The organism is Streptomyces sp. NPDC055239, assembly GCF_053606205.1.
In genome coordinates this window covers 496,508-553,002 of record NZ_JBSGRD010000001.1, presented here as the reverse complement: position 1 = coordinate 553,002, position 56,495 = coordinate 496,508, and the positions used below count along the sequence as shown (strand labels likewise).

50 protein-coding genes (2 of these 50 running past the window's edge) are annotated in these 56,495 nt (G+C 70.2%); 17 read left to right on the top strand and 33 right to left on the bottom strand.

What is annotated here, in order from left to right; all coding sequences use genetic code 11:
• The 4 genes from ACWFRJ_RS02350 to ACWFRJ_RS02335 all read right to left on the bottom strand — a co-directional run.
• Positions 1–517: the 5' portion of a hypothetical protein gene (locus ACWFRJ_RS02350; protein ID WP_453524288.1), read on the bottom strand. The gene continues 356 nt to the left of window position 1, outside the view; only the first 517 of its 873 coding nucleotides appear in the window; it begins with the start codon at positions 515–517; its stop codon lies off the left edge, out of view.
• A gap of 614 nt (positions 518–1,131) precedes the next feature.
• Positions 1,132–2,433 (bottom strand): sensor histidine kinase, encoded by a 1,302-nt coding sequence (locus ACWFRJ_RS02345; RefSeq protein WP_453524286.1) that lies wholly within the window; start codon positions 2,431–2,433, stop codon positions 1,132–1,134.
• A 1-nt stretch (position 2,434) separates the two neighbouring features.
• Entirely contained in the window at positions 2,435–3,088 is a 654-nt protein-coding gene (locus tag ACWFRJ_RS02340; RefSeq protein WP_453524284.1) for a response regulator transcription factor, read from the bottom strand.
• Between the two features lie 357 nt (positions 3,089–3,445).
• Entirely contained in the window at positions 3,446–6,379 is a 2,934-nt protein-coding gene (locus ACWFRJ_RS02335) for a helix-turn-helix transcriptional regulator (protein ID WP_453524283.1), read from the bottom strand.
• Between the two features lie 547 nt (positions 6,380–6,926).
• Between ACWFRJ_RS02335 and ACWFRJ_RS02330 the strand changes: the two genes are divergently transcribed.
• The gene (locus tag ACWFRJ_RS02330) at positions 6,927–7,712 is read left to right on the top strand and encodes an SAM-dependent methyltransferase (RefSeq protein WP_453524281.1); all 786 of its coding nucleotides are present in this window, start codon (positions 6,927–6,929) and stop codon (positions 7,710–7,712) included.
• A gap of 24 nt (positions 7,713–7,736) precedes the next feature.
• Here the strand turns inward: ACWFRJ_RS02330 and ACWFRJ_RS02325 are convergent, their stop codons facing one another.
• Positions 7,737–8,144: a winged helix-turn-helix transcriptional regulator gene (locus tag ACWFRJ_RS02325; protein WP_453524279.1), complete on the bottom strand. Its 408-nt coding sequence runs from the start codon at positions 8,142–8,144 to the stop codon at positions 7,737–7,739.
• Between the two features lie 103 nt (positions 8,145–8,247).
• Between ACWFRJ_RS02325 and ACWFRJ_RS02320 the strand changes: the two genes are divergently transcribed.
• Complete coding sequence (locus ACWFRJ_RS02320) at positions 8,248–9,126, top strand: alpha/beta fold hydrolase (protein ID WP_453524277.1); 879 nt, start codon at positions 8,248–8,250, stop codon at positions 9,124–9,126.
• Between the two features lie 2 nt (positions 9,127–9,128).
• Here ACWFRJ_RS02320 and ACWFRJ_RS02315 read toward each other — a convergent pair whose 3' ends face one another.
• Together ACWFRJ_RS02315 and ACWFRJ_RS02310 are read right to left on the bottom strand one after the other, a co-directional pair.
• Positions 9,129–10,274: an FAD-dependent oxidoreductase gene (locus tag ACWFRJ_RS02315; protein ID WP_453524275.1), complete on the bottom strand. Its 1,146-nt coding sequence runs from the start codon at positions 10,272–10,274 to the stop codon at positions 9,129–9,131.
• A gap of 48 nt (positions 10,275–10,322) precedes the next feature.
• The gene (locus ACWFRJ_RS02310) at positions 10,323–11,024 is read right to left on the bottom strand and encodes a TetR/AcrR family transcriptional regulator (protein ID WP_453524273.1); all 702 of its coding nucleotides are present in this window, start codon (positions 11,022–11,024) and stop codon (positions 10,323–10,325) included.
• A gap of 241 nt (positions 11,025–11,265) precedes the next feature.
• Here ACWFRJ_RS02310 and ACWFRJ_RS02305 point away from each other — a divergent pair, with 241 nt between their 5' ends.
• The 5 genes from ACWFRJ_RS02305 (at position 11,266) to ACWFRJ_RS02285 (ending at position 15,097) form a co-directional block, all read left to right on the top strand.
• A complete protein-coding gene (locus ACWFRJ_RS02305; protein ID WP_453524271.1) occupies positions 11,266–11,739 on the top strand; it encodes an ATP-binding protein in 474 nt (157 codons plus the stop codon).
• A 54-nt stretch (positions 11,740–11,793) separates the two neighbouring features.
• Entirely contained in the window at positions 11,794–12,150 is a 357-nt protein-coding gene (locus ACWFRJ_RS02300; protein WP_453524269.1) for a DUF779 domain-containing protein, read from the top strand.
• Positions 12,151–12,349: 199 nt separating this feature from the next.
• Entirely contained in the window at positions 12,350–13,534 is a 1,185-nt protein-coding gene (locus tag ACWFRJ_RS02295; RefSeq protein WP_453524267.1) for a phosphodiester glycosidase family protein, read from the top strand.
• 85 nt (positions 13,535–13,619) lie between these two features.
• Positions 13,620–14,171 (top strand): RNA polymerase sigma factor, encoded by a 552-nt coding sequence (locus ACWFRJ_RS02290; protein WP_453524265.1) that lies wholly within the window; start codon positions 13,620–13,622, stop codon positions 14,169–14,171.
• Positions 14,168–15,097 carry a hypothetical protein gene (locus ACWFRJ_RS02285; RefSeq protein WP_453524263.1) on the top strand — a complete coding sequence of 310 codons (930 nt, stop codon included), beginning with the start codon at positions 14,168–14,170 and terminating at the stop codon, positions 15,095–15,097. Before ACWFRJ_RS02290 ends, ACWFRJ_RS02285 begins: the two co-directional genes overlap by 4 nt.
• Positions 15,098–15,136: 39 nt before the next feature.
• Here ACWFRJ_RS02285 and ACWFRJ_RS02280 read toward each other — a convergent pair whose 3' ends face one another.
• From ACWFRJ_RS02280 to ACWFRJ_RS02225, 12 genes are all read right to left on the bottom strand, one after another.
• Positions 15,137–16,729, bottom strand: coding sequence for a hypothetical protein (locus ACWFRJ_RS02280; protein ID WP_453524261.1), 1,593 nt, complete (start codon positions 16,727–16,729; stop codon positions 15,137–15,139).
• Positions 16,730–16,813: 84 nt separating this feature from the next.
• Entirely contained in the window at positions 16,814–17,008 is a 195-nt protein-coding gene (locus ACWFRJ_RS02275) for a hypothetical protein (protein ID WP_160503040.1), read from the bottom strand.
• 135 nt (positions 17,009–17,143) lie between these two features.
• Positions 17,144–18,001, bottom strand: coding sequence for a phosphatidylinositol-specific phospholipase C/glycerophosphodiester phosphodiesterase family protein (locus tag ACWFRJ_RS02270; RefSeq protein WP_453524259.1), 858 nt, complete (start codon positions 17,999–18,001; stop codon positions 17,144–17,146).
• A gap of 137 nt (positions 18,002–18,138) precedes the next feature.
• Entirely contained in the window at positions 18,139–18,831 is a 693-nt protein-coding gene (locus ACWFRJ_RS02265) for an ABC transporter ATP-binding protein (RefSeq protein ID WP_453524257.1), read from the bottom strand.
• The gene (locus tag ACWFRJ_RS02260) at positions 18,824–19,738 is read right to left on the bottom strand and encodes an ABC transporter ATP-binding protein (RefSeq protein ID WP_453525047.1); all 915 of its coding nucleotides are present in this window, start codon (positions 19,736–19,738) and stop codon (positions 18,824–18,826) included. The genes ACWFRJ_RS02265 and ACWFRJ_RS02260 overlap by 8 nt, the downstream gene beginning before the upstream one ends.
• A gap of 71 nt (positions 19,739–19,809) precedes the next feature.
• Positions 19,810–20,688 (bottom strand): ABC transporter permease, encoded by an 879-nt coding sequence (locus ACWFRJ_RS02255; RefSeq protein WP_453524255.1) that lies wholly within the window; start codon positions 20,686–20,688, stop codon positions 19,810–19,812.
• Positions 20,681–21,646 carry an ABC transporter permease gene (locus ACWFRJ_RS02250; protein WP_453524253.1) on the bottom strand — a complete coding sequence of 322 codons (966 nt, stop codon included), beginning with the start codon at positions 21,644–21,646 and terminating at the stop codon, positions 20,681–20,683. The genes ACWFRJ_RS02255 and ACWFRJ_RS02250 overlap by 8 nt, the downstream gene beginning before the upstream one ends.
• A 32-nt stretch (positions 21,647–21,678) precedes the next feature.
• Positions 21,679–23,274, bottom strand: a complete 1,596-nt coding sequence (locus tag ACWFRJ_RS02245; protein ID WP_453524251.1) for an ABC transporter substrate-binding protein — start codon at positions 23,272–23,274, stop codon at positions 21,679–21,681.
• Between the two features lie 147 nt (positions 23,275–23,421).
• On the bottom strand, positions 23,422–24,576 hold the full coding sequence (locus ACWFRJ_RS02240) for an acyl-CoA dehydrogenase family protein (RefSeq protein ID WP_453524249.1): 1,155 nt from the start codon (positions 24,574–24,576) through the stop codon (positions 23,422–23,424).
• Positions 24,573–25,754 (bottom strand): acyl-CoA dehydrogenase family protein, encoded by a 1,182-nt coding sequence (locus ACWFRJ_RS02235; protein ID WP_453525046.1) that lies wholly within the window; start codon positions 25,752–25,754, stop codon positions 24,573–24,575. Before ACWFRJ_RS02235 ends, ACWFRJ_RS02240 begins: the two co-directional genes overlap by 4 nt.
• 8 nt (positions 25,755–25,762) lie before the next feature.
• Entirely contained in the window at positions 25,763–26,731 is a 969-nt protein-coding gene (locus ACWFRJ_RS02230; protein WP_453524247.1) for an NADPH:quinone oxidoreductase family protein, read from the bottom strand.
• A 121-nt stretch (positions 26,732–26,852) separates the two neighbouring features.
• Complete coding sequence (locus tag ACWFRJ_RS02225) at positions 26,853–27,428, bottom strand: helix-turn-helix domain-containing protein (protein WP_453525045.1); 576 nt, start codon at positions 27,426–27,428, stop codon at positions 26,853–26,855.
• Between the two features lie 519 nt (positions 27,429–27,947).
• On the opposite strand from ACWFRJ_RS02225, the gene ACWFRJ_RS02220 reads away from it, so the two are divergent.
• Positions 27,948–28,883: an SDR family oxidoreductase gene (locus tag ACWFRJ_RS02220; RefSeq protein WP_453524245.1), complete on the top strand. Its 936-nt coding sequence runs from the start codon at positions 27,948–27,950 to the stop codon at positions 28,881–28,883.
• Between the two features lie 21 nt (positions 28,884–28,904).
• Here the strand turns inward: ACWFRJ_RS02220 and ACWFRJ_RS02215 are convergent, their stop codons facing one another.
• The 8 genes from ACWFRJ_RS02215 to ACWFRJ_RS02180 form a co-directional block, all read right to left on the bottom strand.
• Entirely contained in the window at positions 28,905–29,741 is an 837-nt protein-coding gene (locus ACWFRJ_RS02215; RefSeq protein WP_453524243.1) for an enoyl-CoA hydratase/isomerase family protein, read from the bottom strand.
• Between the two features lie 74 nt (positions 29,742–29,815).
• Positions 29,816–30,568 (bottom strand): PIG-L deacetylase family protein, encoded by a 753-nt coding sequence (locus ACWFRJ_RS02210; protein WP_453524241.1) that lies wholly within the window; start codon positions 30,566–30,568, stop codon positions 29,816–29,818.
• Positions 30,569–30,625: 57 nt separating this feature from the next.
• Positions 30,626–31,960: an alpha/beta fold hydrolase gene (locus ACWFRJ_RS02205; RefSeq protein WP_453524239.1), complete on the bottom strand. Its 1,335-nt coding sequence runs from the start codon at positions 31,958–31,960 to the stop codon at positions 30,626–30,628.
• A 49-nt stretch (positions 31,961–32,009) separates the two neighbouring features.
• A complete protein-coding gene (locus tag ACWFRJ_RS02200) occupies positions 32,010–33,026 on the bottom strand; it encodes a LacI family DNA-binding transcriptional regulator (RefSeq protein ID WP_453524237.1) in 1,017 nt (338 codons plus the stop codon).
• Between the two features lie 57 nt (positions 33,027–33,083).
• Positions 33,084–34,187 (bottom strand): rhamnose ABC transporter substrate-binding protein, encoded by a 1,104-nt coding sequence (rhaS, locus tag ACWFRJ_RS02195; protein WP_453524235.1) that lies wholly within the window; start codon positions 34,185–34,187, stop codon positions 33,084–33,086.
• Between the two features lie 67 nt (positions 34,188–34,254).
• On the bottom strand, positions 34,255–35,265 hold the full coding sequence (locus ACWFRJ_RS02190; RefSeq protein WP_453524233.1) for an ABC transporter permease: 1,011 nt from the start codon (positions 35,263–35,265) through the stop codon (positions 34,255–34,257).
• Entirely contained in the window at positions 35,258–36,298 is a 1,041-nt protein-coding gene (locus tag ACWFRJ_RS02185) for an ABC transporter permease (RefSeq protein ID WP_453524231.1), read from the bottom strand. Before ACWFRJ_RS02185 ends, ACWFRJ_RS02190 begins: the two co-directional genes overlap by 8 nt.
• Positions 36,295–37,791, bottom strand: coding sequence for a sugar ABC transporter ATP-binding protein (locus ACWFRJ_RS02180; protein WP_453524229.1), 1,497 nt, complete (start codon positions 37,789–37,791; stop codon positions 36,295–36,297). The genes ACWFRJ_RS02185 and ACWFRJ_RS02180 overlap by 4 nt, the downstream gene beginning before the upstream one ends.
• A 336-nt stretch (positions 37,792–38,127) precedes the next feature.
• On the opposite strand from ACWFRJ_RS02180, the gene ACWFRJ_RS02175 reads away from it, so the two are divergent.
• From ACWFRJ_RS02175 to ACWFRJ_RS02140, 8 genes are all read left to right on the top strand, one after another.
• Positions 38,128–41,334, top strand: coding sequence for an alpha-L-rhamnosidase (locus ACWFRJ_RS02175; RefSeq protein WP_453524227.1), 3,207 nt, complete (start codon positions 38,128–38,130; stop codon positions 41,332–41,334).
• 33 nt (positions 41,335–41,367) lie between these two features.
• A complete protein-coding gene (gene rhaI, locus ACWFRJ_RS02170) occupies positions 41,368–42,537 on the top strand; it encodes an L-rhamnose isomerase (RefSeq protein WP_453524225.1) in 1,170 nt (389 codons plus the stop codon).
• A 5-nt stretch (positions 42,538–42,542) separates the two neighbouring features.
• Entirely contained in the window at positions 42,543–44,582 is a 2,040-nt protein-coding gene (locus ACWFRJ_RS02165) for a bifunctional aldolase/short-chain dehydrogenase (protein WP_453525044.1), read from the top strand.
• 299 nt (positions 44,583–44,881) lie between these two features.
• Entirely contained in the window at positions 44,882–46,411 is a 1,530-nt protein-coding gene (locus ACWFRJ_RS02160) for a rhamnulokinase (protein ID WP_453524223.1), read from the top strand.
• A gap of 65 nt (positions 46,412–46,476) precedes the next feature.
• Complete coding sequence (locus tag ACWFRJ_RS02155; protein WP_453524221.1) at positions 46,477–47,238, top strand: (Fe-S)-binding protein; 762 nt, start codon at positions 46,477–46,479, stop codon at positions 47,236–47,238.
• A complete protein-coding gene (locus ACWFRJ_RS02150) occupies positions 47,235–48,746 on the top strand; it encodes a lactate utilization protein B (protein ID WP_453524219.1) in 1,512 nt (503 codons plus the stop codon). Before ACWFRJ_RS02155 ends, ACWFRJ_RS02150 begins: the two co-directional genes overlap by 4 nt.
• Positions 48,743–49,396 carry a LutC/YkgG family protein gene (locus ACWFRJ_RS02145; RefSeq protein ID WP_453524217.1) on the top strand — a complete coding sequence of 218 codons (654 nt, stop codon included), beginning with the start codon at positions 48,743–48,745 and terminating at the stop codon, positions 49,394–49,396. Before ACWFRJ_RS02150 ends, ACWFRJ_RS02145 begins: the two co-directional genes overlap by 4 nt.
• A 22-nt stretch (positions 49,397–49,418) precedes the next feature.
• Positions 49,419–50,582, top strand: coding sequence for an ABC transporter ATP-binding protein (locus tag ACWFRJ_RS02140; protein WP_453524215.1), 1,164 nt, complete (start codon positions 49,419–49,421; stop codon positions 50,580–50,582).
• 61 nt (positions 50,583–50,643) lie between these two features.
• On the opposite strand, the gene ACWFRJ_RS02135 is transcribed toward ACWFRJ_RS02140, so the two are convergent.
• From ACWFRJ_RS02135 to ACWFRJ_RS02125, 3 genes are read right to left on the bottom strand one after another with little or no spacing between them, the layout of a single operon-like run.
• Positions 50,644–51,621, bottom strand: coding sequence for an ABC transporter substrate-binding protein (locus ACWFRJ_RS02135; protein ID WP_453524212.1), 978 nt, complete (start codon positions 51,619–51,621; stop codon positions 50,644–50,646).
• Positions 51,618–52,298: an ABC transporter permease gene (locus tag ACWFRJ_RS02130; protein ID WP_453524209.1), complete on the bottom strand. Its 681-nt coding sequence runs from the start codon at positions 52,296–52,298 to the stop codon at positions 51,618–51,620. Before ACWFRJ_RS02130 ends, ACWFRJ_RS02135 begins: the two co-directional genes overlap by 4 nt.
• Positions 52,295–52,975 (bottom strand): ABC transporter permease, encoded by a 681-nt coding sequence (locus ACWFRJ_RS02125; RefSeq protein ID WP_249591883.1) that lies wholly within the window; start codon positions 52,973–52,975, stop codon positions 52,295–52,297. The genes ACWFRJ_RS02130 and ACWFRJ_RS02125 overlap by 4 nt, the downstream gene beginning before the upstream one ends.
• Positions 52,976–53,186: 211 nt before the next feature.
• On the opposite strand from ACWFRJ_RS02125, the gene ACWFRJ_RS02120 reads away from it, so the two are divergent.
• Positions 53,187–53,639: an SPW repeat protein gene (locus tag ACWFRJ_RS02120; RefSeq protein WP_453524206.1), complete on the top strand. Its 453-nt coding sequence runs from the start codon at positions 53,187–53,189 to the stop codon at positions 53,637–53,639.
• Between the two features lie 92 nt (positions 53,640–53,731).
• Here ACWFRJ_RS02120 and ACWFRJ_RS02115 read toward each other — a convergent pair whose 3' ends face one another.
• The 3 genes in view from ACWFRJ_RS02115 to ACWFRJ_RS02105 are tightly spaced (at most 56 nt apart) and all read right to left on the bottom strand, a layout consistent with a single transcriptional unit that may run on beyond the window.
• Entirely contained in the window at positions 53,732–55,096 is a 1,365-nt protein-coding gene (locus tag ACWFRJ_RS02115; RefSeq protein WP_453524203.1) for a GH1 family beta-glucosidase, read from the bottom strand.
• 56 nt (positions 55,097–55,152) lie between these two features.
• A complete protein-coding gene (locus ACWFRJ_RS02110) occupies positions 55,153–56,049 on the bottom strand; it encodes a carbohydrate ABC transporter permease (RefSeq protein WP_453524201.1) in 897 nt (298 codons plus the stop codon).
• On the bottom strand, positions 56,042–56,495 hold the end of the coding sequence (locus tag ACWFRJ_RS02105; protein WP_453525043.1) for a carbohydrate ABC transporter permease. 530 nt of this gene lie beyond the right edge of the window; the window shows 454 of its 984 coding nt (coding positions 531–984); its start codon lies beyond the right edge, outside the window; it ends in the stop codon at positions 56,042–56,044. Before ACWFRJ_RS02105 ends, ACWFRJ_RS02110 begins: the two co-directional genes overlap by 8 nt.

The following is a 56,495-nucleotide window of genomic DNA, read 5'->3' as shown; positions in this document are numbered from 1 at the left end:
TCATCCGGTTGCGTACGTCGCGGACCGTCTCCGGGGAGATGGACGCGACCCGCGCGATCTGACGCAGGGACAACTGGGGGTTCTCCGCGATGAGTTCGCTCGCCACCCTGCGTCCCTCGGCGCCGTTGACCGGGCGCACCCGGCCGTCGTGGCCGATCCTGCCCGCTTCGCCGGCCTGCTCGGCCGGGGCCCGTCTGCGGATCTCCGCGACGGTACCCGGGGCGATGCCGCTCACCGAGGCGATCATGCGGTCCGACCACTGCGGGTGAGAGGCGATGATGCGTCCAGCGGCGCGCTTGCGGTCCGCCGTGGTCAGCGGCAGACCGTGCGTGACGTTGGACTCGACGGCGAGGACGAAGGCGTCGGCCGTGCCCCCTTCGAAGAACTTCACCGCGATCTTGCGTTGTCCTCGCAGTTCGGCGGCCCGCAAGCGGTGCAGTCCGTCGATGACACGCATGGTCGAGCGGTGCACGGTGATGGGCGGCAGCGGGCTCTGCACCACTGCCAGCGCTTCCACGTGTTCTTGATCTAATCCGGAGATGCGCGGTGAGTCGGCCGTCGACAGCGAACTGATCTCGATTTCGACGACCATAAGATGGTCGATCTGTGCATGCCCAGGTATTGCCAACTGAAATCCCCCTAGTGGTCTGTTTTCACCCGTGCGCGCATGACCGCCCGCCGGTCAGGATCGGCGCGGCATACGGGAGAGATCGACCATGAAGTAAGAAGTGATGCGCACTCAGAGGACCGGTTCAACCGGTGTCCGGGCGACGAACGAGGTGCATGGAAATACATCACCGCCACCGCGGTGATGAGCCCGAGCCACACACCCGTCGTCGATTCGCAGAACTACACCCGCACTCGGCGCCACTTCCCCTCCGTGGGGATTCTGCTCCGGTCCTGAACAAGAGCGGAATCCCACTGGCCGAACAACGCTCACCTTAACAACGCGCTTACAGGCCTGGTACCCCTCACTAGCAGAATTGATCTAGAGCTGGAAACCCCTATTCACCCCTATCGGGTGCCACGCCCGGCCCCGGCTCGCGCCGTCGGCGGTCGGGGTGTACGTCGATGATGCGGCCGCCCGAGCGCGAGGGGCCGTGACAACGCCAGGAGTTCGCGGCCGGACGCTCAGCGGATTGCCGGGTCATCGTCCGACTGCGCGATCTCCCGGTCGCGTTGGAGCGGGCCTGTACGCGGCGGGAAGGAGACCTCGATGGCGAGCCCGCCGCCGGGGCGGGCGTGAGCGCTGATCACGGCATCGTGAGCGGTGGCGATGGCGCGGACGATGGAGAGGCCGAGCCCGTGATGGCCGTCGCCCGCGGTGCGGCCCAGCCGCTGGAACGGTTCGAAGAGCTGCTCCACCTGGTCGGGCGGCACCTCGGGCCCGGTGTTGGCCACGGCGACGACCGCGCGCCCGGCGTCGGTGTGAGTGGTGATCTCCACGTGCCCGCCGGGGTTGTTGTAGCCCATCGCGTTGTCGACCAGGTTGGCCACGAGGCGTTGGACGAGCGCCGTGTCGCCCGACGCTTCGGCGGGCCCGATCGTGGTCTCGATGCGCAGTTCCCGCCGCCCCGCCTCCGGGCGCGAGGCCTCCACGACCTCCTCGGCGACGTCCGCGAGGTCGAGCGGTTCGCGGTGGTCGAGGCCGCGCTCGCTGCTGGACAGGGTGAGCAGCGACTCCAGGAGGCGGGCCTGCTGCTTGCTGATCTCGAGGAGCCGTTCGAAGTTCGACCGGAACGACTCGCGGGTGGCGTCGCGGTCGATGAGGGACTCCTCGAGGAGCGCGTGCTCCAGGGTGAGCGGCGTACGCAGCTCGTGCGCGGCGTTGGCGACGAAGCGTTTGTGGGAGTCGAGAGCCGTCTCCAGGCGGCCGAGGAGTCCGTCGACGGTGTCGGCGAGGTCCTTCAGCTCGTCGGCAGGACCGACGACGGCAAGCCGCTCGTGCACGTTGCGGGCCGAGATGCGCTGGATGCTGCCCGTCATCGTGCGCAGGGGACGCAGGACGCGCCCGGCGACCAGCCAGCCGAGGACGATCGCGATCACGGCCATGATCGCCAGCGCGATGCCCGACTGGACAAGGAGGTGGTCCATCTCGATCTCGTGCTGGCGGAGCGCCTGGTCGCGCAGTTGCTGCGTGATGTCGTTCAGCTGGACGGACGAGTTGGCCTCGGGATAGCCGAGGTAGAGCCGCCCGTCCGCGCCCGGCGAGAGCACGGGTTCGCCGCCCCGGTTCTTGACGAGGACGAGGTTCGCCGGAGTGCGGGCGACGAGCAGATTGGTGATGGCGAGCAGCACCACGCCCGAGGCGACGAACAGCACCCCGTACAGGAGGGTCAGGCGGACGCGGACGCGCCGTGGCAGCAGTCGGCGGACCAGTCCCTGTGACACGGTGACGAGCGAGCGCAGGCGCATGGACATGGGCATGGGCATCTCAAATCCGGTAGCCGCCCCGGGGAACGGTCTCGATCACGGGCGGGTCGCCGAGCTTGGGGCGCAGCCGGTTGATGGTCGCCTTGACCGTCGTGGTGAACGGATCGGCCGCCTCGTCCCACACCCGCTCCAGGAGTTCCTCCGCCGGCACCACCCGGCCCTGGGCTGCGAGCAGATACTCCAGGACCGCGAATTCCTTGGGGGTCAGCGCGAGGCGCACTCCGCCGCGCGACGCGATCCGCTGGGCCGGGTCGAGCCGCAGGTCGCCCTGTTCGAGGATCGGCGGCAGCGCGGGCTGCGAGCGCCGGGCGAGTGCGCGGATGCGGGCGACGAGTTCGGCGTACGCGAAGGGCTTGGGGAGGTAGTCGTCCGCGCCGAGGCTGAATCCCTCCACCCGGTGGGCGATCGTGCCGGACGCGGTGAGCATCAGGACCCTGGCGTGCATCGGCTGGGTGGCGAGCGCGCTGCACACCTGGTCGCCGTGGACCCCGGGGAGGTCCCGGTCGAGCACGACCACGTCGTAGTCGACAACCGTTGTGCGCTCCAGTGCGTCCGAACCGTCATAGACGACATCGACCGCCATCCCTTCACGACGGAGCACGCGCGCCACCGAATGCGCGAGCTCGGCGTGATCCTCGACCACCAGTACCCTCATCGCCCACCCCTCGTCGGGCACGTCACGAACGGAGGGGAGGAGTGGCGGACAACGCCGCCGCGGCAGAGGCTGATCATGCGGCACCACGTTGCCCGATCCCACGTCACACACCGGTCACAGCTCCGGCGACGGCCCCCCGCCAACGTGCTCTCGTGTTCTGCCTTCCGCTGGCGAAGCCTACCGCCGCGGTGGCGGATCCTCCGGTCACAGATTCGCGGACCGCAGTGTGACCGGCCACCACGTAGAAACGGAAGCGCGTTCGCAACGCCCGTACATGGAAAGCCCGTTCGTGGTCGGAGAGAGGAGATGCAGGCCGTGGTCACCAACCCGCACGGCGACCCGCATCTCCCGCATCCTCTACACGACGCGAAGACGGTCACAGGCCCCGCCCCCGCCGTCCTTCCGCCCCTCGCGGCGCCCTTCCCGGCGTCCCTCCCGCCTGCCGGGCACCGCGACGGGTACGAGAACGGGGCTGAGTTTCGCCGCCAGGTCAGCCCTGCGTTGGACGGCGAGCTTGCGGTAGGCGCGCGTGAGGTGCTGCTCGACGGTACTGATCGTGATGAACAGCTTGTCGGCGATCTGCCGGTTGGTGTGGCCGCGGGCCGCGAGCGTAGCCACGCGCAGCTCCGCGTCGCTGAGCTCGTCGGCCTTGCGGCGGGCGCCGGACGGCCATGGCTCGGCGGCGGTGAGGGCGTTCCCGGTGTCGGCCACCGACGACACTCTGGGGACGGGAACCCCGCACTCCCGCCCCAACTGCTGTGCCTTGCGGGCCAGCGCCCGTGCCTGACCGCTGTTGCCGAGCTCGCGATGGGCGCGGGCCAGCTCGTCCGTCGCGCGGGCCAGCTCCACGCGGTGGCCGCGCTCCCGCAGGATGTCGATGGCTTCGCCGAGGAGCGGCAGCCGTCGCCCCGGGCGGAGCGCACTCGCCAGGACCCGCAGCGAGACGCCCCGCGTCCACGCCTCCGGGCCGGTTCTGCCGCCGAACAGGGCCAGTTGCTCCTGCGCGAGCGTCCGGGCCCGGTCCTCGTCACCGAGCAGCAGGTGGGCCTCGGCCGCGTCGGTCCGCCACGGGACGAGGGCGGGCAGGTCGAACTCCCAGCGGGCCATGAGGTCGCCGCAGGCGTGGAAGTCGTCGAGCGCGGCATAGGGGCGTCCGGCGGCGAGGTAGTAGTGACCGCGCGCCCGGAGGTAGAGCAGTCCGTCGGGAGTGTGGAACGCCGTCTCCGGTATGGGGACGCTCAGTTGGGCTCCGGCCTCGTCGAGGCGGCCCATGGCGGTCTTGGCGTAGACCGAGGTGGCGATCGGCGACGCGATGGCCACGCCCCAGCCCTCGGGCGGTACGAGCGTGACCGCCAGGTCCGCGGACTCCGCCGCGGCGGCGAGCCCGCCCAGCCTGAGTTCGATGCGCGCCTTGGCCGCGGCGAGCAGGGCCTGCCACATGGGTGCGCGGCGCTCGGCGGCCTCCTTGCACAGGGTCTCGCACCAGAAGGCCGCCGTGTCCAGACGGTCGGCGAGGACAAGGGAGTTGAGGGCGACCATGAGCGCCGTCAGCGTGCCGTCGTCGAGGCGGGTGCTCTGCAGTATCTGCTCCGCCCGGACCACCACGTCGTCGCCCGCGCCGTCGAGAACCGACTTCATCAGGGTCGCCGCACGCTGATGGGGACTGCGTGCCGGCGTCCGGGCGCGCCGCTCGGTCTCGCCGTGGTGGGCACGGGCGCGGGCGGATCCGGGGAGCCCCGGATATTCGTACGCCATCCAGGACCGGACGGAGTCGAGCCCGCGCGAGGCTTCCGCCTCCGGCTGTCGGGAGACCTCGGTCCCGGCCCCGGTGTTGGTTCCGGTGCCGTTCCGCTCGGCGGCGCCGAGTATCTCCAGGGCCTGCTCCACCTGGCCGAACCAGAGCAGGTGGCAGACGAGTTCGAGGGTCTGCCGGCCGCCGAGGCCGCCCTCGAGCGCGTCGGCGGTGAGCTCGGGCAGGTGCCGGGCGGCGGTGGCCGGGTTCTGCCGCCATCCGGCCCGGGTGAGCGCCTCCCTGATCGCCACGGACTGCCGGGCGTCGGTGCAGGTGTCGCGGGCCGCGCGCAGGCAGGTGAGGGCCAGCTCTACCTCGTCGTCGGCCAGCGCGCGCTCGGCGGCTTCGAGGAGCGTGCTGAGCGCCCATGGGGCGTCGATGGGTTCGGCCGCGATCAGATGCTGCACCACCACGGTCGCCGCCTCGCCGTGCTCGTGCAGCACTTGGGCGACGCGGGCCTCGAGGCGGGCGCGGTGTGCGGGCTCCATGCTCCGCAGGACCGCCGCCTTGCCCGCTTCGTGGCGGAACCAGCCGGAGTCGAGCAGCCCCGCGTCGTTCAGTGCGCGCAGGCTGCGGTGGACCGACTCCCGGCTGGTTCCCAGGACTTCGACCAGTTCGGCGAGCGGCACGTCAGGGCCGACCACCGCAAGGGCCCACGCGGTGTGCCGCGTCGACACGTCGTTGCGGAACAGGCCGGTGGCGACGGCCCGTGCGAAGGCCTCGCCCGGCACGAGGTTCGCGGGCCCGCACCCGCCGCCGTCCGACGCACGGCGGTCCTCGATCAACGCCCGCGTGAGGAGCGGGTTCCCGCCGCCCGTCCGATGGAGCTCCGAGACAAGCTGGCGCGTCCCCCACCCCTCGCCACCGAATCCGGAGATCATTTCGGCCACTCCATGCCGCCCGAGTGGCCCGAGTCTGATACTGCGGCAGCCCGGCAGGCGCAGCAAGTCAACGTGTAATCGCGTATTTCCGGCCAGAAATCCGTTGTTCTCTCCCAGGACCACCAGAATGCGGCTGGCGTCAAGTCTGCGGGCCAGGTACAGGACGCATTCCAGGGAGTGTCTGTCGGCGTGATGCACGTCGTCGATGCTGAGGACCACCGGCCTTTCTCTGGCCTGCTCCAGGACAATCCCGCAGAGCTTGGGAATCTCATTCATCATGGCGGCGGGCAACACCCCCTCGGCCCGCCGAATCTGTGCGGCCACCGCCATCAGCTCCACGAGGTGGGCCGCCCGCTTGGCGTCGGCCCCCGACAGATCCGCGCCGAGCAGCAACTGCCCCATCACGCCAAGAGGCAGATCGCTCTCCGCCTCCGACGCCGTGGCCTGCAGGAACAATGCACCCGCAGCATTCGCGCGTTCACTGAACGCGCGCAACAGCGCGGTTTTCCCGCTGGCCACCGCGCCGCTTACCAAGAGAACTCCACCATGCCCCGCCATGCAGGCGTCGAGCATGCCATCCATGATCGAGAATTCTTCCCCACGCTCCACCAAGTTCATGAGCCGACTTCTCCCCCGCGCCTGACGGCTGATCCTAGAGCGGCCGGACGGTCAGCCGGTTCTCACCTTTCGACTTGTCCGGCCACTTGCTTGAATACTCTGCCATATCTGAAAATCAACCACCAGCGTTATTTGACTCAATGGTGTCGAATAACCGTCGTGAACGCGCCACTTGGCCGATGACCGGACCTCCTTGTTCCATATCGACGACAAACTCGTGCGATATTGCCGGGGGCGCGGAAAACAATGGATTTTCGGCAGGTTCTCCCGGAGTAACGCAAAGAGACGCCAGAGACTCCAGACAACCCCTGTGACGGTTGAACCGACAGAACGATTGGCGCGATCGGCACGGCACGGCCGCACGGGGCGTGACTGATTCATCGCCCTCACGCGCCCGCGACGGCGTCCGCACCGCCCATCGCTCCCCCACTGTGTGCGACGCCTCCGTGACCTGCGGCGATGGATGCCCAACACCCCATGCTCAAGGTGATGTTGCTGTGGCAGACTGCGGCAATCCAAGCGTCTCTCAGCAGCAACGGAGTACGTCATGAACGCAGATGCGCCCAGGCCGACGATCGACACCAGCCACCCGCATCCCGCGCGTGTCTACGACTGGCTGCTCGGCGGCAAGGACAACTACCCCGTCGACGAGTCGGTGGGTGAGAGGCTGCCGCCCGAGGCGAAGGACGCCGCGCGGCAGAACCGCGCGTTCATGAACCGCGCGGCCGCCTGGCTCGCCTCCCAGGGCGTGGACCAGTTCCTCGACATCGGCACCGGGATCCCCACCGCGCCGAACCTGCACCAGATAGTCCAGGAGGTCGTGCCGTCGGCGCGGGTCGTCTACACCGACAACGACCCCATCGTGCTGCGCCATGCGGAGGCCCTGCTGGTCAGCAGTCCCGAGGGGATGACCGACTACATCCAGGCGGATGTCCGCGAGCCGCAGGAGATCCTCGACCACGCCCGCACCCTGCTCGACTTCGAGCGCCCGATCGCCCTCTCCCTGATCGCGCTCATGCACTTCCTGCCCGACGACCAGGACCCGTACGGCATCGTGGGCACACTGGTCGGCGCCCTGCCCTCCGGCAGCCACCTGGTCCTCTCGCACGCCTCGTCCGACATCTTCCCGGAGCTGTCCGCGCAGGTCACGGCGGAGTACGCGAAGGGCGGCATCGAGCTCGGCTTCCGCACCCGCGCCGAGTTCGGCCGCTTCTTCGACGGCCTCGACCTCGTCGAGCCGGGCCTGGTGACGGCCACGGAGTGGTTCAAGGACACCGCACGGCCGGACGCGTCGGACGGGGGGATCTACGCGGCGGTGGCGCGCATTCCCTGACCCGCACCTCGTACGCCTCAGCCATCAGCCGTCACCCGCGCCGTCGCCCGCCGCTTCGCCCCGCTCATTGGCGCGGTCGATCTCCGCCATGTGCTCCTCGGCCCATGCCCTGACCGCCGCGAGCGGGACCTCAAGGGAAAGCCCCAGGCCGGTCAGCCGGTAGTGCACGCGTGGCGGCACCGTCGGCTCCACCCGGCGGGCGACCAGGCCGTCGCGCGCCATGCCCTGCAGGGTCGTGGACAGCATCTTCTGCGATACGCCCGGCATCCGGCGCCGCAGCTCGGCGAAGCGCACCTCGTCCGGCTCCGCCTCCGCGAGGACCTTGACCGCCATCGACGTCCACTTCGTACCGATGCGGTCGAGGAGCCGACGCGTCGGGCAGTCGGGATCGAAGAGATCGCCGCGCGCCCCCGCCTTGGGAGAGGTGGTCACCTCGGGCTCACCACCTGTCGGGAAAGTGCCTTCTTGGCAGGCCAGGCACGGTTACCTAGCCTCATGTGGTCACCAATGGTAACTACCTCGGAGCCGACCCACCATGCACCTCCCCTCAGCGGAATCCGCCGCGCCCGACATCTCCCTGCGGCAGATCACCACCAACGGAATCACGGCCAACGTGGCTATCGCGGGCACCGGCCCCGCCGTCCTGCTGCTCCACGGCTTCCCCCACACCTGGCAGCTCTGGAGCGAGGTCATTGCGCAGCTCGCCCTGCGGCACCGCGTCATCGCCCCGGATCTGCGCGGACTCGGCGCCAGCACGCGCGCGGCCGACGGCTACGACGCGGGCACCCTGGCCACCGACGCCGAAGGTCTCCTCGACGCGCTCGGGGAGCGCAGCGCGGCGGTCGTCGGCATCGACGCGGGCACACCGCCCGCCTTCCTTCTCGCGCACCGACGACCCGACCTCGTACGCAGGCTCGTCGTCATGGAGTCACTCCTGGGGCCGCTGCCCGGCGCGGAGGACTTCCTCGCCGGTGGCCCGCCCTGGTGGTTCGGCTTCCACTCGGTGCCGGGGCTCGCCGAAAGTGTTCTGGCCGGGCACGAGGCGGAGTACGTCGACTGGTTCCTGAGCAGCGGCACGCAGGGCCGCGGTGTCCCCGACCACGCCCGGGAGGCCTTCCTCGGCGCCTACACCGGCCACGACGCCCTGCGCTGCGCCTTCTCCCACTACCGGGCCATGCCCACGAGCGGACGGCAGATCCAGGATGCCGCCGCACACGCCCGGCTCACCGTGCCGACGATGGCGATCGGCTCCCACCCCGTCGGAGCGGCACTCGAACGGCAGCTGCGCCCCATCACCGACGACCTGACCGGCCATCTCATCGAGGACTGCGGCCACATCATCCCGCTTGACCGCCCCCAGGCTCTGCTCGACCTGCTCGGCCCCTTCCTCGCCGCCGATCACCCCGGCCGATAGGACTAATTACCGGCGAACATGTCGAGGAGGCCCTGCGGCGCGTCGGCCCGGAAGCAGCGGACGAGGCTGTCGGCGGACTCGACGGCGGCGTTCTCGCTGCGCGGGAACAGCGCCTCTTCGTAGGCGGCGAGCGCGGCTTCGGTGTCACCGGGGCGCGCGGCGACGGCACCGGCGAGTTCGGCCCCGTCGAACATGGCGAGGTTGGCGCCCTCCCCCGCGAAGGGGGACATGAGGTGGGCCGCGTCGCCGAGCAGCGTGACGCCCGGGACGCGGTCCCAGCGGTGGCCGATCGGCAGGGTGTGGATGCGGCGCGGGATCAGCGCTCCGTCGGCGTCGGCGACGAGCGCCTGGAGGCTCTTGTCCCAGCCGGCGAAGTGCTCAAGTACGGCGGCCTTGGCGAGGTCGGTGCGGTCGGCGGTGAAGTCGACGGAGGAGATCCAGTCCTCCGCGACCTTGAGCGCGGTGTAGATGTGCAGGCTGCCGTCGATCTCGCGGTGGCCGAGAAATCCCTTGCCCTCGCTGAGCGCGAAGAGCATGCCGCCGCCCACGACGGCGGCGCTGCCGGGGTGCCGGACATCGGCGTCGACGAGGTCCACCTCGACGAAGGAGATGCCGGAGTAGGCGGGGGAAGCATCCGAGACCAAGGGGCGGATCCGGGACCAGGCTCCGTCGGCGCCGATGAGCAGATCGGTGGTGAAGGTGGAGCCGTCGGCGAGGGTCACCTCGTGGCGACCGCCACCGAGCGGACGCGCCCCCGTGACCTTCGCACCCCAGTGAAGGGCGCCGTCGGGCAGCGAACCGAGCAGGAGGTCGCGCAGTTGACCACGTTCGACCTCGGGGCGCCCGCCGTCCCCGTCGTCCGCCTCCTCCATGCGGACGACGGCGTCCTTGTCGAGGACGCGCATGGCCTGGCCACCGGAGTGGATGAGCGCGCGGAACTCGTCGTACAGGTCGGCGGCGCGCAGGGCCGCCTGCCCGGACTCCTCGTGGATGTCGAGCATGCCGCCCTGGCCGCGGGCGGCCTGTGACGCCTCCAGGTCGTACAGGGCGGCGTCGATGCCGTTGACGTGCAGGACGCGGGCGAGGGTGAGGCCTCCGAGGCCCGCGCCGACGATGGCGATGGGGTGGTGGGGGTGGTGCGTGGTCATGGCATTGCTCCTTGGTGCGGTGGGGGGTGCGGTGGGGGGTGTCGGCGCTCAGTTCCGGATGTCGTCGGCCGGGACAGGCGTGCTCAGGATTCCGTTGATCAGCGTGCGGAAGCCCCAGGAGATGCGGGCCTCCGGTCGGCCGGACAAGAGCTCGGCAGCCAGCCTGGCGACATGCGGGTGGGACTCTTGGGACGCGCCCCTCAGCGCTCCGGCGACCGCGTCCCACTCCCCCTGGGCGGCGCCGGGGGCCCGGTCGTCCGGGGCGTGCTCGGCGGCGGTCGCCGTGGCGTACTGCAGCAGCAGATCGACACCCCAGGCCGCCTGTCCGGGCGGGACCCCGCCCTCGTCGAGCAGGGCGAGCAGCGTCTCGATCAGACGCAGGTAGTGCTCACCGCTCGGCCGCGCCACCAGCGCGGCCCTGGCGAGGCCGCGATATCGGAAGAGCACGTCGGTGTAGGAGGTGAGCACCTTCTCCAGGCGCTCGCGCCAGTCGCCTCCGTCCGGCGCCGCATCGACCGTGCCGAGGAGCTCGTCGAGGATCGCCGCGTGCAGCTCGGCGGTGTTGCGGACGTAGACGTAGAGGGAGGCGGGCCCGGTGTCGAGCTCCTGGGCGAGCCGGCGCATGGTCACCTTGCCCAGGCCGTCGGCGCGCATGATCTCCACCGCGGCGGCCACGATCCCGGCCCGTGTCAGGGCCGGTTTCGCCGGGCGCTCACGGCGGCTGCGCGGGGCATCGGAATCAGCTGTCATACGACCAGCATAACGAACATGTTCGTTACGAGCACGTTCGGACCGAACATGTTCGTCACAGGAGGTCGCCCACAGGCTCTCCCGGCGCGGTGACATTCACGCTTGCAGGGGCTTGGTTGGCGATCATCAGGGGCGGGCATCACCGTGGGGCAGGATCGACCACGCAAGACATGCCGGGGGCCCGGTGAGTGGATCCCGTCACGAGCACACCGGTTGTCCCAGGGGAGGGAAGTGAGTCGCCATGCGTGCGCACCAGCGCGCCCATCGGCACGTCGCCCGCGTCGAGTACGCACTGCCGCAGGAAGCCGCATCGGCCGGCCGGGCGCGGAGGTTGACCTCCGCGTTCCTGACCCGGCCCCGTCGGCACCTGACGGAAGTGGACGCCGAACGGGTGGACGATGCCACGCTGATCGTGTCCGAACTCGTCGCCAACGCCACCCAGCACGGCCGCAGCTCCTGCCGCCTGCGCCTCGAGGTGTCCGACGACCACGTGACCGTCGAAGTCCACGACGCGAGCCCCGTCGGCCCACGCGTCCTCAAGCCGAGCACCGAGCGGGACAGCGGACGGGGCCTCGCGATGGTGCGGCACCTCGCCGCGCGCCTCGAGGTCGTCGGCAGCGGCCGCCGCGGCAAGGCGGTCCGCGCGGTGCTCGCCCTACGACACCTGGAGCCCCGGCCTCGGCTGCAACCTCCGCGCAACCTCGTCCGGAGTTGACTTGGCCACCGCCTCGACGGCGGCCCGGCGACCCTGACCAAGGAGCGGCAGCCCATGACCGACGACCCGCGCGTGGAGCTGACCCCCGCCGCAGCCGATCTGCTGCGGCGGCTGCGGGAGGCCCACGGACCGCTGATGTTCCATCAGTCCGGCGGCTGCTGCGACGGCAGCGCGCCCATGTGCTTCCCGGAGGGTGAGTTCCGGACCGGCGACTCCGATGTGCGCCTGGCGTCGCTCGACGTCGAAGGGGTCGCGGAACCGGTCGCGTTCTGGATGTCGAGGAGTCAGTACGACGTGTGGAGCCATACGCGGCTGATCGTCGACGTGGTGCCGGGCCGCGGCAGCGGCTTCTCCCTCGAAGCCCCGGAAGGCGTACGTTTCCTCATTCGTTCCCGGTTGATCAGCGCCTAGCCACCGGCCCTGCACCCGTCCGGCGGTGCCCTCTGGTGCGCTCTTGGACCGGCCCTCACACTGGGGCAGTTGGTCGGCCAGGGCGACTTCAGGGGGCACGGTGGCGACACGGCGCAAGCAGACCTCAAGACGGTTCAGAACGGCGAGAGTCGCACTCTCGGCACTCACGGCATTCGGCACGCTGGCCGGTGCCGCTCTGATGGGAGCGGCACCGGCCAGCGGCGTGGAGGCGGACGGAAAGACGGCGACGTCACGGATCGCGCCGGGCGTGCAGTACTGGCACTTCGACATCTCGGCGTCCCACGGCACGACCCGCGCGCACGTACTCGACATCGACCTGAACGATCCCAGGACCGGCGTCGGACTGCTCTATCCGGGTGAAGTAGGCGCCCGTTCCGCCGTCTCCACCCTCGCGGACGGGGCGGGAGCGGTAGGCGGAATCAACGGCGACTTCTTCAACATCTCCGAGGGCCAGCATCCGGGCGTCGAAGCCACCGGTGCGCCCGTCGGCCCGGCGGTCGCCCAAGGCCGCGTCCTCAAGGGTGCGGTGCCGGACGGTCAGCGCTTCGGCCCCGCGATGCCTCCCGGCGTGACCACCCAAGCGGTGCTCGGCGTGGGCTTCGACCGCCGGGCCCGTCTGGACAGCCTCCGGCTCGAAGGCGAAGTACGCACCAGCCAGACCCGCCTGCCGCTCGGCGGGCTCAATCAGTACGCCCTTCCCGTGGGTTCCGTCGGCGCGTTCACCAGCGACTGGGGCAGCACCTCCCGGGTGCGCTCCACCTGCGGCACCGACACGAATCGCGGCGCCCCCTGCAGCACGGACACTCATGAGGTGACGGTGCGCGGCGGCCGTGTCGTGGAGTCGGCGGACACGCCCGGCAGCGGACCCGTCGCCGCGGGCAGCACGGTCCTCGTCGGGCGTGAGGCGGGCGCGCAGGAGTTGCGCAAGCTCTCGATCGGCGACCGGGTGCACGAGTGGCACCGTCTGGTGGCGGCCCAGTCGCACATCCCGTTCCGTTTCGCGCTCGGCGGCTTTCCGGTACTGCGCGGCGGCGCCCCGCTGCCCGGCCTCGACTCCGTCACCTCGGCCGTGCGGACGGCCGCCGGAATCTCCGCCGACGGCAGACGCCTTCTGCTCCTCTCCCTCGACGGCTCCCCCGAGTTCCGTACGGGGCTGACCATCGCCGAAGTGGCGCAGACGCTGCGGGGGTTGGGCGCGCAGGAGGGCTTCAGCCTGGACGGCGGCGGTTCCTCCACGCTGGTCTCGTCCGCCACCCTGGTCGCGAGGGCCCCGGGCGCGGAGGCCGTCACCGTACGCAATCACCCGAGCGGAGGCGCCGAACGCCCGGTGGCGAACGGCATCGGCGTGTTCTCGCGCGGCTAGCCGGTGACGGGGCGCGAACGCAGGTCGGGGATCTCGACAAGTAGGGGGTGAGACCGCCGACCGGCGGTACGGATACGGAGGTCCCGTGACCACGGACCTGGACGACGAGGAGCTGCTGGCCCGCACCGCGCGGGACCCGGCAGCCTTCGAACCGCTGGTGGTGCGCCACTCGGCGGCTCTCCACGGCTACTTCGCACGCCGGGCACCCGCTGCCGCCGACGACCTGCTCGCCGAGCTCTGGCTCCAGGCGTACGCGGCCCGCAGCGGCTTCGACGCGGCCCGCGGACCGGCGAGGGCCTGGCTGTTCGGCGTGGCCCGCAACGTGTTGTCGGCGCATTGGCGGCGGGTCGAGCGGCAGCGCCCTGGACTGCCGGGGGACGGCCGTGACGACCCGTGGGAGGCGGTGGACGCGCGGCTCGACGCGGCGGCGGTGGCTCCGCACCTTCGCGAGCTCCTTGCCGGACTCCCGCCGGAGGAAAGGGAGTTGCTGCTTCTGGTCGCCTGGGAGCAGCTCACTCCTGGCGAGGCCGCCGCGGCGGTCGGCATTCCCGCGGGGACGGCTCGCTCACGGCTGCACCGCGCCCGTACCCGGCTGCGCGCGAGCGCGCCCCTCAAGCTGACTGGAGACCTGACATGACCGAACGCGGTGACCTTCTCGACTTTCCCGGTGCCGAAGAGCTGATCGCGGCGGGTGACGTGGCGCCTCCCGCTCCCGAAGCGGTGGCGGCCGCACAGACCGCTCTGGCGCAGGCGGTACGCCGCGAGACGACCGCTGCCGTGATCCCGCTGCGTGGCCGCGTGGTTCCGCGCCGGCGCAGGTTCCTGGTCGCGGCGGCCGCGGTGGCCGCGATCACCGCGGGCGCCGTGGCGTACCCGGCCCTCGATCTGGGCGGGAGCCCCGCGGCCACCGCGTCGGCGGCCCAGTTCCTGGACGACATGGCGGCCGTCGCGGCGGACTCACCGGCCGCCGCCTCGTCCCCGTACTGGAAGGTCCGTATGGCGACGGTGAACCAGGACGACGGGAAGAGGACGACGACCACCTTCTTCGACCGGGCGGGCCGCATCTGGACGGTGGACGCGAACGGCACGGTCCACAAGCCCGGCAAGGGGAGCAAGACCAAGACGTGGCCCGTGGGCGAGAAGCGGCTGACCTGGCCCGCGCTCGACAAGTTGCCCACGGGTCAGAAGGCGCTGACCGCGCTCTTCCCGAAGGACTCAGCGAGCCGTCTCCACCAGGTGGCGATCATGCTGGAGGACTCGCCCGCGAGCCCCGAGCTGCGTGCCACCCTCTTCCGGATCCTCGCGGACACCCCCGGCGTGAAGCTGATCGGTGACGTCGAGGACAGCAAGGGACGCCCTGGCGTCGCCTTCGAGATCAGGCGGTCGACGATCGGGTACGCGACCGGGCCGGGCAAGGACGTGAAGTACCGGACGACGGACCGCTACATCGTCGACCCGGACACCGGCATCCTCCTGGAGACGACCCACAAGGGCGAAGGCAAGGACGTCTCCACGGACCGCTACACATGGCTGGACCTGGGCCCGGCCGACCGCGTCGGCTGAACCCGGGCAGCCCGTCGTGCGAGTGCGGGCGGGGCACCTTCACTCCGTGTCCCGCACCGCCACCAGGCCGTAGAACACGCCGACGTACGCCGTGCCGTCCGGCCCCAGGGTCACCGGCGCCCAGTTGTTGTCGTAGGCGATGCCCGTGCCGGCGAGGCGCTTCCACTTGGTCTCGCCGGTGCGGAAGTCGACGGCCGTCAGGTACCAGGCATCGATGCCGAGGCTGTTGGGCTCCTTCGTGTAGAAGTACAGCAGTCCGGAGGCGGTCGACAGTTTGGGCACGTTCGAGGGGGCACGGACGTCGCTCTCCCACACGGTGTCGCAGCCGCTGCCGTCCTCGCGTACGTCGATCCTGCTGACGCCGCCGACGACACTGCGGCCGAAGGTGAGCGAGGTGATGTTCTCGTAGCCGTAGTTGTTCTCGACGACGAGGCTGTTGCCCCAGGTGATCAGCGAGTTGTCGGTGGTCGACGCGCCGGAGCCGAAGACGGGGACCTTGCAGACGAGGCGTTTGTCGTCCGCGATGCCGTCGCCTCTGCGGTAGACGAGGACATTCATGCGGTCGTCGGCGTTGTCGGTGATCGCCACGTAGTCGGCATCGCCCTTGCCGAAGAGGTCGGGCGTGGTGCCCGAACCCTGGTTCACCGAGCCGGGCTTGGTGCCCGTTCCCCGGTCATAGGTCTGGCGCCAGACGGCTTTCGGGGTGCCGTCCGCTCCGGCCCGGAAACTGTAGAGCGCGTGGTCGGAGACGATCGACACGCCGTCATCGGCGACGGAGAACGAGTTCTGGATCTCCTCGCCGTCGAGCCGGATGGATTGGGTGTCACCGGACTTGGGGTCCACCGTGCCGACGCGCCCCTGCCGGGTCACCCACCAGATACGGCCTTCCCAGTCGGGCATCACCGAGGTGACCGGGTCACATTCGCCACTCGGATAGAGATTTGACCAGGTAACGCAGTCGTGCGGGACGTGCGCCGTCAGATCCCAGTCCTTGTCGACGACGAACCGCCAACTGCCGTCCGCCGCCTGCTCGTGCGCGAGCCGGACGATGTGCTGCCGGGAGTCGGCGAGGACGAGCCGGTCCTCGTTGTCGAGATACGAGTAGGCGCCGCCCGAGGTGTCCTTGAAGATCTTCGAGAAGTCGAGGCGCGTGATGGCCTCGACGGTGGAGGGGCGCTGCGGCAGCTTGTACTCCGCGAGCGTCGTCAGCGTGTCCGGGTCGAGCAGCTTGACCAGGAAGCCGGTGAACGTGCCGCAGACGGTGACGATGCGGCCGTCCTTGTCGAAGGTGACGGTGGCGCACTCACCGCCGAGCGCCGCCATCTTCTCGCTGCTGACCTGCGGCTTCTTCCCCAGTGGCCCGTTCCAGGGGTACGTTCCGCTGCCCGCCGCGTCCGCGTGCATCCCGCTGCGGCCGTTGGCCGCGAGGTACGGGTGCTGGGGCGGCTGCTCGCCGGGTAGGGGGCGAGCGTCCACGGGCCCGCCGGAGTACTGGTCGACGAGTCTGTGCCCCGGCGCCTTCGGTATGTCGTCCGCCTGGGCGGGATACGCGAAGGACGCGGCGAAGACCGTGAGCGCGGTCAGGGCGAGGGCATTCCTGAAGGTTCTGCTGAGGGTTCTGCGACGCGGCATGCGCCGAAGCTAGGGCCAGGTCCTTGAAGTGTCCATGGAAAGGTGACAGTTGTTCATGAACACGCAATGATCATGGCTGAACAATCACGGCTGCAAGCCGCTGACGATGTCCGCGGCGGCCGTGACCCCGTTGTGGATGGTCGGCGCCATGCTCGAACTCGCCAGATAGAAGCCGAGCAGCGCACAGACCAGGGCGTGCGAGAACTTCAGTGCGCCGTTGCGCAGAAAGACCACCGCCAGGATCACAAGCAGCAGCACCACAGAGACCGAAATGGCCATGGGGACAACCTCCTCCGCCACGTCGGCACCGCGGCTCTGGGCCGAGTGTGGCGCAGCGGAGGGACCGTCCGGGCGACCGGCATGTCCTCCGAACGGGTGGTATGTGCCGGGGCGTTGCTTCAAGCAGGCCGGGGGTTACTGTCCGTGGGCTTCGAGGAAGGCCTCGAGACCCGCGAGGTCGTCCGTGTTCAAGTGGTCGACACCGGCGGCGAGGAGCTCGCCCCACACCGCGTCGCGTGCCGGGCCCGCCAGGTCGGGCGTCGCCCAGAAACGGACGCGCTGCCCGCGCTTGTGGGCGGCCGAGACGATGCCGCGCAGCTTGTCGCGTTCGGCGGCGGGAATCGCGCCGACACCCTGCCAGCTGAAGTTGAGCGTCCAGTTGTCGCTGATAAGTGGGATGAGCGAGGCGGGCGCCGCGCTGCCGAGGTCGGCGAGGCGGCCGTCGTAGAAGGCGCGGCGCACGCGCTGGGCCTCCATCGGCGCACGGGCCGCCCGGTCGCCGGATATCACCGCCGTCACGGGGCCACGGCGCACCTTGCCGTGGGAGTACGTGGTGAACAGGTGCCGGTAGCGGCGGAGGTGGCGGTCGAGTTCGAGGTACGTCGCGGCGCCCTCGGTCTTGATGTCGATCAGGAGCTGAAAGGGGGTGCGGTGGTAACCCCGGTACACGGAGCCGCGGTTGGCGCGCACGCGGGCGGCCAGGGGGTCCAGGTAGAGCGATTCGAGGGTGCGGGTGGGGTCGAGGTCGACCGGGTCGTGCGCGACCAGGAGCTGTCCGTCGACGAGGTAGATGTCGGCCTCGACACTGCCGAAGCGGTGGTCGAGCGCGTCGAACAGGGGCCGGGGGTGGTCGTAGTCGTTGTGCGCGTGGGCGCGGACGAGGGGACGGGGGCCGTGTCCGCGCTCGCTCGCCTGGGCGTACGCGGGGACGGCGGCGGTGCCGGCGAGTGCGGCACCGATGGTGAGGGCTCTACGACGGGTGACGAGTGCCACTGAGACTCCCGGAAAGGGCGAGGGGACGACGGGCGGGCCTCAGTGAGTATGAGGCCATGCCCGCGTCAAGAAACCCCTTGCAGAACGGAGTTGGCACTTTCGACGCTCCGCGTTAACTCCGGAAGACGCGCGCCGCCTCACGCCCGTCCAGCGGCACCTCGGACCACGTTCTCATCGGCGACAAGATCGCTCCAATGGACGGTCCGTTCGCACCAGCGCTCCAGGAGTACCCGGTCGTGCCCGACGGCGAGCAGCCCCGCGCCGCTCTCCCGCCGATACGCCTCCACGGCGTGCACGAGTGCCGCCGTCGTCGAGGCGTCCAGCATCGCCGTCATCTCGTCGCAGATCAGCCAGCGCGGCCGGAGCACCAGGGCGCGGGCCAGGCAGGCGCGCTGCAACTGGCCGTCGCTCACCTCGTGCGGCCTGCGACCCAGGAGGTCGTCGCCGAGTCCGACCGTGGCCGCCAACTCCCTTGTCCGATCGGCGGCCTCACTCCCGCGCCCGGCCGCCCGGAGCGGTTCGGCGATGAGGTTCGTGAGGGTGAGGCGCGGGTCGGCGGACAGGCGGGGTTGCTGGAAGACGACACCGAAGGCGGTGCGCTGGGCGCGGGGAGCACGGTGGCGCCAGCCGCGCGCGGGCTCTCCGTCGATGATGACGCGGCCCGCGTCGGGCTTGTGGAGCAGCGCGGCGACCCGGGCGAGGGTCGACTTGCCGCAGCCGCTGGGCCCGAGGAGGCCGACGGAGGCGCCGGGCGCGAGCGTGAGGTCCACTCCTCGCATGACGGGGGCGCGGCGGTCGTATCCGGCGGTGATGGAACGGAGTTCAAGCACGGGGCGCCTCCAGCACGGCCGCCGGGTCGGGGTGGTGGCAGGCGACGCCGCCCGCGTTCTCCGGCACGGCTTCGCAGGCCTCGTCCGCCCTGGGGCAGCGTGCCGCGAACGCGCATCCCGATGGCAGCGCGGAGAGTTCGGGCGGCATGCCGGGGATTGGCGTGAACTCCCGCTCCGGGAGGGCGTTCAGGAGGCCGCGCGCGTAGGGGTGCCGGGGTCCGGGGGTGCCGAAGAAGTCCTCGGCGGCGGCGATCTCGACGATACGCCCGGCGTACATCACGGCGACACGGTCCGCGATGCGTTCGGCGGCGGCCAGATCGTGGGTGATCAGGAGCAGCGCACGGTCGTCGCCGACGTGCCGTCGCAGTTCGTCCACCGTGCGGTCGACGAGGTCACGGTCGAGGCCCGTCGTCGGCTCGTCGGCGAGCAGCAGCGGCGCGTCGCCGATGAGCGCGAGCGCGGTGGCGGCGCGCTGGGCGAGGCCGCCGGAGAGCTCGTGCGGGTAGCGGTCCAGGTGCCCGGCGGGGAACGCGGCACGCTCGGCGGCGGCCTCGGCGGAACTCCGCAGCTGCGGGCGGCGTACGCCCGTCAGCTCCCGCAGGGTCTCCTCCAGCTGGGCACGGACCGTCCGTACCGGCGTCAGGTGCGCGGCCGGGCTCTGCGGTACGAGACCGACGCGGCGCCCCCGGACCGTGCGGGCCAGGGTGCGTTCGTCGGCGGTCGGCAGGTCCACGTCGCCGATGAGCGCGGACCCGGCCGTCTCCGCGTTCCGCGGAAGGAGCCCGAGCAGCGCGGAGGCGAGCACGGACTTGCCGCAGCCGCTCTCGCCGACGAGGGCCAGGCACTCCCCCGCCGCCAGGTCGAAGTGGGCGTCGGTGACGGCGGACACGAAGGCGCCGCCGCGCATGCGGAACCGTACGGAGAGCCCACGTACGGAAAGCACCGGGGCCGGAAGGGACGGGTTGGTGACGGGCTCGGTCACAGCATCAGCTCCGATCGGCGCCGGGGATTGATCCGTTCCCGCCAGGCGCCCGCGAGGCCCGCGATCGCCAGGGTGGGCACGATGATGAACAGGCCGGGGAAGAGCGTCGGCCACCAGTCCCCGGCGAGGAGCGAGCCGCGCGCGCTCTGCACGAGGGTGCCCAGGCTCGCCTGGTGGGTGGGGAGGCCGAGGCCCAGGAAGGACAGCGCGGACTCGTGCCAGATGGCGTGCGGCACCATCAGGACGGCGGCGAGTCCGGCCTGCGGAAGGACGCCGGGCAGCAGATGGCGCACGGTGACGCGCATGCGGGACGCGCCGCCGGAGATGGCCGCGTCGACGTACGGACGCGAGCGCAGCGACAGGACCTCGGCGCGCACGATGCGGGCCGTGGACAGCCAGTGCGTGAGCGCGACGGAGACCACCACCGGCCACACGCCGGGCCGGAACATCGCCACGATGAAGATGCCGAGAAGGAGGTGCGGTACGGACGAGAAGACGTCCACGAGCCGCATCACGACCCGGTCCACCCAGCCGCCCGACGCGGCGGCGAGCGCGCCGACGGCCGTACCGATGACGGTCGCCACGACCGCCGCCACCACACCCACGAGCAACGAGACCCGCAGCCCGTACACGCAGCGCAGGAGCAGATCGCGCCCTACGTCGTCGGTGCCGAAGGGGTGCTCCCAGGAGGGTGGTTGAAGCTTGGCCGCGAGGTTCACGGCCTGTTCGTCGAGGTTCACGAGCGGCGGTACGAGGAGCACGGCGAGCACGATGACCGCGACGATCACTGCCGATGAACGCACCCGCCACGCGCGCGTGGAGCGAGTTTGGGAGGCGCCGCCCGAGGAGGCGCGCCACGTCGTCGTCTCAGCCATCGAATCCCACCCTCGGGTCGGCGAGGCCGTACAGCAGGTCGGCGAGGAGGTTGCCGAGGAGCACCGCCACCGTGGCGAGTACGGTGAGCGCGGCGAGCAGCGGGAAGTCCACGGCGGTCGCCGCCGACACGGTGGCCGCAGCGATGCCGGGCCAGCTGAAGACGGTCTCCACCAGGAGCGCCCCGGTGATCAGTTCGGGCACGCGCGAGCCGATCAGAGTGAGTACCGGCAGCATGCCCGAGCGCAGGGCGTGTCCCAGGAGCACGGTCCGTTCGGCGAGGCCACGCGCGCGTGCGCCACGGACGGGGTCGTCACCGAGTGCGTCGCCGACTCCTTGGCGTACGTAGAGCACGAACCACGGAAGCTGCGAGATCGCGAGGACACCGGCGGGCAGCACGAGATGACTCGCGACCTGTCCGGCAGTGACGGCCGAACTCGCGGTGTCCGTGAGCCCGCCCGATGGCAGCACCCCCAGCTTCAGGGCGAAGAGCCAGACGGCGAGCAGGCCGACCCAGAAGGGCGGCGCCGCTTCGAGCGTGTACGCGAGCGAGGTCACGGCGCGGTCGAGCCAGCCGCCGGGGCGGCGCGCGGCCAGGACGCCGAGCGTGGTGCCGACGAGGATGGCGAGCGGGAACGCGGTGACGGCGAGCAGCACGGACCAGCCGATGCGTTCACCGATGACGTCGGAGACGGGCTGGCGCAGGGTGCTCGAGTCGCCGAGGTCGCCGCTCAGAGCCGATGTCAGCCAGTGCCACCAGCGCTGCACGAGCGGCTGGTCGACGCCGAGGTTGGCGCGCAGCTGATCGAGGTTCTCCTGCGACGCGGTGAGTCCGGCCGTGCCCGCGTACGCCTTGACGGGGTCGAAGGGGGACGCGGCGGCGATCGCGAAGACGCCGAAGGTCACGGCGAGCAGGACCGGGACGGCGAACAGGGCCCGCCGTCCCGTCATGCGCGCCATCGGCCCCCAGGGGAGCTTGTGGAGCGCGGATCTCACTTCGTCGGCTGCCAGTCCTCGACGTTCCACCACGGCCCGGACGCGAGGCCGTGGTCGTGCGGCTCGGTCTGGGTGGTCAGGTCGCCGAAGCGCTTGTCGACCACGTAGAGGTGGTCGATGTGGGTGAGGAAGGTGTAGCCCGGGTTCTTCACGAGCTCGCGCTGGACGGTGTCGTACGCGGCCTGCCGCTCGGCGTGGTCACCGCTCTCGCGGGCCTCGTCGAGCGCCTTGTCGACCTTGGCGTTGTCGTAGTGGGCCATGTTGTTGAAGCCGTCACCGGCGAGTGAGGACTTCAGGAGCGTGTACTGGTCGAAGTCCGGGTCCGCCGGGGAGCCGCCGCCCGCGAGGACCGCGTCCTTGGGCATGCGCGGCTGGATGACCTCCCACGTACCGGCCTGCACCTCGACCTTGATGCCGAGCTTCTTGGCGTCGGATGCGTAGGCGAGCGCGTGGTCCTGGCGGAGCTTGTCGCCGGAGAGGTACCAGAGGGGGAACGCGGCCTGGACGCCGTCCTTCTCGCGGACGCCGCCCTTGCCCGGCTTCCAGCCCGCCTTGTCCAGGATCTTCTTGGCCGCGGCGAGGTCGTGCCCCCGCTCGGTGCCCTTCGTGAACCACGGGCTGTCGGTCGGGACGGGCCCGTAGGCCTCCTTGCCCGCACCGTCCAGGATCGAGTCGACCATGGCCTTGCGGTCGACGCCGGTGTCGAGCGCGCGCCGGACGTCGGTGTCGCCCGTGACCTTGTTTCCGGTGGGCAGGGTCACCACGCGGTAGTCGAAGGTCTTGGCGGCGTACGAGGCCTTGCTGCTGTCGTTCTTGTACTTCTTCGCGAGGTTGGGCGGCAGGATCGCGCCGTCGAGCTCACCGGCGTCGAGCCGCGTGGCCCGGATGTCGTCGTCCTTGATGATCGCCATGGTGAAGTTCTTGACCTTCGGAGCCCCGCCCCAGTAGCCGGGGTTGGCCTTGAAGGTGAGCTTCTCGCCCTTGGACCACTTCACGAGCTTGTACGGGCCCGTGCCGACCGGCTTGGTGGTGAACTCACCGGTGTTCACGTCCTGCTTGCCCGCTATGTGCTCGGGCGCGATCGGCAGGACGGTGCGCTCGGCGAACGGCGCGTAGGGGTACTTGAGGTGGAAGACGACGGTGTCGTCGCCCTTCGCCTCGACGTCTCTGACGGCGTCGAGCTCGGTCTTGGCGGCGTTGTTCGTCTTCTTGTCGAGGATCGTCTCGTAGGTGAAGACGACGTCCTTGGACGTGAAGGGCTTCCCGTCGCTGAACTTGACGCCTTCGCGCAGCTTGAACGTGTAGGTCTTGCCGTCGTCGCCGACCTTGGGGAGCCCGGCGGCGAGCGCGGGCTTGAGCTTCATGTCGGCGTCGTGTGTGAGCAGACCGTCGAAGATCTTGGAGTTGCCGTCCTTGCCGTAGCCGAGGAGCGGGCTCAGGGTGTCCGGTTCGTACGCGATGCCGACGACCGCGGAGTCCTTGGCACCGCCCGCGCCCTTGCCGTCACCCGGCGCCGAACAGGCCGAAGCGGCGACCGCCAGTGAGGCGGCCGCCGCCACCGCGCCCGTACCCCGTATCAATCGGGCCCTCATGCTCCACACCCCTACTGAAGATCAAACGTTATTGCGAACGATTCGCAATTATGCCTGACGTAATGGGTGGGTAAAACGTGCGGGCCGTACCGGGTGGATCACGGTGACCAGGCCGTCGTCGGGGTCAGGACGCGAGGCGGGCCGGGATCAGGGCGCGGGCAGGTTCACCAGTGCGGCCAGCTCCTCCCGGTGTCGCCCCACCGTTCCGAGCGCGATCGAGTCGGCCTTGGCCCGCTTGAGGTAGAGGTGGACGGGGTGCTCCCAGGTCATGCCGATCCCGCCGTGCAGCTGGAGAGCCTCCTCGGCGATGTGCACCGTGGCGGGCGACGCGTACGCCTGCGCGAGAGCCGCCGCGACATCCGCGTCCTCGCTGCCCGTGGCGAGAGTGTCGGCCGCGTTGCGGGCGGCGGCCCGCATGTTGACCACCTCCAGCCAGAGCTGGGCCAGCCGGTGCTTGAGCGCCTGGAAGGAGCCGACGGGCCGGTTGAACTGATGCCGTTCCTTCGAGTGGCGGACGGTCTCGGTCAAGCACCAGTCGGCGAGGCCCAGTTGCTCGGAGGCCAGGAGCCCGGCTCCCGCACGCAGTCCCCGCCGTACGGCAGGTCCGGATTCCGCACCGACCACGCGCGCGCGTGCCCCTTCGAAGGTGACCGTGGCGAGTGGCCGCGTGAGGTCGAGCGAGATCTGCGGCGCGATGGTCACGCCGTCCAGGCCCGCGTCCACCGCGAAGAGCCCGGCGTTCGTCGGCACGAGGAGCACATCGGCGGCGACGGCGTCGGCGACACCGGTGACACTGCCGTGCAGGACCTCGCCCTCCGCGCGTACGTCGGGCAGGGTGCCGCCCGGAGCGGTGGCAAGCGGCACGGTGAGCACGCCGATCCTGCGTCCCGACGCGAGCGCGCCCAGGAGCTCCCTCGCCGCGTCGCTGTCGCAGGCCAGGAGCGCCTCGGTCGCGATGACGGCACTGGTCAGATAGGGCACGGGCGCGACCGCGCGGCCCAACTCCTCGAGGACGACTGCTACTTCGCGGTGCGTGGCCCCTTGCCCGCCGAGCTCTTCGGGCACGAGCAGACCGGCGAGACCCATACCGTCCGCGAGCGCCTTCCACAGCTCACGGTCGTGCGGCTCGGCGGACTCGGTGCGGGTGATGACGGCGGTGGCGTCGCAGTGGTCGGCGAGCAGACCACGCACCACCGAGCGCAGCGCTTCTTCGTCCTCGGAGTACAGCAGGTCGCGCTGCGAGCTCTGTGATGGCTGTGATGACGGCGTTGGCAGCATTGGCGGCGTTGGCGGCGTGCTCATCGGGCGAGGTCCTTCCACGCGACGTCCTTGTCGGTGCGCGGCTCGGAGGGCAGTCCGAGGACGCGCTCGGCGACGATGTTGAGCAGCACTTCGCTGGTGCCGCCCTCGATGCTGTTGCCCTTGGCCCGCAGATAGCGGTAGCCCGCGTCACGACCGACGAAGTCGACCTTTTCGGGGCGCCGCATCGTCCAGTCCTCGTACAACAGCCCTTCCTCGCCGAGGAGTTCCACCTCCAGGCCGCTGATCTCCTGGTTCAGACGCGCGAACCCGAGCTTCATGCCCGAACCTTCAGGACCCGGATGCCCCGCGACGAGCTGCTGGCGAAGTCGCTCCCCGGTGACCCGGGCGACCTCGGCCTCGACCCACAGCTTGAGGAGCCGCTGGTGCAGGTCGTGCGTGCGCAGCTCGGGGCGCTCGCGCCAGGCCTCGACCACCGGGCCGATCATGCCGCCCTCACGCGGGATGCGGGAGCCGCCGATGGAGACGCGCTCGTTCATGAGGGTGGTCTGCGCGACCTTCCAGCCGTCGCCGATCTCACCGAGACGGTGCGCGTCCGGGATGTGTACGTCGGTGAGGAAGACCTCGTTGAACTCGGCCTCGCCGGTGATCTGCCGCAGCGGGCGCACCTCGACGCCGGGGTCGGTCATGTCGCAGACGAAGTAGGTGATGCCGCGGTGCTTGGGCACATCCGGATCGGTGCGGGCGATGAGGATGGCCCAGCGGGCGGCATGCGCGCCGGACGTCCACACCTTCTGCCCGTTGACCACCCAGGCGTCGCCGTCACGGACGGCGCGGGTTCCGAGCGCCGCGAGGTCGGATCCGGCGCCCGGCTCGCTGAAGAGCTGGCACCACACCTCGTCGCCGACCCACAGCGGACGCAGGAAGCTGCGCTTCTGCTCCTCGGTGCCGAAGCGCAGGATGGTCGGCGCCGCCATGCCCAGGCCGATCCCGATGCGGCGCGGGTCGTTGTCGGGCGCGCCCGCGGCCTCCAACTCGGCGTCCACGACAGCTTGCAGGGAGCGCGGGGCGCCGAGCCCGCCGAGCCCCTGCGGGTAGTGCACCCATGCGAGTCCGGCGTCGAAGCGTGCTTTGAGGAACACCGCGCGTTCGGTCGTCGCGGGTGGATGCGCGACGAGGAACTCCTTGGTGCGACGGCGCAGTTCGGCGGCATCCGTCATGGCATCCGTCATACGTCGCCTCCCTCGGGGAGTACGGCCACCCGCCCCGTGGTGACACCGTCGGCGACACGCTGGACAGCGGCAGCGGCGTCGCTCAACGGCACGCGCTCGCTGATGAGCGGCTTGATCGCCCCCTTCGCCGCGAGCTGGGTGAGCTCCTCGTGGCAGCGGAGGATCGCCTGCGGGTCCTTGGCGTTGTACAGGCCCCAGTGCAGGCCGACGACCGAGTAGTTCTTCACCAGGGCGTGGTTGAGGCCGGGCGTGGGGATGACACCGCTCGCGAAGCCGACGACGACGATCCGCCCCTCGAAGGCGACGCACTTGGTCGACTGGAGGTACGCGTCGCCGCCGACGGGGTCATAGATGACATCGGCGCCACGGCCGCCGGTTGCTTCCTTGACGGCGCCGATGACGTTCTCCGTACGCCGGTCGATGACCACGTCGCAGCCGAGTTCGCGCGCGACCTCGGCCTTCGCTGCGCCGCCGACGACACCGATGACCTTGGCGCCCGCCGCCTTGCCGAGCTGGACGGCGGCGGTGCCGACGCCGCCGGCCGCCGCGTGCACCAGGAGGGTCTCGCCCTCCTGGAGGTGCGCGCGGCGGTGCAGGCCGAACCAGCCGGTCTGGTAGCCGATGTGCAGCGCGGCGGCTTCCGCGTCGTCCAGGGCGTCGGGCGCGGGCAGTACGGCTGCCGCGTCCGCGATCGCGTACTCGGCGAATCCGCCGTACGGCAGAGCGGGGTTGGCGATCACGCGCCGCCCGTCCTCGGTCTCGCCACAGATCTCCACTCCGGGCGTGAACGGCAGCGGCGGCGTGACCTGGTACTGCCCGCGGCAGAGCAGCGCGTCGGGAAAGTTGATGTTCGCGGCGCGGACCTTGAGGAGCAGTTGCCCCTCGCCCGGCACCGGCCGGTCCACCTCTTCGAGGCGCATCACCGCGCTCGGCTCGCCGTTCTGGTGCACTTGCCATGCCTGCATGCGGGGCCTCCACGGGGCTTTCGTAGACCGGGCTCCGTCGCATACTAAGCGGTCGCTTGCGGACAGGGGAACCGTCTCGTCAGTCCGCTTCGGGCTTCTCCTGGGCGGACTGCTGAGCGGACTACTGAGTGGGCCGCTGGGTGGGCCGCGCCCGTACGTGCATCCGTTCTCCCTGCGGCCCGAACAGGCTGAGGAACTCCGCGGGCCCCTCCCCCGTGGACCCGAACCAGTGCGGAAGGCGCGTGTCGAACTCCGCGGCCTCGCCCGCCGTGAGGATCACGTCATGGTCGGCGAGCACGAGCCGCAGCCGCCCGGACAGGACGTACAGCCACTCGTACCCCTCATGGGTCTGCGGATCGGGGTCGACGGAGCGCGTCGGCTCGACCACCTTGTACGCCTGGAGGCCGCCGGGCTGCCGGGTCAGCGGGACCATCGTGCGGCCGTTGCGGACGATCGGCTTGGCCCGCACCCGGGGGTCGCCGACGGGCGGGGCGCCGACGAGCTCGTCCAGGGCGACCTGGTGGGCGCGGGCGATGGGGAGCAGGAGTTCGAGGCTGGGCTTGCGGTGTCCTGACTCCAGGCGCGAGAGGGTGCTCACGGAGATACCGGTGGCGGCGGCGAGGCCCGCGAGCGTCGCGCCGCGCTCCTTGCGGATGCGGCGCAGGCGGGGGCCCACTTCGGCAAGGACGCCACTCATGGCCGCGTCACCCTCGTCGCCTTGCACGCCTTCCACGCCTTCCACGCCGTCGGGCTCGGTGGTGGCTTCAGTGCCTGTCGCGGTCTTGGTGCCTTCGGTCGCCTTCATGACTCCATTGCAGAATCAGCAAGCGCATTTGTCAATCCCCACTCCTTCCCGGGCGGGTGACACCGTCCATCAGGAGGTCGAGCAGCCAGGATGTCGGACGAGGGCACGTCCGCGCGGATCACCCCCTGAGTGATCCCGGCGATACGGAACTCTTCGATCGCGCCGGTCAGCTGCTCACGCGTCTGCGAGACGTATCGAATGGGGGTACTCGCCTGGAGTCCGCCGGCCGGAGGCCGGCTCTCCGGTCGCTGGGAACGCTAGGCGGCCGACCTCGCCAGCCACCGCACACGGACGATGCCCTTCCGCACCGCCGAGCATCTGCGCCCTGGCCGACCCGAGGCGCCGCCGCCGTACCCCCGAAGCCCCTTGAGGGCATGGCACTTTGAGGCGTTCCGCGATATCGATGCGGCCATGACGGACGATACGAACGAAGGGGCCCTGTCGGGGCTTCCGGCTCCCGCCCCGGCGGGCACGAGCGCCTTGCCGGAGGGGACGTACGACGGGGCGGTCGCTCTCGTGACCGGTGGCGGTACAGGCCTGGGCAAGGCGATCGCCGCGGAGTTCGCGCGGCTCGGCGCCGATCTGGTGATCGCGAGCCGCAAGGAGGAGCGGCTGAAGGCGGCGCGGGACGAACTCACAGGCCTCGGTGGGCGGGTGGCGACGGTGGCGTGCGACATCCGGGATCCCGAGCGCGTCGCCGAGGTCTTCGACGCGGCGCAGGACGCGTTCGGCCTGCCGGGCGTCCTGGTCAACAACGCGGCGGCGAACTTCCCCGTACCGGCCGAGGACATGTCTCCGAACGCGTGGCGAGCGGTCGTGGACATCACCCTGACCGGGACGTTCTTCATGACGCGCGAGTTCGCCCGCCGCCATCTCGCGGCGGGCTCACCCGGCTCCGTCATCAACATCGGTGCGTCGTACGCGTGGACGGGCGGCCCCGGCTTCGCACACAGCGCGGCGGCGAAGGCGGGCGTGCAGAGCCTTGTCGAGAGCCTGGCGGTGGAGTGGGGTCCGTACGGGATCCAGGTCAACGGCCTGGTGCCGGGACTGATGCCGCACGAGGACATGACCGACGACATCCGCGGCAATCTGGACCGGGCAGTACCCGTGCAAGCTGCGCAGGCAGGGCAGTTGGGCGCTCGCCAGCCCGCCCTCCGTGTCGGCGCCCCGCGCGAACTGGGCTGGGCCGCGACCTTTCTCGCCTCGCCCTACGCCCGTTTCATCACCGGGCACACCTTGGTGGTCGACGGCGCGAACTGGCAGCGGCGGGGTCTGGTGAGCCCGGAAGTGGTGACGGTGCGCGAGCAGATGGGGCGAGGATCTTTCAAAGGTCAGCCGTCCCCATGAGCAAGGCAGGTCAGGGCAGGGCTACTTACCCTCGAACGTCGCCGCCCGCCGCTCCCGCTTCGCCGCGTACCCCGCACGCGAGTCCTCCGACGTCAGCGTGATCGCCGCGTTCATCGCGACCCGGTCGAGGGCGGCGTCCATCCCCGCGTCCGCGTACGCGTCGATGGCCCGTTTGATGCCCTGGACGGCCAGCGGGCCGTTCGCCGCGATCTCCGCGGCGACTTCGCGCGCCGTCTTCGTCACCTCATCGACTGGGGTGACGAGTTGGACAAGACGCAGCCGCTCGGCCGTGGCCGCGTCGATGCGGCGCCCGGTGAGCGAAAGCAGCTTGGCCCAGCCCGCGCCCGCGTCGCGCGCGATGCGCAGATCGCCGCCCGCGTCCACCGCGACGCCGATCTGCGCCTCCGGCAGCGCGAACACCGCGTCGTCGGAAGCGATCCGCACGTCCGCCATCAGCGCCAGCTCGAAACCGAAGCCCAGGCAGTATCCCTGCACGGCGGCGACGATCGGCTGCGGAAGGCCCGCGAAGGCGCGGAAACGTTCGTGGACCCAGCGCAGACCCTCGTAGTAATTTCGGGTGCGCTCCGATCCCGAACGTCCGCCGATCGCAACGCTGTCGCTCGCGGTGACGTCGATCCCGGCGCAGAACGCCCGCCCCTCGGCCCGCAGCAGCACCACTCTGATCGAGTCGTCGAAGCGGATCCGGTCGGCGAAGATGCCAAGCTGGCGCGTGGATTCCCAACTCCACGCGTTGAGCTTGCGCGGACAGCAGAGGGTGAGGACGCCGATGCCGTCCTCGATGTCGAGGCGCAGCCGTTCCTCACCCACCGGGATGTCCGTGCCGATGGTGTCGATCATCCAGGACCAGCTCCTGCCTACGCTTCTGACGGCCCGTCAGTTAGATGACGGGCCGTCAGCGTAGCGGCAGCTGCTCAGCGGCTGAAGACCTCGAAGGGCACCGCGGGCTTACCGCCGAAGCGCGGCGCGACCCGCTCCGCGTTGCCAGTGAGGAACTCGCGGCAGTACTTCTCGGGGTCCTCCTGCGTCAACACCTCGATGTACGTGCGGTGTTCGAGGAGCGAGCGCACGGAACGCTCGAGCCCGGCCGTCGCGTCCGCCGCGTGCGTGGGCGACGAGGAACCGGCGACGGCCACCCAGCGCACACCGGCCCAGGGCTCGAGCCCGTCCTCCTCGATCAGCTCGGGGAAGATCCAGCGGTTGCCCGCGTCCGCCACCGCGTCCAGGGTGGCGCGGCCGACGGCCACGTGGTCCGGGGTGTTCCAGGCGACGCCGCCCCAGGTGTCGCGGTGGTTGAGCGTGATCACGAGCTCGGGGCGGTGCCTGCGGACCGCGGCGGCGATGTCGCGGCGCAGGACCGTCCCGTACTCGATCACGCCGTCCTTGTGGTCGAGGAACTCCACCGTCGACACACCGACGACCGCCGCGCTCGCGCGCTGCTCCCGCTCGCGCAGCGGCCCGCAGGTGGCGGGGTCGAGGGTGTCGATGCCCGCCTCACCGCGGCTGGCCAGGAGATAGGCGACCTCGCGACCGCCGTCCGTCCAACCGGCGATCGCGGCCGAGCAGCCGTACTCCAGGTCGTCGGGGTGGGCGACGACGGCGAGGGCGCGCTGCCAGTCCTCGGGCATGGGTGTGAGCTGGTCGTTCACATGCGACGGCTCTGTCATGCCCGCAGCCTAGCTCCGCGGGGCCCCCAGGCGGGGTGAGCTCAGGCGGGGGTGAGCTCAGGCCTCGCCCCGGGCGAGCGCGAGAAGCCGGTCAAGGACGCGCGGCGAACCCACCCGCAGTCCGTCGTGCTCGTACTCGTCGGTGACCCAGGTCCGCAGGCCACGGATGGAGCGAGCGGTCCGCAGGGAGTGCTCGGTGTCCACGTACAGGTCGTCGTGGTAGATCGCAGCGGCGGCGGGCACCTCGTTCGCGGCGAGGCGTGCCGTGTCGTACAGGGGCGCCCAATCGGTACGTGCGGCAAAGAGTTCAGCGGTCTCGCGCAGGGGCCGCAGGGCCGGGTCGCAGTCGAACTGCCAGCGCTGGACGGCTTCCCCGGTGAAAAGGAGCGGCGCGTCCCCGGCGAGTGTCTTGCCGGGGTCGAACTGCGGGAACTCGCCGCGCAGCCGCTCGGCCGACCAGTCGGTGGGCCGCTCGCCCTGGCCGTAGATCGTCTCGTGCATCAGCGCGAAGAGCGGACGGGTAGCGAGCGACAGGTTGGCTTGTACGTCTTCCTGGAACGCGTCGGAGAGCTCGAACCCCGCCGGGGTCCGTACGAAGGCGTCCTCGATGAGGTAGTGCAGGCGGTGGCTGCCGTCCTTCGAGCCGAGCAGCATGCCGAGGGACTGGAACGCCTCGACGGTGAGGCGGTAGCCGCCGTTCAGGACCGGCTCGTGCTCGGCGAGGTGGGCGGCGATGCGGCGGGCGCGCGCGACGTCCTGGGGGTAGCGGGCGTAGTGGGCGGCGGTCTTGCGCTCCATGCGCGGGTAGGCGGCGCGGTAGACGTCGTCCGCGTGGCCGTCGAGCGCGGGCAGGCCGCCGGTGATGAGGGCGGTGTGCAGGCCTTCGGGGGCCGCCGACAGGTAGTGGGTCGCGCAGAAGCCGCCGAAGCTCTGGCCGAGGACGGTCCAAGGGGCGCCGCCTGTCAGCTCGCGGCGGATCAGCTCGCAGTCGCGGACGATGGAGTCGGCGCGGAAGTGCGCGAGGTAGTCGGCCTGTTCGCTGGGGCCGCCGCGCAGCGGAAGCGTCTGGCGCGTGGCCGGAGTGGAGCTGCCCGTTCCGCGCTGGTCGAGAAGCAGCACCCTGAAGTCCTGCAGCGCCCGGCCGAGCCACGCCTCCTTGCCCGCGAACCGGTTGGCCCCGCATCCCGGGCCGCCCTGCAGATACACCAGCCACGGCAGGTCCGCGGCGTCCCCGTGCGCGCTCGCCACGGCCTCGCGGGCGAAGACCTCGATCCGCTCCCCCGCCGGGTCGTCGTGGTCGAGGGGAACGGAGAAGCGGTGGTCGGTGAGGACGACGCCGGGCTGACGGTAGGAGGCGGTGGCGGTCAAGAGGGCTCCTGGACGTGGGCGCATACGGAACGGGACACTTCGCCCCAGTTCAGCACACCCGCCGCGGGAGCGTTCAGCGGGGCGCCAGGCTGGAGCGCCGCACCACGAGCTCCGGCTGGAGCACCACGCGCCGGTGATCGTGTTCTTCGGAGTCGGCGTCCGACTCGGACTCCTCCAGGAGGAGTTCCGCGGCCATCGCGCCCATCTTGACGGCGGGCTGACGCACCGAGGTGAGCGGGACGACGGCCGCGGCGGCGAACTCGATGTCGTCGTAGCCGACGATGGCGATGTCCTCGGGCACGCTGACCCCGGCCGCGTACATCGCCTGGAGCACCCCGAGGGCGAGCAGGTCGTTGGCGCAGAAGACGGCGGTCGGCCGCTCGGCGAGACCCAGGACGCGGGCGCCCGCGTCGCGTCCCGCGGCCACGTCGAGGCGTTCGGTGGGCAGTTCCCGCAGCGCCGACGCCGGCAGTCCGGCCTCGGCGAGGGCCTGCAGCGCTCCCTGCCTGCGGTCCTTGACCTGGTTGAGTCCGGGCGGGCCGCTCACGTACGCGATGCTGCGGTGCCCGGCGTCGACGAGATGGCGCACGGCGAGCGCTCCGCCGAGGACGTCGTCCACGGAGACGGAGCACTCGGTGGCGCCTTCGGCGACCCGGTCGACCAGGACGAACGGGATGGCGTGTCTGCGGAACGCCTCGATGTTGCGCCCCGTCGCATCGGCCGGGGTCAGCAGAACGCCACGTACCCGCTGTTCCGCGAAAAGCGACAGATATTCGGCCTCTTCGGAGGGGCTCTGCCCGCTGTTGCACATCATGACGCGGAGCCCGGCGTCGCGCGCGGCACGCTCGGCACCGCGCGCGACGTCCACGAAGAAGGGGTTGCCCATGTCGAGCACAAGGAGCGCCATGATGCGGCTCTGGCCCGCGCGCAGCTGCCGCGCCGACTCGCTGCGGACGTAGCCGAGCCGTTCGATCACGGACCGCACCCGGTGGCGGGTCTCTTCGGAGACCACGTCCGGACGGTTGATCACGTTCGACACCGTGCCCACCGACACACCGGCGTGCTTCGCCACGTCTTTGATGCCGACCATGCGTCCCCTTGTTCCTCTGCTCGTGCGGCGCCTTGTGCGGCGCCGCGTGCGATCCCCTCAGAATTTGTACTGGTCGATGTTCTTCTTGTCGAAAACGGTCGGTTCGCCGAGATCGACGACGCCCTTGTCACCGATGGTGAAGCTGCCGAGGTCGCCCGCCTCGAACTTCTCACCCTTCTTACCCGTGATCTGGCCGGACTTCAGGGCGACGGCGGCATGGGCGGCGAGCGCGCCGAGCTTGGCCGGGTCCCACAGTTCGAAGCCTTCGACGGTGCCGTTCTTCACGTACTGGCGCATGTCGTTGGGCGTGCCGAGGCCGGTGAGCTTCACCTTGCCCTTGTACTTCGATCCCGAAAGGTACTGGGCGGCCGCCTTGATGCCGACCGTCGTCGGCGAGATGATCCCCGCCAGCTTCGGGTGCTCCTGCAACAGTCCCTGGGTCTGCTGGAAGGACTGCTGGGCGTCGTCGTTGCCGTAGGCCGTCTTGACCAGCTTCATGTTCTTGTACTTGGGCTTCTTCAGCTCCTTCTTCATGTAGCCGATCCAGGTGTTCTGGTTCGTCGCGGTCTGGGCGGCGGAGAGGATCGCGATGTCACCCTTGTAGTCGAGCTGCTTGCCGAGGAGCTCCACCTGGGTGCGGCCGAGCGCCTCGGCGCTTGACTGCGACACGAAGACGTCACGGCATCCGGGGTTGGTGTCGGAGTCGTACGTGACGACCTTGATGTCGTTCTTCATGGCCTGCTTGAGGGCGGTGCACAGGGCGCCGGGGTCCTGCGCCGAGACGGCCATGGCGTCGACCTGCTGCTGGGTGAGCGTGTTGACGTAAGAGACCTGCCCGCTGGTGTCGGTGGCACTGTTGGGGCCTGTCTCCTTGTAAGAGGAACCGAGCTCCTTGAGCGCCTTCTCGCCGCCCTTGTCGGCGACGGTGAAGTACGGGTTGTTGACCTGCTTGGGCAGGAACGCGACGGTGAGGCCCTTCTTGGTGGCCGCGCCCGGGTCGGCCTTGGCGTTCGATGCCTTGCCCGCGTCGTCGTTCTTCGAGGACTCCTTGGTGGTGCCTCCGCAGGCGGTTGCGGTGAGGGCGAGCGAGGTGACGGCGGTCAGGGTCACGCAGGCGCGGGTGAGCGCGGAGCGGCGGACAGATCGGTGGGGAGAGAGCATCGTTGGTCCCTTTCGGACTTGTCGACTTGTCGGCGGTACGAGATTCAGCGGGCGGGTGCGGCGGCAGTCAGCGGGCGGGTGCGGCGGCGCGGCGGCCCGCTCTGGCGACGGCGATCTGCCGGGCCACGCGCGGCCCGAGCACGGACACCACGAGCAGCACGCCGGTGACGACGATCTGCGACTGTGCGGAGACGTTGAGCAGGCTCATCGCGTTCTGCAGGCCGCCGAGCAGGAAGACTCCGGCGATCGCGCCGCCGAGGGTCCCCTTGCCGCCGTCGAAGTCGATACCGCCGAGCAGTACGGCGGCGACGACGGACAGTTCGAGCCCGGTGGCGTTGTCGTAGCGGGCGCTCGCGTAGTGCAGGGCCCAGAAGATGCCCGTGAGCGAGGCCATGAGCCCGGTGAGGACGAACAGCCAGAGCTTGTGCCGCTTGACGCGGACGCCGGCGAACCGCGCCGCCTCCTCATTGGCGCCGATCGCGAAGAGCGAGCGGCCGAAGGGCGTGGCGTGCAGGACGACGACAGCGATCGCGAGCAGCGCGAGGAAGGGCAGGAAGGCGTACGGCAGGAAGGTGTCGCCGACCTGTCCGGCCGCGAAGTCCAGGTACTGCGAGGGGAAGTCGGTGACGGCGTCGGAGCCGAGGACGATCTGTGCGATGCCCCGGTAGGCGGCCATGGTGCCGATGGTCACGGCAAGCGAGGGCAGCCCCAGGCGGGTCACCAGGAGGCCGTTGATCAGGCCGCAGACGACTCCGAGGAGGAGCACGATCGGAATGATCGTCTCGATGGCCATGCCCGCGTTCCAAAGAGCGCCCATCACCGCTCCGGAGAGCCCCGCCGTCGAGGCCACCGACAGATCGATCTCTCCGGAGACGACCAGAAGCGTCATCGGGAGGGCGATGAGCGCGATGGGCAGCGTGTTGCCGATGAGGAACGACAGGTTGAGGGCGTTCCCGAAACCGTCGACAAAGGAGAACGACATCAGGAGGAGGACGACAAGGAGTGCGCCGACAACGGTGTCCCAGCGGACGGCGCGCGTCAGCGTCAGCCGATTCGTGAGCCGGTTGGAGTCAGCCATGGCGGGCGTTCCTCTTCTTCAGGGCCTTGGCGACGCGCAGGGCGACGACCCGGTCGACGGCGATGGCCAGGACAAGCAGTACGCCGTTGATGGCGAGCACCCATACGGAGCTGACGCCGAGCGCGGGAAGCACGCTGTTGATGGACGTGAGCAGCAGGGCGCCGAGCGCCGCACCGTAGACGCTGCCGGAGCCGCCGGTGAAGACGACGCCGCCGACCACGACGGCGCTGACGACGGTGAGTTCATAGCCGTTGCCGGTGGCGGAGTCGACGTTGCCGAAGCGGGCCAGGTAGAGCGCACCGGCGAGTCCGGCGAGCGCTCCGCACGCGGTGTAGGCGGCGAGGATGCGCTTGCGTACGGGGATGCCCGCGAGGCGCGCGGCCTCGGGGTTGGAGCCGAGGGCGTAGAGCTCGCGTCCGCCGCCGAAGTGCCGCAGGTAGTACGCGACCGCGATCAGGACGGCGAGCGCGATAAGGGCCAGATACGGCACGGCCGAGATCCCGCCGGAGCCGAAGTCGACGAAGCCGTCCGGCAGGTCGGACGCGGTGATCTGCCGGGAGCCCACCCAGATCGAGTCGATGCCCCGGATGATGTAGAGGGTGCCGAGCGTCACGACGAGCGCGGGCACCTGGCCGAAGCTGACGAGCGCCCCGTTGAGCAGCCCGCAGCCGACGCCGAGCGCGACCGCGAGGAGGATCGCGACCGTCCCGTTGCCGCCGCCCTGGAGGTAGTTGCCCGCGGCGAAGGCGCTGATTCCGAGCGTCGAGCCGACCGACAGGTCGACGTTGCGGGTGATGACGACCAGGGCCTGTCCCGTCGCGACGAGGACCAGGATGGTCGCGTTCAGGAGCAGGTCCTTGATGCCCTGCTCGGACAGGAACTCGCTGTTGCCCGCCTGGGTGATGCCGATCATCACCAGGAAGACAAGGAGGATGGCCAGTTCGCGCATCTTGAAGACGCGGTCGACCAGGCGCGTGCCCGCGGCCTTCTCGGGGTCGACGGCGGGTGCCGGGCTCTGTGTGGTCACGCTCATGCCGTCCTCCCTGTGGCGGCCGCCATCACGGATTCCTCGGTCGCCCGCGCGCGCGGGATCTCGGCGGTGAGCCGCCCTTCGTGCATGACGAGGACCCGGTCGGCCATGCCGAGGATCTCGGGCAGGTCGGAGGAGATCATCAGGACCGCGACCCCCTCGGCGGCGAGTTCGGAGAGCAGGCGGTGCACTTCGGCCTTGGTGCCGACGTCGATGCCTCGGGTGGGTTCGTCCACGATCAGCACCTGGGGCTTGGTGGCCAGCCACTTGGCGAGGACGACTTTCTGCTGGTTTCCGCCGGACAGGGTGCCGACGGCGTCGGCGATCCGCGCGTACTTCACCTGGAGCCGCACCGCCCAGTCGAGCGAGCGGCTGCGTTCGGCGCCGCGGTCCATGAGGCCCGCCCGCACCGTCGTACGCAGCCCGGTGAGCCCGATGTTGCGCTCGATGGACATGTCCATCACCAGGCCCTGCGCGCGGCGGTCCTCGGGGACGAGCGCGAGCCCGGCGGCCATGGCGGTACTGGGGGCGCCGTTGATCAGCGCCTTCCCCTGCACCTCGACGGTTCCGGCATCCCATCGGTCGACGCCGAACACGGCCCGCGCGACCTCGCTGCGACCGGCGCCGACGAGCCCCGCGAGCCCGACGATCTCGCCGCGCCGCACGTCGAACGACACATCGGTGAAGACGCCCTCACGGGTCAGCCTGCGGACGCTGAGCGCGACTTCGCCGACCTCTGTGTCCTGCTTCGGGTAGAGCTCGTCGAGATCGCGGCCCACCATGCGGCGTACGAGATCGTCCTCGGCGAGGCCCTCGATCGGCTCGCTCGCGATCAGGCCGCCGTCCCGCAGCGTGGTGACGCGCTGGCACAGCTCGAAGATCTCCTCGAGGCGGTGCGAGATGAAAAGCACTGCGACGCCCTGTTCGCGCAGGGTGCGCACGACGCCGAAGAGGCGGGCCACTTCGCTGCCGGTGAGCGCCGCGGTCGGTTCGTCCATGATCAGGACCCGGGCGTCGAAGGAGAGCGCCTTGGCGATCTCGACGATCTGCTGGTCGGCGATGGAGAGCCCACGTGCGGGCTGTTCGGGGTCTAGGTCCACGGCCAGGCGCTTGAAGAGCTCGTCGGCCGCCGCGTGTACGGCCTTGTGGTCGACGCGGCCCAACGAGCGGCGGGGCTGGCGCCCCATGAAGATGTTCTCCGCGACGGAGAGGTCGGGGAAGAGCGTCGGCTCCTGGTAGATGACGGCGACGCCCGCGTCCCTGGCGTCGCCGGGGCCGTGGAAGACGACCGGGGACCCGTCGAGCGACAGCTCCCCCGTGTCCGGCCGGTGGACCCCGGCAAGGGTCTTGATGAGGGTGGATTTCCCTGCGCCGTTCTCGCCCGCGAGGGCGTGCGCCTCACCGGCGTACAGCTCCAGGGAGACATCGTGCAGGGCGCGCACGGCCCCGAAGGACTTGCTCAGGCCCTGCACGGCAAGGACGGGGGGCTCTCTCATAGGTAGCACCGATCGGTCACGAAGGGCATGCGGCTCTGGCATGGGGAATCAGGTGTCGGGCGTACGGCGTCCGACGCGCTGGGCGTCGGGTGCCTGATGCGGTGCCGGGCGTCATGGGGAGTCACTCGCCGGACACATGGCGTGAAAGGTTTCAATCAATTTCCAGGGAAGCTAAACCCGCACCAACTCCGGCGTCAATGGTCGTGACTTGAAAATCCTGTCGTCACTCCATGGGCCAAGGGTGAAGCACTCAAGGCCCCTTGACAGGAGTCGGCAGGCTCCCTAGCTTCGCCTCTCGTGAAACGATTCATCGTCGAGTCGTTACGGAGTCGAGTTGTGATCAGCAGAAGACGACTGCTCAGCACCACCGCCACGGCCGCCCTGGGAACGGCCATGGCCGCCGGAGCCGTTTCCCCCGCACAAGCCGCACAAGCCGCCCCCTCCGCCGGGGGCCGCGCCCTACGCGTGACCAGACCGACCGTCGAGTACGTGAGAAACCCGCTCGGGCTCGACATGCCGCGCCCCAGGCTGAGTTGGCCCCTGACGTCCGACAAGGACGGCCAGGCGCAGACGGCCTACCAGGTGCGCGTCGCCACCTCACCGGGCCGCCTCACCGAGCCCGACGTCTGGGACAGCGGCAAGGTCGCGTCCAGCGACTCCGCCCTGGTCCCGTACGCGGGCCCCGACCTCAAGTCCCGTACGCGCTACTACTGGTCGGTCCGGGTCTGGGACGCCTCGGGCAAGGCCTCCGCGTGGAGTGAGCCCTCCTGGTGGGAGACCGGGCTCTCCTCGTCGAAGGACTGGTCGGCACAGTGGATCGGCGCACCCGCGTCCCTGGTGGGCGCGCCCGCCCTGGACGACGCCTCGTGGATCTGGTTCCCCGAGGGAGACCCCGCGACAAGCGCCCCTGCGGCGACCCGTTGGTTCCGGGGTCGCGTCGATGTCCCCGAAGGGGTCACTCGCGCGCGGGTGGTCATGACGGCCGACGACGGCTACACCGCGTACGTGAACGGCGCGCAGGTGGCACACACCGAAGCGGACAGCGCCGCCGACAACTGGCGCCGCCCCGTGGTCGTCGACGTGACCGACCGGCTGCGCCCCGGCGCAGCGGTCGTCGCCGTCTCCGCCACCAATGCCACGGCCGGGCCCGCAGGTCTGCTCGGCGTGCTGGAACTGACGACCGCCGACGGCGTACGGACCCTCACCACCGACGACACGTGGAAGACGACCGACAAGGAGCCTTCGGGCGACTGGCAGTCGGCGGCGTACGACGACGGCTCCTGGTCGGCGTCCAAGGTCCTCGCCGCCTGGGGCGGGGGCCCCTGGGGCAAAGTCGCCGCCAACCACTGTCCCGCCGCCCAGCTGCGCCACGAGTTCCGTCTGCGGGCGGGCAAGAAGGTCGCGCGGGCCCGGCTGTACTCCACTGCCCTCGGCCTCTACGACGCGTGGCTCAACGGCGAGCGCGTCGGCGACGACCGTCTGGCGCCCGGCTGGACCGACTACAACAAGCGGGTCCAGTACCAGACGTACGACGTGACCAAGCAGCTCAAGTCCGGCGCCAACGCGCTCGGCGTGAGCGTCGCGGTCGGTTGGTACGCGGGGAACGTCGGCATGTTCGGTCCGCATCAGTACGGCGATCGACCGGCGTTCCTGGGCCAGCTGGAGGTCACGTACACCGACGGCTCGACCGAGCGTGTGCTCTCCGGCACCGACTGGCGCGCCGCCACCGGTCCGGTGACCGCCGCCGACCTGCTTTCGGGCGAGGACTACGACGCCCGACTGGAGACCGCGGGCTGGACGCGCGCCGGGTTCGACGACTCGGACTGGATCGCGGCGGACTCCGTCGACAATGTCAAGGCCGCTGTCGTGGCCCAGATCGACGGGCACACGCGCGTGGAGAGCGAGATATCCGCCCGGAAGGTGAGTGAGCCCAAACCCGGCGTGTTCGTCTTCGACCTCGGTCAGAACATGGTCGGCGCGGTCCGTCTCAACGTCTCCGGAAAGGCAGGCACGAAGGTCAAGCTGCGCCACGCGGAGGTCCTCAACCCGGACGGCACGATCTACACCACCAACCTGCGGACCGCGGGCGCCACCGACACCTACACGCTCAAGGGCGGCGGCAAGGAGACGTACGAGCCGCGGTTCACCTTCCACGGCTTCCGCTACGTCGAGGTGACGGGCTTCCCGGGCAAACCACCGCTCGACGCGGTGGTGGGCCGCGTGATCCACACGTCGGCGCCGTTCACCATGGATTTCAAGACGGACGTCCCCATGCTCAACCAGCTACACAGCAACATCACATGGGGCCAGCGCGGCAACTTCCTCTCCATCCCCACCGACACCCCCGCGCGCGACGAGCGGCTCGGCTGGACCGGCGACATCAACGTCTTCGCGCCGACCGCCGCCTACACGATGGAGTCGGCGCGCTTCCTCACCAAGTGGCTCGACGACCTGCGCGACGGACAGCCCGACGACGGCGCCTTCCCCGACGTGGCCCCGTTCGTCGGCACGGTGGGCAAGGGCGTGGCCGGCTGGGGCGACGCCGGAGTGACCGTCCCCTGGGCGCTGTACCAGGCGTACGGGGACAAGCGCGTCCTGGAACAGTCCTGGTCGTCGATGCTCAAGTGGCTCGACTATCTGGAGAAGCACAGCAGCGGATACCTGCGCCCCGCCGAGGGCTATGGGGACTGGCTCAACATCCAGGACGAGACCCCCAAGGACGTCATCGGCACGGCCTACTTCGCGCACAGCGCCGACCTGGTCGCACAGACCGCCGCAGCGCTCGGCAAGGACCCGGCCCCGTACAAGAAGCTCTTCGGCAGTGTCCGGGACGCCTTCCGTGCGGCGTACGTGACCGGCGGCGGCCGGGTGAAGGGCGACACGCAGACCGCGTACGTCCTTGCCCTGTCCATGGACCTGCTCACGGACGGCGACCGCGCACCGGCGGCCGCCCGCCTGGTGGAGCTCATCAAGTCCAAGGAGTGGCACCTGTCGACGGGCTTCCTGGGAACCCCGCGCCTGCTGCCCGTCCTCACCGCCACCGGTCACACGGACGTGGCCTATCGCCTCCTCGTCCAGAAGTCCTTCCCCAGCTGGGGCTACCAGATCGACAAGGGCGCCACGACGATGTGGGAGCGCTGGGACTCCATCAAGCCTGACGGCAGTTTCCAGGACGCCGGTATGAACTCCTTCAACCACTACGCGTACGGCTCGGTGGGCGAGTGGATGTACGCGAACATCGCGGGCATCGCACCGGCCGACCCGGGCTTCCGCAAGATCCTCGTCCGCCCGCGCCCCGGCGGCGGCGTGACCGAGGCGACGAGCAGCTTCGACGCGCTCTACGGTCCGGTCACGACCCACTGGAAGACGGACTCCGACGGGTTCCGTCTCACTCTCACCCTGCCCGCCAACACCACCGCGGAGGTGTGGATCCCCGCCGACAAACGCACGCAAGTGACCCACGAAGCGGCGGAGTTCCTGCGGATGGAGGACGGCTGCGCCGTCTTCGCCGCCGCCTCCGGCACCCACCGCTTCTCCAACTGACCCACCTCGACCGCTCTTTCGGAAGGCTGCGCGATGACCGCCGGAACCAGCAAGGACGCCGTGAAAGCGGCACTCACCACCCAGGCCCTGGAGACCCCGTCCTGGGCGTACGGCAACTCCGGTACGCGCTTCAAGGTCTTCGCGCAGCCAGGTGTCCCCCGCACGACCCGGGAGAAGATCGATGACGCCGCCCGGGTGCACGCCCACACGGGCGTGGCACCCAGGGTGGCGCTGCACATCCCCTGGGACAAGGTCGACGACTACGCGGCCCTCGCGGAGTACGCCACCGAGCAGGGCGTGCGGCTCGGAGCGATCAACACCAATGTCTTCCAGGACGACGACTACAAGCTCGGCTCGGTCACCAACCCGGACCCGGCGATCCGGCGCAAGGCACTCGGCCATCTCCTGGAGTGCGTGGACGTCATGGACGCGACGGGTTCACGCGACCTGAAGCTCTGGTTCTCCGACGGCATCAACTACCCCGGCCAGGACGACATCCGCAGCCGCCAGGACCGCCTGTCCGAAGCCCTGCGGGCCACCTACGAACGCCTCGGCGACGACCAGCGCATGCTCATCGAGTACAAGCTCTTCGAGCCTGCCTTCTACGCGACGGACATCCCGGACTGGGGCACGGCGTACGCGCACTGCCTGAAGCTCGGGCCCAAGGCACAGGTCGTCGTCGACACCGGCCACCACGCGCCCGGCACCAACATCGAGTTCATCGTCGCCACGCTGCTGCGCGAGGGCCGTCTCGGCGCCTTCGACTTCAACTCGCGCTTCTACGCGGACGACGACCTGATGGCGGGCGCCGCCGACCCCTTCCAACTCTTCCGGATCATGTACGAGGTCATCCGCGGCGGCGGCCTCACCTCCGACATCGCGTTCATGCTCGACCAGTGCCACAACATCGAGGCGAAGATCCCGGCGATCATCCGCTCGGTGATGAACGTGCAGGAGGCCACGGCGAAGGCGCTTCTCGTCGACGCCGACGCGCTGGCCGAGGCCCAGCGGACCGGCGACGTGCTTGCCGCCAACGCGGCCATGATGGACGCCTTCAACACGGACGTACGCCCCCTACTGGCAGAAGTCAGGGAGGACTCGGGGCTCGACCCGGATCCCATGAGGGCCTATCAGCGGTCAGGCTGGCAGGAGCAAATCGTCAAGGACCGCGTGGGCGGCGAGCAGGCCGGATGGGGGGCATGAGCGACATGACACAGCACGCACGGATCAAGGAACTCCTCGAGCGGGCGCACCGCTTGGGCGCCGACCCGCGCAACACGAATTACGCGGGCGGCAACGCATCGGCGAAGGGCACGGCCCCCGACCCGGTCACCGGCGCGGACACGGACCTGATGTGGGTCAAGGGCTCGGGCGGCGACCTGGGCACCCTCACCGAGGAGGGCCTCGCGGTCCTGCGCCTCGACCGCCTCCACGCGCTCAAGGAGGTGTACGGGGGCGCGGACCGCGAGGACGAGATGGTCGCCGCCTTCGACTACTGCCTGCACGGCAAGGGCGGCGCGGCCCCCTCCATCGACACGGCGATGCACGCCCTGGTGGACGCACCGCACGTGGACCACCTCCACCCGGACTCGGGCATCGCCCTTGCGTGCGCCGCGGACGGCGAGAAGCTGACGGCCGAGTGCTTCGGCTCCACGGTGGTCTGGGTGCCCTGGCGCCGCCCCGGCTTCCAGTTGGGCCTGGACATCGCCGCGGTGAAGGAAGCAAACCCTGACGCCATCGGCTGCGTCCTGGGCGGTCACGGCATCACGGCGTGGGGCGCCACGGCGGACGAGTGCGAGCGCAACTCCCTGCACATCATCCGCACGGCGGAGGCGTTCCTCGCCGAACAAGGCAAGTCAGCCCCCTTCGGCGAGGCCCTGCCCGAGTACGCCCCTCTCCCCGCCCCCGCACGTCACCGACGCGCGGCCGAACTGGCCCCGCACATCCGCTCACTGGCCTCGCAGGACCGCCCGCAGATCGGCCACTTCACCGACACCGACACCGTCCTCGACTTCCTGGCCTCCACCGAACACCCGCGTCTGGCGGCCCTCGGCACCTCCTGCCCGGACCACTTCCTGCGGACGAAGATCAGGCCGCTGGTCCTGGACCTCCCGCCCACAGCCCCGCTCTCGGAGGCCATCACCCGCCTCAAGGAGCTGCACAGCGCGTACCGAGAGGAGTACGCGGCCTACTACACCCGCCACGCCGACCCGGCCTCTCCCGCGATGCGCGGTGCCGACCCGGCGATCGTCCTCGTTCCTGGCGTGGGGATGTTCTCCTTCGGAAAGGACAAGCAGACGGCGCGCGTGGCGGGCGAGTTCTATGTGAACGCCATCAACGTCATGCACGGCGCCGAGGCCGTCTCCACGTACGCACCGATCGACGAGTCGGAGAAGTTCCGCATCGAGTACTGGCCGCTGGAGGAGGCAAAGCTCCAGCGCCTGCCCAAGCCCAAGCCGCTGGCCACCCGTGTGGCCCTGGTGACCGGCGCGGGCAGCGGCATCGGCAAGGCGATCGCGCACCGTCTGGTGGCGGAGGGCGCCTGCGTCGCGGTGGCGGACCTCAACGCGGAGAACGCCGCGGCGGTGGCGGAGGAGTTGGGCGGTCCCGACAGGGCGATCGCCATCCCCACAGACGTCACGTCCGAAGACCAGATCACTGCGGCCTTCAACGCCACGGCCCTGGCTTTCGGCGGAGTGGACCTGGTGGTGAACAACGCGGGCATCTCCATCTCCAAGCCGCTGCTCGACACCACGGCCCGTGACTGGGACCTGCAGCACGACATCATGGCCCGCGGCTCCTTCCTCGTCTCCCGCGAGGCGGCCCGCATCATGCGGGACCAGGCCCTGGGCGGCGACATCATCTACATCACGTCCAAGAACGCGGTGTTCGCGGGCCCGAACAACATCGCGTACTCCGCCACGAAGGCCGACCAGGCCCACCAGGTCCGCCTCCTGGCAGCCGAGTTGGGCGAGTTCGGCATACGCGTGAACGGCATCAACCCGGACGGCGTGGTCCGCGGCTCGGGGATCTTCGCGGGCGGCTGGGGTGCGCAGCGCGCGGCTACGTACGGGATCGAGGAGGAGAACCTGGGCGCGTTCTACGCCGGGCGGACCCTCCTCAAGCGCGAGGTGCTCCCCGAGCACGTGGCCAACGCGGTCTTCGCCCTGACGGCAGGCGACCTCACCCACACGACAGGCCTGCACATACCGGTGGACGCGGGCGTCGCGGCAGCGTTCCTCAGGTAGCCACAGCCCCCTCCGGTCGGCGCGGCGCACCCGACCGGAGGGACGTTCCCGAGGAGGCGTCCGCAGGCCAGGCGCCCGCGAGAGCCCACCGGCCCGCAGCCGCGCATCCGACCAGAGGGGACGTGCCGGTATTTCCGCCCGGAGCACGGCACACAGCACTCGCCAGCCGAAGTAACCGGCGCCCACCAGCGGATGGCGAGGACGGACATACCGGCGCGGCCCCGCCCTCAAGCCGCACCACGCGACCACCGAACACCCGCACCCGCACCCGCACCCGACCTTCAACCCTGCGAGCCACCATGCCCAACCCCCGCTCACCCCACCGCTTCGCCGCGATCGACCTGGGCGCCTCCAGCGGACGCGTCATGGTGGCCAGGACAGGCCCCGACACCCTCGACCTCCAAGAGGCACACCGCTTCCCCAACCGCCCGGTCCGCGCCGCAGGCACCCTGCACTGGGACGTCCTCTCCCTGTACGCCGGAATCCTCGACGGTCTCCGCGCCGCGGGCTCCGCCACCCCCCTCACCTCCATCGGCATAGACGGCTGGGCAGTCGACTACGGCCTGTTGGACGCCGACGGCGCACTCCTCGGCAATCCGGTGCACTACCGGGACCCCCGCACCGAGGGCATCGCGGCCAAGGCATGGGCGACCGTCCCGGCCACCGAGCTCTACGCCGCTACGGGCATCCAGCACGCCCCGTTCAACACCCTGTACCAACTCATGGCCGCTCAGGGATCAGCCCAACTGAAGGCAGCAAAGCACCTGCTGCTCATCCCGGATCTGCTGACGTACTGGCTGACGGGCGAACTCGGCACAGAGCTGACCAACGCCTCCACCACGCAGCTCATGGACCCCGGTACAGGAGACTGGTCCCAGGAGGTGGCGGCGCGCCTCGGCATCGACCTCGGCCTGTTCCCTTCCCTGCGCCGCCCCGGCGACCTCGCGGGCCACCTGCTTCCTCAGGTCCTGGATGACACCGGCCTCACCAGACCCACCCCCGTCACAACGGTCGCCTCCCACGACACCGCGTCAGCGGTAGCCGCTGTCCCCGCCACCACCGAGAACTTCGCCTACATCTGCACCGGCACATGGTCGCTCGCGGGCCTGGAACTGACCGCCCCCATCCGCACGGAGGAAAGCCGCGAAGCCAACTTCACCAACGAGCTGGGCATCGATGGCACGGTCCGCTACCTGCGCAACATCATGGGCCTGTGGCTGCTCCAGGAGTGCCTGCGCACCTGGGCGGCCACCGAAACCCACACCACCACCGACACCGGCGCCGGCACCCCCACCACCGCCGGCGCCCCCGACCTGGAAACCCTCCTCCACGAGGCCGCCACCACCCCCGCCCTCCGCTCACTCGTCGACGCCGCCGACCCCGCCTTCCTGTCCCCCGGCGACATGCCGCACCGCATCGCCCAGGCCTGCCGGGCCACGGGCCAGCCCGCCCCCGGCACCCCCGCCGAGACCACGCGCTGCATCCTCGACTCCCTGGCGCTGGCCCACCGCCGCGCCGTCGAGGACGCCCAACGCCTCGCGGACCGGGCCGTGGACGTCGTCCACATAGTCGGCGGCGGCGCCCGCAACGCCCTCCTGTGCCAACTGACCGCCGACGCCTGCGGGCTGCCCGTCGTCGCGGGCCCGGCAGAGGCAGCCGCACTCGGCAACGTCCTCGTACAGGCGAGAGCGCACGGCCTCCTGCGCGACCGCCATGAGATGCGCGCCCTGCTGGCCCGCACCCAGCAGGTGACTCGCTACGAGCCGACCAGTGACCCGGTGCGGCGCGCGGCATGGGACGAGGCCGCGCGACGCGTCCCGGCATCATGACTCCCGCAAAGCGCGCGTAGCGCATACGCTGCATCCATCCGATGACCGACGAGGAGGAACCCGCGATGCGAGTCGCTCTGTTCCTGACCTGTGTCAACGACACGCTCTACCCCGACACAGGACGAGCGGTGGTGAAACTGCTGACCAGACTGGGAGTTCACGTCGACTTCCCGATGGCGCAGACCTGCTGCGGGCAGGCGCACTACAACACGGGTTACCGCCACCAAGCAGAGCCGCTGGCCCGTCACTTCTCCGATGTTTTCGGTTCGGACGAGTACGACGCGATCGTGACGCCCTCCGGCTCGTGCGGCGCGATGGTCCGCGAGCTGTACCCCCGCATGGGAGAACGGGCCCGCTCAGAGGGACGCGGTCACGGCCTGGCGGCCACGCTGGCGCCCGTCGTCCCCAAGACGTACGAACTCACCGAGTTCCTGGTGGACATCCTCGGTGTGACGGACGTCGGGGCGTACTACCCGCACACGGTGACGTACCACCCGACCTGTCACGGACTGCGCAGTCTCGGCCTTGGCGACCGTCCCACCCGGCTGCTCCAGGCGGTCAAGGGTCTTGAACTGGTCGAGCTCCCCGGCGCGGAGGAGTGCTGCGGCTTCGGCGGCACCTTCGCCATGAAGAACTCCGATGTCTCGTCGGCGATGGGCACGGACAAGGTGCGCAACGCCGAGTCGACGGGCGCCGACACCCTGTGCGCGGCGGACAACTCCTGCCTGATGCACATCGGGGGCACGATGACCCGCCTCAGGAGCGGCGTACGCCCGGTCCACATCGCTGAGATCCTGGCGAGCACGGAACAGGAGCCCCTGTCATGAGCGGCACGAACGGCACGTTCGTAGGGATGCCCGCCTTCCCGGCGGCGGCCCGCGAGGCCGTCGGCAACAAGACCCTGCGCGCCAATCTGCGGCACGCCACGCACACCATCCGCGACAAACGGGCCCGCGCGGTCGCCGAGCTGGACGACTGGGCGCAGCTCCGCGAGGCGGGCAAGCGGATCAAGGACCACACTCTGCGCAACCTGGAGCAGTATCTGGTCCAGCTGGAGGAGTCGGTCACCGCGGCGGGCGGCACCGTGCACTGGGCGGCGGACGCCGACGAGGCGAACCGCATCGTGACCGCGCTGGTCAAGGACGCCGGCCGCAGCGACATCGGGAAGCATGAGGTGGTCAAGGTCAAGTCGATGGCCACCCAGGAGATCGGCCTCAACGAAGCGCTGGAGGCCGAGGGCATCCACGCCTACGAGACCGACCTCGCCGAGCTCATCGTGCAGCTCGGCAAGGACCGCCCCTCGCACATCCTCGTGCCCGCCATCCACCGCAACCGCGGCGAGATCCGCGAGATCTTCGCGCGCGAGATGAGCGAGTGGGGCCGCCCCGCCCCGGACGGGCTCACCGACACCCCGGCCGAACTCGCCGAGGCCGCCCGTCTCCACCTCCGGGAGAAGTTCCTGCGCGCCAAGGTCGGCGTCTCGGGGGCGAACTTCATGGTCGCCGAGACGGGCACGCTGGTGGTCGTCGAGTCGGAGGGCAACGGCCGTATGTGCCTCACGCTCCCCGAGACGCTGATCTCGGTCGTCGGCATCGAGAAGATCGTGCCGACCTGGCGGGACCTGGAGGTCTTCCTCCAGACGCTCCCGCGCTCCTCGACGGCCGAGCGGATGAACCCGTACACGTCGATGTGGACCGGCACTACGCAGGAGGACGGCCCGAGCACCTTCCACCTGGTGCTCCTCGACAACGGCCGCACCGACACGCTCGCCGACGAGGTGGGCCGCCAGGCACTGCGCTGCATCCGCTGCTCGGCCTGTCTCAACGTCTGCCCCGTGTACGAACGAGCGGGCGGCCACGCGTACGGCTCGGTCTACCCCGGCCCCATCGGAGCGATCCTCAGCCCTCAGCTCCGGGGCACCCAGAGCGAGATCGACGCCTCGCTCCCTTACGCGTCGTCCCTCTGCGGCGCCTGCTACGAGGTGTGCCCGGTAGCCATCGACATCCCCGAAGTCCTCGTCCACCTGCGGGAGCGGGTGGTCCAGGGCGGCGAAGTGGTGCGGCACGGCACGAAGGTGACCCTGCGGCCCGCGAAGGGGCACGCCTCCGAGCGGGCCGCGATGCGTGCGGCGGCCTTGGCGTTCGGCCGTCCGGGGGTGCTGCGGGCCGGGCAGCGGCTTGCGTCCGGCACTCGGCGCTTCCATCCGCGCACGCTTCCCGGCCCCGGCCAGGCGTGGAGCGCGACGCGGGATCTGCCGAAGGTGCCTGCGGAGCCGTTCCGCGACTGGTGGCGGCGTACGAACGGCGGCCGGGCGGAGAAGGGCGGCAAGAAGTGAGCAGCAGGGACCAGATCCTGGGGCGCGTCCGACGGGCCCTTGCGGACGTACGGGACGTGGAGCAGAAGGACACCTACGACACCTCCGTCCCCCGCGACTACCTGCGCGAGCACGGCAACCGCACGACCGAGCAGACCGTCGAGCTGCTCGCGGAGAACCTCGCCGACTATCGCGCGCTCGTGCACCGCTGCACGGACGAGGAGTTGCCCGAGCTGCTCACGCGTCTGCTCGCGGCACGCGACGCGCGGACCGTGCTCGTGCCGCCAGGGCTGCCGCCGCACTGGCTCGAGGCCACCGACGCGACCCGTGTCGCCGACCGCGCCACGAGCACCCCGAGCGATCTTGACGAAGTCAGCAGCGTGGTCACCGGCTGCGCGGTGGCCGTGGCCGAGACCGGCACGATCGTCCTGGACGGCGGCCCCGACCAGGGCCGCCGACGCATCACGCTCGTCCCCGATCACCACATCTGCGTCGTGCGGGTCCCGGACCAGGTCGTCTCCTCAGTGCCGCAGGCACTCGAACGGCTCGATCCTGTCCGTCCGCTGACCTGGATCTCGGGACCGTCCGCGACCAGCGACATCGAACTGGACCGGGTGGAGGGCGTGCACGGCCCGCGCACCCTGGAGGTGGTGCTGGTGAGCGGAGTCTGAAGGCCGCGGTTAGCGTGAGTGCATGATCCGGTTCGAGCAGGTGAGCAAGCGCTACCCGGACGGCACGATGGCCGTGGACGACCTGTCCTTCGAGGTCGCCCAGGGTGAACTGGTCACGCTCGTCGGACCGTCCGGGTGCGGCAAGACGACCACGATGATGATGGTGAACCGTCTCATCGAGCCGACCGCGGGCCGCATCTTCGTGAACGGCGAGAACATCGCGGACGTCGACCCGGTCCGCCTTCGCCGCCGTATCGGCTATGTCATCCAGCAGGTGGGGCTCTTCCCGCACCGGACGGTTCTCGACAACACGGCGACCGTCCCCGCGCTCGTCGGCTGGAAGAAGGCGAAGGCGCGGGCGCGCGCGGCCGAGCTGCTCGACCTGGTGGGCCTCGACCCGAAGACGTACGGCTCCCGCTACCCCGAGCAGCTGTCCGGCGGTCAGCGCCAGCGCGTCGGCGTGGCACGCGCCCTCGCGGCCGATCCGCCCGTACTCCTCATGGACGAACCGTTCGGGGCGGTCGACCCGGTGGTGCGTGAGCAGCTGCAGGACGAGTTCCTGCGGATGCAGGCGGCCGTCCGCAAGACGGTTCTCCTGGTCACGCACGACATCGAGGAGGCCGTCAGGCTCGGTGACCGGATCGCGGTGTACGGGCAGGGGCGCATCGAGCAGTTCGACACGCCCGGGGCGGTGCTCGGCACCCCTGCGACGCCGTACGTCGCCGAGTTCGTGGGCGCCGACCGGGGCCTGAAGCGTCTGTCGGTCACCGAGATCCAGGCGGACGACCTGGAGCAGCCGTCGGTGGTGCGCCTGGACGAGTCCGCCGCGCACGCCGCGGCCCGCCTTCGCGAGGACGACGCCCGCTGGGGCGTCGTCCTGGACGCGGACGGAGATCTGCACGGCTGGGTCGGCATCGACGAGGTGGCCCTCGCCGGTGGGGGCGGCAGGGTGGGCGATCTGGCCCACCGTATGAAGGCGTGGGTACCGGTCGGCGCCCCGCTCAAGCAGGCGTTCGGCGTGATGCTCCAGCACGACGCGGGCTGGGTCGCGGTCCTGGACGGAGCACGCTTCCTCGGCGTGCTGACCCCGGCGAAGCTGCACGAGGCCCTGCGCCGCTCGGTGGACGCCGACGCGCAGGGCGTGGCCCGGGATCAGGTGGATTTCGACTCCGTGGCCGACGCGTAGACCTCACTGGTCGTGGGCCGGTCGTGAACGGGTCGTCAGCGGTTCGTAGGCCGGTCGTGGGCTACAGCAGCCCCTTGTCCTCCAGGTAGGTCCGCGCCACGTCCTCGGGCAGCCGCCGCCAGCTGTCCACCTGTTCGTTCATGGACGCCAGGTCCGCCGTCGTCAGTACGGCGTTGAGGCGGCCGAGTGCCTTCGCGACGCCCTCACTGCCCGCGCGGGAGCGGTTGACGACCGGGACGATGTAGTCGGCGTTCTGGAGTTTCTTGTCGTCCTTGAGGAGGACGAGCCCGAAGTCGTCGAGCGTGGCGTCCGTCGATGTCGTCAGGACCATCTGGTCCTGACCGCTCTGCACGGCCTTCTTCGCCTGGGTCGTGCCCACGCCCTTGGGGTCGACGGAGGTGATGTCGATGCCGTAGACCTGCTTCAGACCGGGTTCGCAGTATGGGCGTTGCACGCATTCGTCACCCGCGGCGAGGCGTACCTTCAGGCCGGACTTGCCGAGGTCGCTCAGTGTCTTGAGGCGGTGCTGCTCGGCGTAGGACGCGGTGACGGCGAACGCGTTCTGGTCGACGGCCTTGCCCGGATCGAGGACGGTGAGGCCACGCGGGGTCGCGAGGCCGCGCAGGGCGCTCAGGGTGGCGTCGAGGTCGGGCGATCCGACCGGCTCGGCGTCCGCGCCGTTCTTCTTGGCGTTCAGCCAGTCCGCGAACGTCGCCGCGTACTCGGGGACGACGTCGATCTGCCCGGACTCCAGGGCGGGTTCGTACAGCTCGCGGTTGGCCACGGAGAGGATCTCCGCTCCGTATCCGGCCTTCTGCAGGAGCAGGGAGTACATCTGGGCGAGCAGATCGCTCTCGGTGAATCCCGCCGAACCGACGACCAGGTGATGACTGTCGCCGGGCGGCGCGGTGACCTCGCCCTGGGTCTCCAGGGACGGCCCCGACGCACACCCGGAGAGCAGCAGGGCGATCCCGACCGCGGCAGCCGTCGCACCCCGCGCCGTATGCAGCCCCTTACGTCGCCCCGTGTGCCGCCTCATCCGGTCCGCCCTCTCCCCCGCGCCCACCCCGGAGCGAGCCGTTCGCCGATCTCGAAGAGTCCCTCGACAATCAGCGCGAACACGGCGACAAGGACGGCGCCCGCCACCACCTGCGGGGTGCTCGCGAGGTTGAACCCGGCCGTGATGATCCTGCCGAGACCCCCGCCGCCCGCGAGCGCCGCGATCGTGGCGGTGGCCACGAGCTGCACGGCGGCGATCCGCACCCCGCTCAGGACCAGCGGCATCGCGAGCGGCAGCTCGACCCGCCACAGCATCTGCCGTCCCGTCATTCCCATGCCGCGCGCGGCCTGTACGACGCTGCGGTCGACCCCGCGCATCCCGACGTACGCGTTGGTGAGCAGCGGCGGCACGGCGAACAGGACGAGCGCGACGACGGTGGGCCCCTCGCCCCACTGCCCGATGGGGGTGAGAAGGAGCAGGACGAGGACCGCGAAGGTCGGGACCGCGCGGCCGACGTTGGAGATGTTGACCGCGAGGGCCCCGCCCTTGCCGAGGTGGCCGAGGACGAGCGCGACCGGAAGGGCGATCAGACAGCTCAGCACCAGGCAGACCACAGTGAGGACGAGGTGCTGGGTGAGCCGGTGCCAGATGCCGTCGTCACCCGCCCAGTGCGCCGAGTCGGTGAGCCACTGCCAGGCATCGGTGATGGTGTTCATGAGCGGACCGCCCTCGTCCACGGAGTGAGGATCCGCTGCACGCCGAGGAGCAGCAGATCCGCCAGTACGGCGATGACGACACACAGCACGGAGGCGGTGAGCACCTGCGCCTTGAAGTAGGTGTTCATGCCCGCGTAGATGAGGTTGCCGAGCCCGCCGAAGCCGACGATCGCGCCGACCGTGACGAGGGAGACCGCGGAGACGGTGGCGATGCGCAGGCCCGCCATCGCGGCGGGAAGGGCGAGCGGGAGTTCGACGGTGAGCAGCAGCCGGATCGGCCCGTAGCCCATGCCACGGGCGGCCTGCCGGGTGTCCTCGGGGACGGCGCGCAGCCCGGCCAGGATGTTGCGGACGAGCAGCGTCAGCGAGTACAGGACGAGTCCCGCGACGACCAGGGACGCGGAGAGGCCGTACACGGGAAGCAGCAGCGAGAACATCGCGAGCGAGGGGATCGTGTAGAGGACCGTGGTCAGCGCGAGCACGGGACCGGCCGCCAGGGCCCAGCGGCGCGCGACGACGGCAAGCGGGACGGCGATGACGAGCGCGATGAGCACGGAGACCGCCGTCAGCTCCAGATGCTGAAGGACCGCGTCGACGATGATCTGGCGGCGGGTGCTCAGATACTCACCGCAGATCCACTCGTTGCGCGCGAGGCAGTCGTCCGGGGGCGCTGTCACCTCTCCATTCCAGCGGGCACAAGCGGGGGTCGGCGCGTTCTGGTCCCCCGTACGGGGGTCGGCGCGACGCGCCGCCCGAAAGAAAGCCACTCCGCACGAAGTGAATCCACCCAAACCTACACATAAAGAAAAAATAAGAGCAGAATGAATGTGCGCGACATCCCGCCGCGCGAGGTGATCAGGCCTGCACGAATCAGAGGAGACGAGTCTCATGGCCGACGTCTCACACAGGGGAGACATAGCTGCTCACCCTGACGTATCCGAAATGCGGGATCGGTACGCCCGCGTACTCGGTGGACGCGATGCGGCACTCGTGGACGGGCCCGTGTTCCTCACGGGCCTCTTCTGTGCCATCTCGCCCTGGGTGGTCCACTTCACCACCAGCCAGCCCGTCCTCGCGACGCACAACCTCATCATGGGCATCGCGATCGGCCTGCTGGGGCTTGGCTTCACCGTCGCACCGGCCAGGATGTACAGCCTGAGCTGGGCCATGTGCGCCATGGGCGTATGGATGATCGTGTCGCCGTGGATCGTCGGCACGAGCCCTGACATGGGCGTCATCCTCACCAACGTCGTCATCGGCGGCCTCACCCTCCTCCTTGGCCTCGTCTGCACGGGCGCGGCGGTGAAGGAGGGCCGCAAGGCCGCCCCGAACTCGACCTGAGGAAACTGACGAAGGAAGGCGGGGCAAGGACGCCGCAGCGGCCCCCGGATCGGCGGAGAGCCGGGAGCCGCTGTCGGCACGCGCGGGCCTTGTCAGGCGGCGCGGCTCACACGCCCCTGGTGGCCGCGGATGATGTCGGCATAGCGGCGGCCGCTGCCCTTGACGGTGCGGCGCTGCGTCTCGTAGTCGACGTGCACGAGGCCGAACCGCTTGTCGTAGCCGTAGGCCCACTCGAAGTTGTCGAGCAGCGACCAGGCGTAGTACCCGGCGAGGGGCGCTCCCTTGCGGGCGGCGCTCGCGCAGGCGGCGAGGTGGCGGACCAGGTAGTCGGTGCGCTCCGCGTCGTCGATCGTTCCGTCGGGGCGTACGACGTCGGGGTAGGCCGAGCCGTTCTCGGTGACGTACAGCTTGCGCGCCCCGTACTCGTTCGTGAGGCGCAGCAGGAGCGTCTCGATGCCGCTCGCGTCGATCTCCCAGTCCATGCCGGTGCGGGGCACGCCGTCGCGGCGCACCTCGTGGGCGTAGGGCGCTGGGCCCGTGGGGTCGTCGGAGACGGTGGCCGGGAAGTAGTAGTTCAGGCCCAGCCAGTCCAGCGGCTGCGCGATGGTGGCCAAGTCGCCCGCACGCTCCGGGAGTTCGACGCCGTAGACCTCTTGCATGTCGGCGGGGAAGCCGCGGCCGTGGACCGGGTCGAGCCACCAGCGGTTGGTGTGGCCGTCCACACGGCGGGCGGCGGCGATGTCCTCGGGGCGCTGGCTCGCGGGCTCGACCGTGGAGAGGTTGTTGACGATGCCGATCTGCGCGCCGGGCGCCGCGGCGCGGATCGCCTGGGTGGCGAGGCCGTGCCCGAGCAGCAGGTGGTACGAGGCGCGCACGGCGGCGGTCAGATCGGTCAGACCCGGTGCCATCCGGCCTTCGAGGTGGCCGATCCAGGCCGAGCAGAGGGGTTCGTTGAGCGTGGCCCACTGCGTGACGCGGTCGCCGAAGCGCTCGGCGGCGATGGACGCGTACGCGGCGAAGTGCTCGGCCGTCTCGCGCTCGGGCCAGCCGCCGCGGTCCTGGAGGACCTGCGGCAGGTCCCAGTGGTAGAGGGTCACCGACGGCGTGATGCCCGCGTCGAGCAGTCCGTCGATCAACTGGTCGTAGAAGTCGAGGCCCTTGGCGTTGGGCGGTCCGTCGCCGCCGGGCACGATGCGCGGCCAGGCGAGGGACAACCGGTAGGCGTTGGTGCCCAGTTGCTTCATCAGCGCGATGTCCTCGCGCCAGCGGTTGTAGTGGTCGCAGGCCACGTCACCGTGATCGTCGTTGTCGATCTTTCCGGGGGTGTGCGAGAAGGTGTCCCAGATCGAAGGAGAGCGGCCGTCCTGGGTGACGGCCCCCTCGATCTGGTACGCCGATGTGGCCGTGCCCCACGCGAAGTCGTGCGGGAGTGCGGCAAGGTCGATGAGCTCGGACACAGACGTCCTCTCAGACGGGTTCGTTGCATGGCGATGAGACGGAAGGGAAGAAGGGGTCACTTGACGGCTCCGGCGGTCAGGCCGGCGACCAGATAACGCTGGAGCAGCAGGAAGCCCGCCACCACCGGGATGCTCACGACCAGCGACGCGGCCATGATCTGGTTCCAGTAGACGTCGTTCTGGGTGGAGTAGCCCTGCAGGCCGATGGCGAGGGTGCGGGTGGCGTCGTTCGTCATGACGGAGGCGAAGAGCACTTCTCCCCACGCGGTCATGAAGGCGTAGACGGCGACCGCGACGATGCCGGGGATCGCGGCGGGGACGACGACCCTGAAGAGCGCGCCGATCGGCCCGCAGCCGTCGACGAGCGCCGCCTCGTCCAGATCGCGCGGCACCGAGTCGAAGTACCCGATCAGCATCCAGATCGAGAAGGGCAGCGAGAAGGTCAGATAGGTGAGGATGAGCCCACCCCGCGAGCCGAACAGGGCGATCCCCGTGGCGTTGCCGATGTTGACGTACATCAGGAACAGCGGCAGCAGGAACAGGATGCCCGGGAACATCTGGGTGGACAGGACGGTCACCGTGAAGACGCGCTTGCCGCGGAACTGGTAGCGGCTGACGGCGTAGGCGGCGAAGACCGCGATCACCACCGAGCAGACGGTGGCCGCACCCGCCACGATGAGCGAGTTCATGAAGTACTTCGCCAGCGGAACGGTCTTCCAGATGTCGATGTACGGGCGGATCGTGAACCCGCTCGGAATCCAGCGGAACTTGCCCGACACGTCTTCGAGGGGCTTGAGCGAGCTGGACACCATCACGAACACCGGGAGCAGCACGAAGCCGGTGAGCAGCGTCAGGAAGATCCGCCGCGACCAGAGGAAGGACCGGGGAGCCGCCATCGGCGACCGGGGCTTCGCGGCCCCGCGTGGCCGCGTGGCCATGCGGACGCTAGACATGCACGGACTTCCTCTCGCGCGACGTGACCCACAGATAGACGCCCGTCACCGCGAGCAGGAACAGCAGAAGCAGTACGGACATGGCGGAGCCGGTGCCGAAGTTCCAGGTGGCGAACGAGGACTGGTAGATGTGGATCGAGATGAGGTCCGCGGCTTCGGGCGCCGACCTGCCGAACAGGACGTACGGCGTGTTGAAGTCGTTGAACGTCCACAGGAACAGGACGAGCACGAGGACCTGGTTGACGGAGCGCAGGGACGGCAGCGTGATGCGGCGGATCTGCTGCCACATCCCGGCGCCGTCGAGCGCCGCCGCCTCGTACATCTCCCTGGGAATGTTCTGCAGCCCGGCCATCATGATGAGGAAGGCGAACGGCCAGCCCTTCCACACCGACACGGTCAGCAGCGCCACGAAGCTGTTGTCGCCGATGAGCCAGAACGGCGCGCTG

Bases quoted from the DNA above. Each gene is read 5' to 3' on its own strand.
- ACWFRJ_RS02345 (WP_453524286.1), bottom strand. From the start codon at position 2,433: ATGCCCATGCCCATGTCCATGCGCCTGCGCTCGCTCGTCACCGTGTCA.
- ACWFRJ_RS02340 (WP_453524284.1), bottom strand. From the start codon at position 3,088: ATGAGGGTACTGGTGGTCGAGGATCACGCCGAGCTCGCGCATTCGGTG.
- ACWFRJ_RS02335 (WP_453524283.1), bottom strand. From the start codon at position 6,379: ATGAACTTGGTGGAGCGTGGGGAAGAATTCTCGATCATGGATGGCATG.
- ACWFRJ_RS02330 (WP_453524281.1), top strand. From the start codon at position 6,927: ATGAACGCAGATGCGCCCAGGCCGACGATCGACACCAGCCACCCGCAT.
- ACWFRJ_RS02320 (WP_453524277.1), top strand. From the start codon at position 8,248: ATGCACCTCCCCTCAGCGGAATCCGCCGCGCCCGACATCTCCCTGCGG.
- ACWFRJ_RS02315 (WP_453524275.1), bottom strand. From the start codon at position 10,274: ATGACCACGCACCACCCCCACCACCCCATCGCCATCGTCGGCGCGGGC.
- ACWFRJ_RS02310 (WP_453524273.1), bottom strand. From the start codon at position 11,024: ATGACAGCTGATTCCGATGCCCCGCGCAGCCGCCGTGAGCGCCCGGCG.
- ACWFRJ_RS02305 (WP_453524271.1), top strand. From the start codon at position 11,266: ATGCGTGCGCACCAGCGCGCCCATCGGCACGTCGCCCGCGTCGAGTAC.
- ACWFRJ_RS02300 (WP_453524269.1), top strand. From the start codon at position 11,794: ATGACCGACGACCCGCGCGTGGAGCTGACCCCCGCCGCAGCCGATCTG.
- ACWFRJ_RS02295 (WP_453524267.1), top strand. From the start codon at position 12,350: ATGGGAGCGGCACCGGCCAGCGGCGTGGAGGCGGACGGAAAGACGGCG.
- ACWFRJ_RS02285 (WP_453524263.1), top strand. From the start codon at position 14,168: ATGACCGAACGCGGTGACCTTCTCGACTTTCCCGGTGCCGAAGAGCTG.
- ACWFRJ_RS02280 (WP_453524261.1), bottom strand. From the start codon at position 16,729: ATGCCGCGTCGCAGAACCCTCAGCAGAACCTTCAGGAATGCCCTCGCC.
- ACWFRJ_RS02275 (WP_160503040.1), bottom strand. From the start codon at position 17,008: ATGGCCATTTCGGTCTCTGTGGTGCTGCTGCTTGTGATCCTGGCGGTG.
- ACWFRJ_RS02260 (WP_453525047.1), bottom strand. From the start codon at position 19,738: ATGCGCGGCGGCGCCTTCGTGTCCGCCGTCACCGACGCCCACTTCGAC.
- ACWFRJ_RS02255 (WP_453524255.1), bottom strand. From the start codon at position 20,688: ATGGCTGAGACGACGACGTGGCGCGCCTCCTCGGGCGGCGCCTCCCAA.
- ACWFRJ_RS02250 (WP_453524253.1), bottom strand. From the start codon at position 21,646: ATGGCGCGCATGACGGGACGGCGGGCCCTGTTCGCCGTCCCGGTCCTG.
- ACWFRJ_RS02245 (WP_453524251.1), bottom strand. From the start codon at position 23,274: ATGAGGGCCCGATTGATACGGGGTACGGGCGCGGTGGCGGCGGCCGCC.
- ACWFRJ_RS02240 (WP_453524249.1), bottom strand. From the start codon at position 24,576: ATGAGCACGCCGCCAACGCCGCCAATGCTGCCAACGCCGTCATCACAG.
- ACWFRJ_RS02235 (WP_453525046.1), bottom strand. From the start codon at position 25,754: ATGACGGATGCCGCCGAACTGCGCCGTCGCACCAAGGAGTTCCTCGTC.
- ACWFRJ_RS02230 (WP_453524247.1), bottom strand. From the start codon at position 26,731: ATGCAGGCATGGCAAGTGCACCAGAACGGCGAGCCGAGCGCGGTGATG.
- ACWFRJ_RS02225 (WP_453525045.1), bottom strand. From the start codon at position 27,428: ATGAGTGGCGTCCTTGCCGAAGTGGGCCCCCGCCTGCGCCGCATCCGC.
- ACWFRJ_RS02220 (WP_453524245.1), top strand. From the start codon at position 27,948: ATGACGGACGATACGAACGAAGGGGCCCTGTCGGGGCTTCCGGCTCCC.
- ACWFRJ_RS02215 (WP_453524243.1), bottom strand. From the start codon at position 29,741: ATGATCGACACCATCGGCACGGACATCCCGGTGGGTGAGGAACGGCTG.
- ACWFRJ_RS02210 (WP_453524241.1), bottom strand. From the start codon at position 30,568: ATGACAGAGCCGTCGCATGTGAACGACCAGCTCACACCCATGCCCGAG.
- ACWFRJ_RS02205 (WP_453524239.1), bottom strand. From the start codon at position 31,960: ATGCGCCCACGTCCAGGAGCCCTCTTGACCGCCACCGCCTCCTACCGT.
- ACWFRJ_RS02200 (WP_453524237.1), bottom strand. From the start codon at position 33,026: ATGGTCGGCATCAAAGACGTGGCGAAGCACGCCGGTGTGTCGGTGGGC.
- rhaS (WP_453524235.1), bottom strand. From the start codon at position 34,187: ATGCTCTCTCCCCACCGATCTGTCCGCCGCTCCGCGCTCACCCGCGCC.
- ACWFRJ_RS02190 (WP_453524233.1), bottom strand. From the start codon at position 35,265: ATGGCTGACTCCAACCGGCTCACGAATCGGCTGACGCTGACGCGCGCC.
- ACWFRJ_RS02185 (WP_453524231.1), bottom strand. From the start codon at position 36,298: ATGAGCGTGACCACACAGAGCCCGGCACCCGCCGTCGACCCCGAGAAG.
- ACWFRJ_RS02180 (WP_453524229.1), bottom strand. From the start codon at position 37,791: ATGAGAGAGCCCCCCGTCCTTGCCGTGCAGGGCCTGAGCAAGTCCTTC.
- rhaI (WP_453524225.1), top strand. From the start codon at position 41,368: ATGACCGCCGGAACCAGCAAGGACGCCGTGAAAGCGGCACTCACCACC.
- ACWFRJ_RS02165 (WP_453525044.1), top strand. From the start codon at position 42,543: ATGACACAGCACGCACGGATCAAGGAACTCCTCGAGCGGGCGCACCGC.
- ACWFRJ_RS02160 (WP_453524223.1), top strand. From the start codon at position 44,882: ATGCCCAACCCCCGCTCACCCCACCGCTTCGCCGCGATCGACCTGGGC.
- ACWFRJ_RS02155 (WP_453524221.1), top strand. From the start codon at position 46,477: ATGCGAGTCGCTCTGTTCCTGACCTGTGTCAACGACACGCTCTACCCC.
- ACWFRJ_RS02150 (WP_453524219.1), top strand. From the start codon at position 47,235: ATGAGCGGCACGAACGGCACGTTCGTAGGGATGCCCGCCTTCCCGGCG.
- ACWFRJ_RS02140 (WP_453524215.1), top strand. From the start codon at position 49,419: ATGATCCGGTTCGAGCAGGTGAGCAAGCGCTACCCGGACGGCACGATG.
- ACWFRJ_RS02135 (WP_453524212.1), bottom strand. From the start codon at position 51,621: ATGAGGCGGCACACGGGGCGACGTAAGGGGCTGCATACGGCGCGGGGT.
- ACWFRJ_RS02130 (WP_453524209.1), bottom strand. From the start codon at position 52,298: ATGAACACCATCACCGATGCCTGGCAGTGGCTCACCGACTCGGCGCAC.
- ACWFRJ_RS02120 (WP_453524206.1), top strand. From the start codon at position 53,187: ATGGCCGACGTCTCACACAGGGGAGACATAGCTGCTCACCCTGACGTA.
- ACWFRJ_RS02110 (WP_453524201.1), bottom strand. From the start codon at position 56,049: ATGTCTAGCGTCCGCATGGCCACGCGGCCACGCGGGGCCGCGAAGCCC.